Source organism: Bacillus sp. EB106-06-01-XG163 (genome assembly GCF_058791615.1).
Window position 1 is genome coordinate 1 of sequence record NZ_JBYTDS010000010.1, and the last position, 56,783, is coordinate 56,783.

General features: G+C 47.7%; 59 protein-coding genes and 2 pseudogenes. 31 read left to right on the top strand and 30 right to left on the bottom strand.

Translation table 11 applies throughout. The features are described from left to right. Positions 1-97: 97 nt before the first annotated feature. The 3 genes from nfsA to AC3WTF_RS12690 all read right to left on the bottom strand — a co-directional run bounded on the left by nfsA (position 98) and on the right by AC3WTF_RS12690 (position 2,797). Positions 98-847, bottom strand: a complete 750-nt coding sequence (gene nfsA / locus AC3WTF_RS12680; protein ID WP_047936290.1) for an oxygen-insensitive NADPH nitroreductase — start codon at positions 845-847, stop codon at positions 98-100. 102 nt (positions 848-949) lie between these two features. Continuing rightward, positions 950-2,137, bottom strand: coding sequence for an FtsW/RodA/SpoVE family cell cycle protein (locus AC3WTF_RS12685; RefSeq protein ID WP_060562386.1), 1,188 nt, complete (start codon positions 2,135-2,137; stop codon positions 950-952). 201 nt (positions 2,138-2,338) lie between these two features. Next, the gene (locus tag AC3WTF_RS12690) at positions 2,339-2,797 is read right to left on the bottom strand and encodes a GNAT family N-acetyltransferase (protein ID WP_015240818.1); all 459 of its coding nucleotides are present in this window, start codon (positions 2,795-2,797) and stop codon (positions 2,339-2,341) included. Between the two features lie 292 nt (positions 2,798-3,089). Between AC3WTF_RS12690 and ywcE the strand changes: the two genes are divergently transcribed. Beyond that, positions 3,090-3,350, top strand: a complete 261-nt coding sequence (gene ywcE / locus AC3WTF_RS12695) for a spore morphogenesis/germination protein YwcE (RefSeq protein ID WP_003150937.1) — start codon at positions 3,090-3,092, stop codon at positions 3,348-3,350. 43 nt (positions 3,351-3,393) lie between these two features. Here the strand turns inward: ywcE and qoxD are convergent, their stop codons facing one another. Genes qoxD through qoxA form a run of 4 tightly spaced genes read right to left on the bottom strand, consistent with a single transcriptional unit; the run spans position 3,394 to position 7,335 of the window. After that, positions 3,394-3,762 (bottom strand): cytochrome aa3 quinol oxidase subunit IV, encoded by a 369-nt coding sequence (qoxD, locus tag AC3WTF_RS12700; protein ID WP_007407711.1) that lies wholly within the window; start codon positions 3,760-3,762, stop codon positions 3,394-3,396. A gap of 1 nt (position 3,763) precedes the next feature. Beyond that, entirely contained in the window at positions 3,764-4,378 is a 615-nt protein-coding gene (gene qoxC, locus AC3WTF_RS12705) for a cytochrome aa3 quinol oxidase subunit III (RefSeq protein WP_003150930.1), read from the bottom strand. 14 nt (positions 4,379-4,392) lie between these two features. Then, positions 4,393-6,342, bottom strand: a complete 1,950-nt coding sequence (qoxB, locus tag AC3WTF_RS12710; protein WP_012118743.1) for a cytochrome aa3 quinol oxidase subunit I — start codon at positions 6,340-6,342, stop codon at positions 4,393-4,395. A 27-nt stretch (positions 6,343-6,369) separates the two neighbouring features. Then, positions 6,370-7,335, bottom strand: a complete 966-nt coding sequence (gene qoxA / locus AC3WTF_RS12715) for a cytochrome aa3 quinol oxidase subunit II (protein WP_012118744.1) — start codon at positions 7,333-7,335, stop codon at positions 6,370-6,372. 502 nt (positions 7,336-7,837) lie between these two features. Between qoxA and AC3WTF_RS12720 the strand changes: the two genes are divergently transcribed. Next, positions 7,838-8,083, top strand: coding sequence for a GlsB/YeaQ/YmgE family stress response membrane protein (locus AC3WTF_RS12720; RefSeq protein ID WP_003150926.1), 246 nt, complete (start codon positions 7,838-7,840; stop codon positions 8,081-8,083). A gap of 16 nt (positions 8,084-8,099) precedes the next feature. Here the strand turns inward: AC3WTF_RS12720 and galT are convergent, their stop codons facing one another. From galT to AC3WTF_RS12740, 4 genes are all read right to left on the bottom strand, one after another. Further along, positions 8,100-9,641 (bottom strand): UDP-glucose--hexose-1-phosphate uridylyltransferase, encoded by a 1,542-nt coding sequence (gene galT, locus AC3WTF_RS12725; RefSeq protein WP_423396628.1) that lies wholly within the window; start codon positions 9,639-9,641, stop codon positions 8,100-8,102. Beyond that, on the bottom strand, positions 9,631-10,815 hold the full coding sequence (locus tag AC3WTF_RS12730; RefSeq protein ID WP_042635597.1) for a galactokinase: 1,185 nt from the start codon (positions 10,813-10,815) through the stop codon (positions 9,631-9,633). The genes galT and AC3WTF_RS12730 overlap by 11 nt, the downstream gene beginning before the upstream one ends. A gap of 51 nt (positions 10,816-10,866) precedes the next feature. Then, positions 10,867-11,253 carry a GtrA family protein gene (locus AC3WTF_RS12735; protein WP_042635745.1) on the bottom strand — a complete coding sequence of 129 codons (387 nt, stop codon included), beginning with the start codon at positions 11,251-11,253 and terminating at the stop codon, positions 10,867-10,869. 79 nt (positions 11,254-11,332) lie between these two features. Beyond that, the gene (locus AC3WTF_RS12740; protein ID WP_014419191.1) at positions 11,333-11,956 is read right to left on the bottom strand and encodes a TetR/AcrR family transcriptional regulator; all 624 of its coding nucleotides are present in this window, start codon (positions 11,954-11,956) and stop codon (positions 11,333-11,335) included. Positions 11,957-12,291: 335 nt separating this feature from the next. Here AC3WTF_RS12740 and AC3WTF_RS12745 point away from each other — a divergent pair, with 335 nt between their 5' ends. From AC3WTF_RS12745 to AC3WTF_RS12755, 3 genes are all read left to right on the top strand, one after another. Then, positions 12,292-12,453, top strand: a complete 162-nt coding sequence (locus AC3WTF_RS12745; RefSeq protein WP_003150917.1) for an anti-repressor SinI family protein — start codon at positions 12,292-12,294, stop codon at positions 12,451-12,453. A 216-nt stretch (positions 12,454-12,669) separates the two neighbouring features. Beyond that, positions 12,670-13,350 carry a class I SAM-dependent methyltransferase gene (locus AC3WTF_RS12750; protein WP_032868299.1) on the top strand — a complete coding sequence of 227 codons (681 nt, stop codon included), beginning with the start codon at positions 12,670-12,672 and terminating at the stop codon, positions 13,348-13,350. Continuing rightward, positions 13,350-14,024, top strand: a complete 675-nt coding sequence (locus AC3WTF_RS12755) for a glycosyltransferase family protein (protein ID WP_032868296.1) — start codon at positions 13,350-13,352, stop codon at positions 14,022-14,024. Before AC3WTF_RS12750 ends, AC3WTF_RS12755 begins: the two co-directional genes overlap by 1 nt. A 20-nt stretch (positions 14,025-14,044) precedes the next feature. Here AC3WTF_RS12755 and AC3WTF_RS12760 read toward each other — a convergent pair whose 3' ends face one another. The 6 genes and pseudogenes from AC3WTF_RS12760 to cidR form a co-directional block, all read right to left on the bottom strand. Next, positions 14,045-14,647 carry a DsbA family oxidoreductase gene (locus AC3WTF_RS12760; RefSeq protein WP_032868295.1) on the bottom strand — a complete coding sequence of 201 codons (603 nt, stop codon included), beginning with the start codon at positions 14,645-14,647 and terminating at the stop codon, positions 14,045-14,047. 86 nt (positions 14,648-14,733) lie between these two features. Beyond that, complete coding sequence (gene efeB / locus AC3WTF_RS12765) at positions 14,734-15,990, bottom strand: iron uptake transporter deferrochelatase/peroxidase subunit (RefSeq protein ID WP_106080252.1); 1,257 nt, start codon at positions 15,988-15,990, stop codon at positions 14,734-14,736. Between the two features lie 18 nt (positions 15,991-16,008). Further along, positions 16,009-16,328: pseudogene (locus tag AC3WTF_RS12770) on the bottom strand (Efem/EfeO family lipoprotein); the annotation flags it as partial. Between the two features lie 75 nt (positions 16,329-16,403). Further along, positions 16,404-17,078 (bottom strand): thiamine phosphate synthase, encoded by a 675-nt coding sequence (thiE, locus tag AC3WTF_RS12775; RefSeq protein ID WP_039063815.1) that lies wholly within the window; start codon positions 17,076-17,078, stop codon positions 16,404-16,406. Further along, positions 17,075-17,893, bottom strand: coding sequence for a hydroxyethylthiazole kinase (gene thiM / locus AC3WTF_RS12780; protein WP_003150909.1), 819 nt, complete (start codon positions 17,891-17,893; stop codon positions 17,075-17,077). The genes thiE and thiM overlap by 4 nt, the downstream gene beginning before the upstream one ends. A 2-nt stretch (positions 17,894-17,895) precedes the next feature. After that, positions 17,896-18,804, bottom strand: coding sequence for a cidABC operon transcriptional activator CidR (gene cidR / locus AC3WTF_RS12785; RefSeq protein ID WP_047936295.1), 909 nt, complete (start codon positions 18,802-18,804; stop codon positions 17,896-17,898). Between the two features lie 106 nt (positions 18,805-18,910). Here cidR and AC3WTF_RS12790 point away from each other — a divergent pair, with 106 nt between their 5' ends. The 5 genes from AC3WTF_RS12790 to AC3WTF_RS12810 all read left to right on the top strand — a co-directional run bounded on the left by AC3WTF_RS12790 (position 18,911) and on the right by AC3WTF_RS12810 (position 22,089). Continuing rightward, the gene (locus tag AC3WTF_RS12790; RefSeq protein WP_007407725.1) at positions 18,911-19,297 is read left to right on the top strand and encodes a CidA/LrgA family holin-like protein; all 387 of its coding nucleotides are present in this window, start codon (positions 18,911-18,913) and stop codon (positions 19,295-19,297) included. Next, positions 19,279-19,959, top strand: a complete 681-nt coding sequence (locus AC3WTF_RS12795; protein ID WP_032868290.1) for a CidB/LrgB family autolysis modulator — start codon at positions 19,279-19,281, stop codon at positions 19,957-19,959. The genes AC3WTF_RS12790 and AC3WTF_RS12795 overlap by 19 nt, the downstream gene beginning before the upstream one ends. A gap of 129 nt (positions 19,960-20,088) precedes the next feature. After that, positions 20,089-20,283 (top strand): YwbE family protein, encoded by a 195-nt coding sequence (locus tag AC3WTF_RS12800; protein ID WP_003150901.1) that lies wholly within the window; start codon positions 20,089-20,091, stop codon positions 20,281-20,283. Positions 20,284-20,438: 155 nt separating this feature from the next. Beyond that, positions 20,439-21,200 (top strand): MerR family transcriptional regulator, encoded by a 762-nt coding sequence (locus tag AC3WTF_RS12805; RefSeq protein ID WP_032867925.1) that lies wholly within the window; start codon positions 20,439-20,441, stop codon positions 21,198-21,200. Continuing rightward, the gene (locus AC3WTF_RS12810) at positions 21,187-22,089 is read left to right on the top strand and encodes a DUF2268 domain-containing putative Zn-dependent protease (protein ID WP_020958018.1); all 903 of its coding nucleotides are present in this window, start codon (positions 21,187-21,189) and stop codon (positions 22,087-22,089) included. Before AC3WTF_RS12805 ends, AC3WTF_RS12810 begins: the two co-directional genes overlap by 14 nt. 82 nt (positions 22,090-22,171) lie before the next feature. Here AC3WTF_RS12810 and AC3WTF_RS12815 read toward each other — a convergent pair whose 3' ends face one another. After that, positions 22,172-23,359, bottom strand: coding sequence for a class I SAM-dependent rRNA methyltransferase (locus tag AC3WTF_RS12815; protein ID WP_119001964.1), 1,188 nt, complete (start codon positions 23,357-23,359; stop codon positions 22,172-22,174). A gap of 94 nt (positions 23,360-23,453) precedes the next feature. Here AC3WTF_RS12815 and glxA point away from each other — a divergent pair, with 94 nt between their 5' ends. Continuing rightward, positions 23,454-23,837 (top strand): glyoxalase GlxA, encoded by a 384-nt coding sequence (gene glxA / locus AC3WTF_RS12820; RefSeq protein ID WP_032867832.1) that lies wholly within the window; start codon positions 23,454-23,456, stop codon positions 23,835-23,837. A gap of 26 nt (positions 23,838-23,863) precedes the next feature. Here the strand turns inward: glxA and celB (AC3WTF_RS12825) are convergent, their stop codons facing one another. Beyond that, entirely contained in the window at positions 23,864-25,198 is a 1,335-nt protein-coding gene (gene celB, locus AC3WTF_RS12825) for a PTS cellobiose transporter subunit IIC (protein WP_007407728.1), read from the bottom strand. Positions 25,199-25,359: 161 nt separating this feature from the next. Between celB (AC3WTF_RS12825) and AC3WTF_RS12830 the strand changes: the two genes are divergently transcribed. Next, positions 25,360-27,105, top strand: a complete 1,746-nt coding sequence (locus AC3WTF_RS12830; RefSeq protein WP_047936439.1) for a S8 family peptidase — start codon at positions 25,360-25,362, stop codon at positions 27,103-27,105. A 55-nt stretch (positions 27,106-27,160) separates the two neighbouring features. Here the strand turns inward: AC3WTF_RS12830 and AC3WTF_RS12835 are convergent, their stop codons facing one another. The 3 genes from AC3WTF_RS12835 to AC3WTF_RS12845 all read right to left on the bottom strand — a co-directional run bounded on the left by AC3WTF_RS12835 (position 27,161) and on the right by AC3WTF_RS12845 (position 29,980). Beyond that, on the bottom strand, positions 27,161-28,021 hold the full coding sequence (locus tag AC3WTF_RS12835; RefSeq protein ID WP_007407730.1) for a glycosyltransferase family 8 protein: 861 nt from the start codon (positions 28,019-28,021) through the stop codon (positions 27,161-27,163). A 259-nt stretch (positions 28,022-28,280) separates the two neighbouring features. After that, the gene (gene ywaC, locus AC3WTF_RS12840) at positions 28,281-28,913 is read right to left on the bottom strand and encodes a GTP pyrophosphokinase YwaC (protein ID WP_007407732.1); all 633 of its coding nucleotides are present in this window, start codon (positions 28,911-28,913) and stop codon (positions 28,281-28,283) included. A gap of 131 nt (positions 28,914-29,044) precedes the next feature. After that, positions 29,045-29,980: a 1,4-dihydroxy-2-naphthoate polyprenyltransferase gene (locus tag AC3WTF_RS12845; protein WP_007407733.1), complete on the bottom strand. Its 936-nt coding sequence runs from the start codon at positions 29,978-29,980 to the stop codon at positions 29,045-29,047. Between the two features lie 443 nt (positions 29,981-30,423). Here AC3WTF_RS12845 and AC3WTF_RS12850 point away from each other — a divergent pair, with 443 nt between their 5' ends. The 6 genes from AC3WTF_RS12850 (at position 30,424) to AC3WTF_RS12875 (ending at position 35,985) form a co-directional block, all read left to right on the top strand. After that, positions 30,424-30,573 carry a teichoic acid D-Ala incorporation-associated protein DltX gene (locus AC3WTF_RS12850; RefSeq protein WP_003150882.1) on the top strand — a complete coding sequence of 50 codons (150 nt, stop codon included), beginning with the start codon at positions 30,424-30,426 and terminating at the stop codon, positions 30,571-30,573. A gap of 15 nt (positions 30,574-30,588) precedes the next feature. Then, a complete protein-coding gene (gene dltA / locus AC3WTF_RS12855) occupies positions 30,589-32,100 on the top strand; it encodes a D-alanine--poly(phosphoribitol) ligase subunit DltA (protein WP_020958023.1) in 1,512 nt (503 codons plus the stop codon). Then, complete coding sequence (gene dltB, locus AC3WTF_RS12860) at positions 32,097-33,278, top strand: D-alanyl-lipoteichoic acid biosynthesis protein DltB (RefSeq protein ID WP_012118762.1); 1,182 nt, start codon at positions 32,097-32,099, stop codon at positions 33,276-33,278. Before dltA ends, dltB begins: the two co-directional genes overlap by 4 nt. Before the next feature lie 16 nt (positions 33,279-33,294). Then, the gene (gene dltC / locus AC3WTF_RS12865) at positions 33,295-33,531 is read left to right on the top strand and encodes a D-alanine--poly(phosphoribitol) ligase subunit 2 (protein WP_003150875.1); all 237 of its coding nucleotides are present in this window, start codon (positions 33,295-33,297) and stop codon (positions 33,529-33,531) included. Then, on the top strand, positions 33,532-34,710 hold the full coding sequence (gene dltD / locus AC3WTF_RS12870; RefSeq protein ID WP_492314269.1) for a D-alanyl-lipoteichoic acid biosynthesis protein DltD: 1,179 nt from the start codon (positions 33,532-33,534) through the stop codon (positions 34,708-34,710). 186 nt (positions 34,711-34,896) lie between these two features. Further along, positions 34,897-35,985 carry a branched-chain amino acid aminotransferase gene (locus AC3WTF_RS12875; protein WP_020958024.1) on the top strand — a complete coding sequence of 363 codons (1,089 nt, stop codon included), beginning with the start codon at positions 34,897-34,899 and terminating at the stop codon, positions 35,983-35,985. A 40-nt stretch (positions 35,986-36,025) separates the two neighbouring features. On the opposite strand, the gene licH is transcribed toward AC3WTF_RS12875, so the two are convergent. From licH to AC3WTF_RS12910, 7 genes are all read right to left on the bottom strand, one after another. Then, on the bottom strand, positions 36,026-37,354 hold the full coding sequence (gene licH / locus AC3WTF_RS12880; RefSeq protein WP_047936296.1) for a 6-phospho-beta-glucosidase LicH: 1,329 nt from the start codon (positions 37,352-37,354) through the stop codon (positions 36,026-36,028). Beyond that, positions 37,351-37,683 (bottom strand): PTS lichenan transporter subunit IIA, encoded by a 333-nt coding sequence (gene licA / locus AC3WTF_RS12885; RefSeq protein WP_007407739.1) that lies wholly within the window; start codon positions 37,681-37,683, stop codon positions 37,351-37,353. The genes licH and licA overlap by 4 nt, the downstream gene beginning before the upstream one ends. 18 nt (positions 37,684-37,701) lie before the next feature. Further along, entirely contained in the window at positions 37,702-39,060 is a 1,359-nt protein-coding gene (celB, locus tag AC3WTF_RS12890) for a PTS cellobiose transporter subunit IIC (RefSeq protein ID WP_492314270.1), read from the bottom strand. Between the two features lie 15 nt (positions 39,061-39,075). Beyond that, on the bottom strand, positions 39,076-39,384 hold the full coding sequence (gene licB, locus AC3WTF_RS12895; protein ID WP_003150863.1) for a PTS lichenan transporter subunit IIB: 309 nt from the start codon (positions 39,382-39,384) through the stop codon (positions 39,076-39,078). A 98-nt stretch (positions 39,385-39,482) separates the two neighbouring features. Further along, positions 39,483-41,438 carry a transcriptional regulator LicR gene (gene licR / locus AC3WTF_RS12900; protein WP_032867838.1) on the bottom strand — a complete coding sequence of 652 codons (1,956 nt, stop codon included), beginning with the start codon at positions 41,436-41,438 and terminating at the stop codon, positions 39,483-39,485. 146 nt (positions 41,439-41,584) lie between these two features. After that, positions 41,585-41,719 carry a small protein YxzF gene (locus AC3WTF_RS12905; protein ID WP_369719122.1) on the bottom strand — a complete coding sequence of 45 codons (135 nt, stop codon included), beginning with the start codon at positions 41,717-41,719 and terminating at the stop codon, positions 41,585-41,587. Between the two features lie 51 nt (positions 41,720-41,770). Beyond that, positions 41,771-42,361 carry a DNA-3-methyladenine glycosylase gene (locus AC3WTF_RS12910; protein ID WP_007407743.1) on the bottom strand — a complete coding sequence of 197 codons (591 nt, stop codon included), beginning with the start codon at positions 42,359-42,361 and terminating at the stop codon, positions 41,771-41,773. A gap of 242 nt (positions 42,362-42,603) precedes the next feature. Here AC3WTF_RS12910 and AC3WTF_RS12915 point away from each other — a divergent pair, with 242 nt between their 5' ends. The 13 genes and pseudogenes from AC3WTF_RS12915 to katX all read left to right on the top strand — a co-directional run bounded on the left by AC3WTF_RS12915 (position 42,604) and on the right by katX (position 55,492). Continuing rightward, on the top strand, positions 42,604-43,602 hold the full coding sequence (locus AC3WTF_RS12915; protein WP_042635747.1) for a FecCD family ABC transporter permease: 999 nt from the start codon (positions 42,604-42,606) through the stop codon (positions 43,600-43,602). After that, the gene (locus AC3WTF_RS12920) at positions 43,603-44,616 is read left to right on the top strand and encodes a FecCD family ABC transporter permease (RefSeq protein ID WP_042635601.1); all 1,014 of its coding nucleotides are present in this window, start codon (positions 43,603-43,605) and stop codon (positions 44,614-44,616) included. 16 nt (positions 44,617-44,632) lie between these two features. Further along, positions 44,633-45,529: an ABC transporter substrate-binding protein gene (locus tag AC3WTF_RS12925; protein ID WP_007407746.1), complete on the top strand. Its 897-nt coding sequence runs from the start codon at positions 44,633-44,635 to the stop codon at positions 45,527-45,529. A gap of 101 nt (positions 45,530-45,630) precedes the next feature. Next, on the top strand, positions 45,631-45,981 hold the full coding sequence (locus AC3WTF_RS12930) for an ArsR/SmtB family transcription factor (protein ID WP_025285481.1): 351 nt from the start codon (positions 45,631-45,633) through the stop codon (positions 45,979-45,981). Between the two features lie 13 nt (positions 45,982-45,994). After that, positions 45,995-47,293, top strand: a complete 1,299-nt coding sequence (locus tag AC3WTF_RS12935) for an arsenical efflux pump membrane protein ArsB (protein WP_007407748.1) — start codon at positions 45,995-45,997, stop codon at positions 47,291-47,293. Positions 47,294-47,445: 152 nt separating this feature from the next. Continuing rightward, the gene (locus tag AC3WTF_RS12940) at positions 47,446-47,757 is read left to right on the top strand and encodes a PTS sugar transporter subunit IIB (RefSeq protein ID WP_492314271.1); all 312 of its coding nucleotides are present in this window, start codon (positions 47,446-47,448) and stop codon (positions 47,755-47,757) included. A gap of 14 nt (positions 47,758-47,771) precedes the next feature. Then, on the top strand, positions 47,772-48,089 hold the full coding sequence (locus AC3WTF_RS12945) for a PTS lactose/cellobiose transporter subunit IIA (RefSeq protein WP_007407750.1): 318 nt from the start codon (positions 47,772-47,774) through the stop codon (positions 48,087-48,089). Positions 48,090-48,107: 18 nt separating this feature from the next. Then, positions 48,108-49,427, top strand: coding sequence for a PTS cellobiose transporter subunit IIC (celB, locus tag AC3WTF_RS12950; RefSeq protein WP_007407751.1), 1,320 nt, complete (start codon positions 48,108-48,110; stop codon positions 49,425-49,427). Positions 49,428-49,456: 29 nt separating this feature from the next. Further along, positions 49,457-50,857, top strand: coding sequence for a glycoside hydrolase family 1 protein (locus tag AC3WTF_RS12955; protein WP_221663910.1), 1,401 nt, complete (start codon positions 49,457-49,459; stop codon positions 50,855-50,857). A 19-nt stretch (positions 50,858-50,876) separates the two neighbouring features. Continuing rightward, a pseudogene (locus AC3WTF_RS12960) lies at positions 50,877-51,758 on the top strand (ROK family protein). Beyond that, positions 51,755-52,699 (top strand): mannose-6-phosphate isomerase, class I, encoded by a 945-nt coding sequence (gene manA, locus AC3WTF_RS12965; RefSeq protein ID WP_042635604.1) that lies wholly within the window; start codon positions 51,755-51,757, stop codon positions 52,697-52,699. Before AC3WTF_RS12960 ends, manA begins: the two are co-directional and overlap by 4 nt. Before the next feature lie 19 nt (positions 52,700-52,718). Beyond that, complete coding sequence (gene gmuG, locus AC3WTF_RS12970; protein WP_221663908.1) at positions 52,719-53,801, top strand: mannan endo-1,4-beta-mannosidase; 1,083 nt, start codon at positions 52,719-52,721, stop codon at positions 53,799-53,801. A gap of 77 nt (positions 53,802-53,878) precedes the next feature. Further along, complete coding sequence (gene katX, locus AC3WTF_RS12975) at positions 53,879-55,492, top strand: catalase KatX (protein ID WP_046702206.1); 1,614 nt, start codon at positions 53,879-53,881, stop codon at positions 55,490-55,492. Between the two features lie 38 nt (positions 55,493-55,530). Here katX and yxeI read toward each other — a convergent pair whose 3' ends face one another. Next, on the bottom strand, positions 55,531-56,517 hold the full coding sequence (gene yxeI, locus AC3WTF_RS12980; RefSeq protein WP_003150840.1) for a penicillin V amidase: 987 nt from the start codon (positions 56,515-56,517) through the stop codon (positions 55,531-55,533). Positions 56,518-56,783 lie beyond the last annotated feature (266 nt).

A 56,783-nucleotide genomic window follows, 5' to 3' on the forward strand; every position in this document is an offset into this window, starting at 1 on the left:
CAATCACCGATAAACTATCGGCAATTGGCTGTTTAAAAGGTGTTTTGACCCCTGTCTCAAAAACGGGGGGCAGTCCCCGGTCAGGAGAGGTTTTTTCTTAATTCTTTTGAAAACCTTTATCTTTTACATATTGATTTAAATAGGTTCTCGGTTTTTGTTTCATGAACTGCAGGATTTGATCAGACCACGTTTCAACCCGCTTGCCGTTTGTCCTTTTATCATAATAAGCGGAAATGGTTTCATCATATTCCTTCATATAACTGCGGAAGTGTTCTTCATTCGTATCGTACGTGTTTTCATGATATACGGCTTGTTTCGGCAGGCGCGGCTTTTGACCGGACGGATGAGCGGGATGACCGACTACCAAGCCGAACAGCGGTAGCACATGGTCAGGCGTTCCAAGCACTTCCGTCACCTGATCAAGTTCATTTCGAATGCCTCCGATATAACAAATGCCAAGTCCCATTGATTCCGCGGCAACACTTACGTTTTGTGCGGCAAGTGCGGCATCAATGACGCTGACCATAAACATTTCCGTATTCTCAAGAAGCTCGGTAATGTTTTCGCCTTTTTCCTCAGCAAGTTTTTTATGGCGGTACAAATCAGCGCAAAACACAAACAAGTGCCCGTTATTCTCGACGTAAGGCTGGTTTCCGGCCAGTGCCGCCAGCTTCCGCTTTTTCCCCTTATCGGTTACGCCGATGATGGAGTAAGCCTGCACGTAACTGGACGTTGACGCCGCCTGGGCGCTTTTCACTAATGTATCTATCTCTTCTGCTGTCAGAAGCTCGTCAGTAAATGATCGGATCGACCGATGATTAAGTATAGTTTCGATGGTATTGTTCATATAAAAGCCTCCTTCTCTCTATATCATATCCGAAAGGGAATCATGTCAAAAGCGAAATGCTCTAAACAAAAAAAGACAGCCCGAAAAACGAGCCGTCTCACATTAAGAATTGAACAGGTAGCTTTTATATTTCGTCAGCTGCACACTTGCGTTATATACGATCCCGAAGCTGATTAATGTAGAAAGCACCGAGCTCCCCCCATAGCTGACAAACAGCAGCGGAATACCGGTAACCGGCATAATGCCGATATTCATCCCGATGTTCTGGAAGGTGTGAATCACGATAAGTGCAGTAAATCCTACGCAAAAAAACGCGCCAAATCGGTTAAACGCATGCAAGCGGTCAATCAGCACCACAAGTCTGTAAATTAAAAAGAAAAACATGACAACCGCAATGGCGCAGCCTAAAAATCCAAAACTTTCACCCAAAATCGCAAAGATAAAGTCGGTCTGTCCCTCAGGTACGTACACCTTCAGATTATGAACGCCGTTTCCGGTAATGCCGCCCGATCCGATCGCCATAACGGCCTGATCCACCTGCCAGCTTTTATCGCTCTCTGCCTGAGTCGTTGCCGCACTGGAGTCAGACATCCACGATGTAATCCGGTTAATTTGATAATCCGCAATGCCGATTGAATTCGCCACATGGGGAAATTCAATCACGAGAACTAAGAAAAGGCCAAGCACAAGCGCGGCCGAACCGCCGATAATGGTAATCAGCTTCCAGTTTACACCCGACATAAACACCATCACCATAACGATAAACAGACAGATCGCACCCGTTCCGGCATCCTGCAAAACGATCATCCCGATCGGAATAACCGTCCATGCCGCAATTTTCAAAAGCAGATTCACATCTTCCCTAAGTGACCTTTGATCCTTCGGGCCCGCCTTCGATATAATGGACGCGACCATCATCATAATTCCTATTTTCGTGAACTCAGAGGGCTGGAGGGTAAAGCTGCCGATTTTAAACCAGCTCTTCGCTCCGTTTTTAATCGGCGCGATGGATTCCGGCGCCACACGTAAAAGGAGCAGCGACAGCACGCCGGCAATTAACACGTACAGACTCAGTTTTTCAAGCTGCTCTAAATCAAAATACATGATACTGACCATGAGACCGGCTCCGATGACATAAAAGACGATCTGTCTCATCCAGGCACTGCCTCCGTACTGCCCGAACTGTCCGGCCGCATAAATCGCCGCAACACTAATTATTAAAAACACACCAAATATAAAAATCAAATCCCCCTGATAATAGGGATTTTGCTGTTTCTTATATCGACTCATTCTATCCCGCCTTACATTTTCATCGGAAGTCACTATTGTTTATTATACATGAACACCGTTCAAGAAAACATGATGAGGTTGCTTCCTTTTTATTTTTTACGGTTTGGGGACTACACGACATATGACGTGTCAGAAAAGGAAATGTTTCGGTCATGATGAAACTTTTCCGATAAAAAACCCCTTCTCGTCAGAAAAGGGGTTTCAGCCTATGTTTAACGTCATAAACAAGCTGTTCGGGTCCTCTTTATAATGTGCAAACGGATCACAATATTGAAACCCGGCTTTTTCATACAGGCGTCTGGCGGGGAGAAAAGCCTCCATAGAACCGGTTTCTAAGCTGATCCGCTGATAGCCCCGCCGCCTTGCTTCTTCAAGCATATGGCGGAGGATCCGGTTGGCAACGCCTTTTCTGACATGATGCGGAGAGGTTTTCATTGATTTGATCTCACCGTGCCGGCTGTTTAGCTCCTTTAAGGCACCGCAGCCGAGCAGGATGCCGTTTTCCCTCGCACTCCAAAACGTAACGTCAGGCTGACGCAGCCGGTCCGCATTGAGCGCATGTATACTTTCCGGAGGAGAATGCATGGTCATGCTCTTCAGATGATCCTGCAAAAGCGCAAAGACATCCGGCGCTGTGACATCTTCTTTCCTTACGTCCACTTCAAACCACCCTTGCTGTGCATATTTTCTTTGACCATAGCAAAGGTTCACAGCCTGCGCCATTCCATTGTCCGGAAATGTGACAGGGTATTTGGCCTTTCCGGTTTCTTGTACCTATCCAAAAATGAGGCAATAGTTGCAATACATTTCTCGAAAAAGCGGTATCAAAAATTGGAAAACATGGTATAATAATTGTAACAAAATGTTCAAAAAACGACCACAAAACAGACACATTTCATTCTCTGTATTTCATTTTGGAAACGCTCCCATAAAATGAAAGGAGACATGTAAGATGGACATGTTTTTTGCTTATTTACTGGTCGCGAGCGCAACACCCCTCTTTATCTGGCTGGATAACAAAAAAGTCGCTCTTTCGGCCATACCGCCAATTATTCTCATGTGGGTTTTCTTCTACTTTTACGCAACCAGCAGCCTATCCCCTCTCGGCCACACACTCATGATCATCCTGTTTGCCGTCAACGTCATCGTTGCCCATATCGCCGCCTTTATCATTTACGGCCTTCCGCGCCTGCGCCGGAGAAGAAGCCAATAAAGGCACCAAAAACCCTCTTCGCATAAACGAAGAGGGTTTCTTTTTATTCCTGATGTTCGGAATGATGCTTTGCACCGCCAGGAGGGTTTCCATCCATATGGTCACCGTGATGGTAGTGCGCCGCAAAGATCCAGATGGAACCAAGGATGATAACAATCGCTCCGAAAAATCCGAAGAGCGTGTTTCCGACTTGAATTCCGCCGTTTTCGCTTTCTGTCATGTGCATGAACATGAGAAGCTGAAGACCGGCTTGGATAAATGCGAATCCGAAAATGATCCAGAGTTTTGCTGATGGGCTTAATTCCGTATATACTGCAACCCAAAGGGCCAGCAGGGTCAGAATAATAGACAACGCAAAACCTACGATATGCTTCCACGGAAAGTGGCTGTGTTCAGCAGATTTGTTTGCCATATTATAGTCCCCCCAATCCGATGAGATAGACGCCTGTAAAGATGAAGATCCAAACAACGTCTAAGAAGTGCCAGTATAAACTTGAGATAAAGATTTTTGAAGACGTCTGCGGCGTTAATCCGCGTTTCTTCAATTGCAGTAAGATGCCGGCAATCCAGAAGATACCGATCGTTACGTGCGTTCCGTGCGTTCCCAGAAGGACGAAGAATCCAGACCAGAAAGCACTTGTACCGAGAGATGCTCCTTCATGTACATAGTGGATGAACTCGTTAAGCTCACATCCGACGAAGCCCGCGCCAAGAAGAAGCGTAATGATCGTCCAAATGACGACGCCTTTTAAACTTCCGCGACGCATTTCATGAACAGCGATCCCGCAGGTGAAACTGCTGATCAGAAGCAGGAATGTCATGATCATGACAAGCTTCACTTCAAATAATTCAGCCGGTAAGACTCCTCCTGCTGTTCTTCTTTGAAGAACGAAGAAGGTTGCAAATAGTGTTGAGAACAACACAATCTCTGCCCCTAAAAAGATCCAAAACCCGAGAATATTGAGTCTGCCGGTTTCAGATTGATATTCCATAGGCGCGTTAGAATTGCCGTGTTCTGCATGTTCCATAAATCACGCCTCCTTTATTCGGAAATCTTTCTTTCCGTCTCTTTTATTTCTTCAACAGGTATATAGTAGCCATTGTCATATTCAAATGAACGAAGCACCATGCAAAGCAGAATGCCGATCAAGCCGACAATGCCCATCCAGAACCATTCAAATACAAGTCCGAAGCCTGCAATACCGAACGCCACTGACATAATAAGCGGTCTTCCGGAGTTGTGCGGCATATGGATTTTCTTGAACTTGCTTTCCGGATGAATATCCGTTTTGTCTTCTTTCAATTGCAGGTACGCATCTTGAGATTTCACTTCAGGAAGCACCGCAAAGTTGTAATGCGGCGGAATCGCAGATGAAGTCGCCCACTCAAGCGTACGTCCCACGCCCCATGAATCTCCGCTGATCTCGCGAGTAGAGTAGCGGAAGCTGTAGTAGATGTTGTAGCAAAGGATTAAGAATCCGACACCCATCATGAAGGCTCCGACAGTTGAAATAAAGTTCAATGCAGTCCATCCGTCATTCGGTCCGTAAGTGTAAATACGGCGAGGCATACCTTGCAGCCCCAAGAAGTATTGAGGGAAGAAACATACATTAAATCCGATCATAAAGATCCAGAAGAACCATTTTCCGATTCTTTCGTTCAGCTTGTGACCGAACATTTTCGGATACCAGAAAATAAATCCTGCGAAACATGCAAATACCGTACCCGCGATCAGCACATAGTGGAAGTGAGATACGAGGAAGTACGTATTATGGTATTGATAATCCGCTGCAGCCATCGCAAGCATAACCCCTGTTACCCCGCCGACAACGAAGTTCGGAATAAACGCGAGCGCCCACAGCATCGGTGTTGTAAAACTGATCCGGCCTTTATACATCGTAAAGAGCCAGTTAAAGATTTTAACCCCGGTCGGAACCGAAATCGCCATCGTTGTAATCGAGAAGAAAGAGTTAACAGACGCACTGTTCCCCATTGTGAAGAAGTGGTGAGTCCATACAAGGAAACTCAGGACGGAAATGGCGATAATTGAGCCGACCATCGCTTTGTAACCGAATAACTGCTTTCTTGCAAACGCTGAAATAATTTCAGAGAAAATACCGAATGCCGGTAAGATAACGATATATACTTCAGGGTGTCCCCAAATCCAGAACAAGTTAGCCCAAAGCATCGGCATACCGCCGGCTTCCAGCGTGAAAAAGTGAGCGCCGAACAAACGGTCAAATGATAACAGCGCCAATGCCACTGTCAAAACAGGGAAGGCGAATACGATAATAACCATTGTAATCAGCGTCGTCCATGTGAACATCGGCATACGCATCAGCGTCATGCCTTTCGTACGCATTTTCAGGATCGTCACCATAAAGTTGATACCCGTCATCAGCGTACCGATACCGGCAATCTGAAGACCGAGCAGGTAGAAGTTCTCACCAGGCCCGGGACTCATGTCGTTGCTTGCCAGCGGCATGTAACTCGTCCAGCCTGCGTTCGGAGAACCTCCGATAACGAAAGAAATATTGAAAAGCATCGCACCTACGAAGAACGTCCAGAAACTCAGGTTGTTCAAGTAAGGGAATGCTACGTCGCGCGCACCGATCTGCAAAGGTACGACAACGTTGATCAGACCGATTAAAAACGGCATCGCCATGAAGATAATCATGATCGTACCGTGAGTCGTAAAGATCTCATTATAGTGGTTTGAGTCTAAAAAACTGTTATTAGGAAGCGCTAACTGGGCGCGCATCATCAAGCCGTCGACCCCGCCGCGGAACAGCATGATAACAGCAGAGATAATGTACATGATTCCAAGTTTCTTATGGTCTACAGACGTCAGCCATTCAGACCAGAGCCATTTCCACTTTTTGAAGTATGTGAGTACAACGATGATAGCAATAGTGGAAAGCGCAATGGAAACTTGTGCGCCCAGAATTAATGGGTCACCTGTTACAAAAAATTCATCCCATCTCAATTTCATTCGGGCTTCCTCCTTTCTTGTTCAATTTCAATCTTGTTTATCGTCGGATACTTTAAATTCGTTTTTCTTTACATTTTCCCACGGATCTGTTTTAGAGTGCGGTGATACGGCTTTGTAGCCAAGGCGTTTGCGCGCCTCCATCGCATATTCGGCATCTTGGCCGTGGTCAACGTATTTTAAGTGTGTAGAAGAGAACGTTAATTTACCGACATTCTCCGGAAGCATCAGTTCGTCATACTTCTCTTTCGTCAGCTTTGGAGAATCGCTTTGGGCTTTTTTCACCCAGCTGTTAAAGTCTTTTTGCGTAACAGCTTTTACGTTGAATTTCTGGTCGGCAAAGTGTTCGCCGGTGAAGTTCGCGTTGCGGCCTTCATATGTTCCCACTTTGTCAGCCTGTAAGTATTGATCCATCAGCATTCCCGCCATCGCGTATTTTTGTCCCCCAAGCTGAGGAATCCATAGCGATGCCATTGAATCGGCTGAAGAAATTTTAAATAAAACCGGACGGTCTACAGGAATGTTCAGGTAGTTAACCGTCTCAATATCCTGCTCAGGGTAGCTGAATACCCATTTCCAGTCTACCGAAGTAGCATAAACAACAAGAGGCTCTTTATCCTTTGTCGCTTCAGGCGCTTTTTCTAACGAATATATCGTCTGTACGGTAGGCACAGAAAGTGCAATAACAATTAAAATTGGGATCACTGTCCAGACTACTTCTAAGAACGTGTTGCCGTGCATCTCGGGCTTGTAATTTCCGCTGTCTTTGCCTTTGCGGTCGCGGTATTTCACTAAAATGATTGTAAATAGTACGAAAACGACGCCGACAATGAACAGCATAAATCCGATTGACAAGAGAATCAGATCTTTCTGCTGGTCTGCTACAGGTCCTTTCGGATCTAAAACGGAAATGTCGCTGCATCCGCCCAGTACGAAAACAACAGCCAACATCGCTAATAAAAGTAACGGTTTAAATGCTCTGAACAAGAAGATCACCATCCTTCCTATTGATGTAGTGAATCTGAAATGTACTTTCTCAAAATCTTTTCTCTATCTACCTTGTTATGCTATCAAAATCTGCCCTTATTAGCTTTATTTTTTTCTAAAGTTCATCTTTTTTTCGACCTAATGTCACAAAATCGTCAAAAAATGCATGAACTTTTTCCACTTGCGCAAACCAAACATAAAAAGTTTTAGATCATTTAGCATATATAGAGAAAAAAGATAGTGAGAACGAATAATACCAAATAAAGGTTTACCATAATAAAAAACGCTGGTCAACAAAAAGTTTCATTTTGTTAAACATTCTACAAAAGAAATATTTTTTCCTTTGCTCACACCTTTTCACACGGTTTCCATTTTAACGCAACGCATTTTGAAAAAAAAGACCGGAACGCGCCTTGATATGTTCATTATAAAAAACGCATTCATATGTTTAATATGGACAAAACGAAGGAAACATATAGGCATAAATAATAAAAAATAGGAAGTGATATTTATGGGTTTTATCGTATCTCTGATTGTCGCTATTATTATCGGCTGGATCGGAAGTTTATTTGTAAAAGGCAGTATGCCCGGGGGAATCATCGGGTCAATGATCGCCGGTCTGATCGGCGCATGGATCGGGCACGGACTGCTCGGCACATGGGGTCCTCACCTTGCCGGCTTTGCCATCATTCCGGCAATCATCGGAGCTGCGATCGTGGTATTCTTATTCAGCCTGATCGCCAGAAGCAGAGGATAAAAAAAAGCCTCGTCCCTTATGGGATGGGGCTTTTTTCCGGTAGAGCGCCCAAATGGCGGATAAACCGCCGGAAAGCCGCTCTGCCTTCTTCTGTCTGTTTAAAGACGCCGGCATGCTCCAGTATCCGCGCAAAGGCATGGCCGATTTCCTCTTTCAGAATCTGTTCCGCGTTTTCTTTCGTTACCTTCCGCTTATGCAGCACACTGAGCGCCCAATCTTTATGCTTTGCCGCAGAAGGGTCTGCCGTTAAGACCGCTTCCGGGTCCGGTGAGCACAGCGCTTCAGCCGTGTATTTCATTTCTTGTTCAAGGCGGCCCGGCAGAATCGCAAGCCCCATTACCTCAATCAGTCCGATATTTTCTTTTTTCAGGTGATGAACTTCCTGGTGGGGATGAAAAATTCCCAGCGGATGCTCGTCAGAGGTGCGGTTATTTCTGAGGACGAGATCTAATTCGAATAAACCGTTTCTCCGCCGGGCAATCGGCGTAATTGTATTGTGCGGTGTTTCTCCCGAACAGGCGAGGAGATCAGCCGCCTCATCGGAATAACCGCGCCATGCCCGCAGGATGGCATCCGCCGCGCCGGAAAGCTCAGACGCACTCTCGCTTTGCAGGCGGATGACAGACATCGGCCACTTCACAATTCCCAACACCGTTTTCGGATAGTCAGGCAGCCTGTACCGGCTTTCTGTCTCCGCCCGCGCCATCGGGAATTCATAATTGCCCCCCTGAAAATGGTCGTGGCTTAAAATACTGCCGCCGACAATCGGCAGATCAGCATTGGAACCGAGAAAATAATGAGGATACTGGCTGACGAACGACAGCAGCCGGTCAAACGTTTTTTTACTGATCTTCATCGGTTCGTGCCGGTCTTTCAAAACGATGCAATGCTCCCGGTAATACACATACGGAGAAAATTGCAGAAACCACTGCTCATCGCCGAGAATTACCGGAATGACACGAAGGTTTTGACGCGCCGGGTGATCCGGTCTCCCCTCGTACCCGACATTTTCTTTACAAAGAACACATCTCGGATAATCGGATTGAGGCTGCTCTTTGGCAGCGGCAATTGCTTTCGGATCTTTTTCCGGTTTTGAAAGGTTGATCGTGATGTCCAGCTTTCCGTAAGCCGTCTCAGCCGTCCACCCGACATTCCGCTGTATTCTGTCCGAACGGATATAATACACATCCTCTGAAAATCGGTAAAACGCCTTTGTCGCCTGCTCCGGTCCGTGCACCGCCTTTGTTTCTTCAAAACGACGGACAATCTCGGACGGCTGCGGGGCAAAGCAGCCCATGATCTTCGCGCTCAGCAGGTCGCGATAGGTGTCTGTATCGGCTGCAATCCGGCCCGTTTCTGCCGCCCATTCATAAATCGGGGCCAATATGTCCGGCAATGATGCCGCCGATACATTTTCTTTCTGTTCTGGAACCTCCGGATGGGTGATATGCAAAGCTTCATACAAACGGTTTCTCGTATATTCAATATCAAGAAATGAAATCAGCTCTTTTTGCAATCCGTACCGGATTAAACGTTCCACGTGCCGCTCAATTGCCATCGTCATCCCCCTTTAGTTCTCTCGCTCCGGCTCCGACATCCGCCGTGTAAAAGTCAGCTTTTCTCCCTGTCTTCTCCTCATAGCGGGCCCCTGCCGTTTCAATAAAATCCGAAACCGCATCGTCCTTGACGATACTGACCGTACAGCCGCCGAAACCGGCTCCCGTCATCCTTGATCCGATCACCCCGCCGTGGCGCCAGGCCGCTTCAGCCAGTGTATCCAGCTCATGACTCGTCACCTCGTAGTCATCGCGTAAAGAGAGATGCGAATCCCTCATTAATTCACCGATATGATGAAGCTGATTGTTACTGAACATGTCGGCGGCCTCTATTGTGCGGTGATTTTCATAGACGGCGTGTTTCGCCCGGCGTCTGTTCACTTCATTCTGAATCAGCTCCGCATGGGCGTCAAAAGCGGAAGGGGTCAGCTCTCCCAGTGATTGAACGGAAAGATGCTTCTGAAGATCACAAAGCGCTTCCCCGCACTCCTTGAGCCTCGTATTATAGCCTGAGTCTGCAAGCGTTCGTTTTTTATTGGTATTTGCAATAACGATCGACAGCCCCGACAGCCCGAGTTTTGTATATTCAAAGCTGAGCGTCCCGCAATTCAGCAGAATCGCATGATGTTTCTTTCCCATTCCGATGGCGAATTGATCCATTATTCCGCAGCTGACGCCGATAAAGGAATGTTCCGCCGTCTGAGCGAGCTTCACCAAGTCGAGCATATCCGCCTCAAGCTCATGGCATTCCTTGAGAATGACCGCCGTAACAAGTTCAATCGAAGCCGAAGATGACAGCCCCGCGCCGTTCGGGATGTTTCCCCAGAACACAATATCGAAGCCGTGCGGAAGGGAAAAACCGCTGCCGAGACATTCCGCCATGACCCCTTTCGGATAGTTGGCCCACCCGTCCTCTTTTTGATAACGGATATTATCGAGACTGCATTCCTTTATGCCCGCATCTTTAAAATGATGAGAGTACATTCTGACGAGCCTGTCCCCTCTCTCCCGGACGGCTGCATATGTACCGATCGTCAGCGCGCAAGGAAAGACGTGGCCCCCGTTATAATCCGTATGCTCTCCGATGAGATTCACTCTGCCGGGCGCAAAGAAAATGCGCAGGTCCTCCGATTCCCCGAATACATCAGCAAACGCTTTCTTTATTGTGTGCTTCATACGCATCCCCTTTCACCATTACACTTTCCCCCGGGGCGCGGAAAGAAACCGTTATGACACGCCCTCTTCTTTCGCTTTTCTGAAGACAATCCACTTGCTGGCCGCATAGTTGACGACTACGATAATGACGTTATCTGCGATTTTCGCCAACGTTTCGTTCATATGAAATTGACTGACCAGAAGAATCATCATGGCGAGATCGATGGCGAGGGACAATACCCGCACGCTGAAAAAGGCCGTCAATTCTTTCATCAGACTCCGCATCCCCGCGGTCTTTTGCTGAAATACATACAGTTTATTCGTGACATATGCAAATAGAACGGACAGAACCCAAGCAGCGACGGTCGCCGCCTTGTAATCCATCTCAAATGCCGACGTCAGAAAGTAAAAACTGACGATATTCACGATGGTCGTGAATATCCCCATAATGATATACATCATAATTTCTCTGTAGCGCATGGCAGTTCCTCACTTTCTGAAAGACTTTTCTAAACCTTTTGTCAAATCAAGAAGAACGTTACCCTGATTTTCTGCCGCTGACAAAAACATAGAGCGCGTCAAACATGCTGCGGAAAGTAACCGGCCTTCCCAGCACATTGGATTGCTTAATCATCCCGTCGATGAGCGCGCACATCATTTTAGCGGTATGCTCGGTATCTATATGGTCTTCTATTAAATTTCTCGATTTGAGCCAATTTATGTACATGGTGCTTTCTTCTATCCATAACTTATAAAGACGGATATAAGCTTCATATTCACTGACGACTTTGTAAGTAGGCATATGAACGGCAAAAGACACAACATTCCAGGCAGGCTTGCTGTTTACAAACCGCATCAACAGGCTGGCCGCGCTTGCCGCAGCTTCACAAAGCGTCAACGGCCGCGCTGTTTGCTTTTCTAATTCATCGAGATAGCCGGTGATGATCCTTTTTTTAATCTGACGCCTGTCTAATAAATGCTTCAGAAAATCTTCCTTGCTTTCAAAATGAACGTAAAACGCGCCTTTGCTGAAACCCGCCGCTTTACTGATGTCATCGATTGAGACTGAATCGTAAGCTCTTTCAATCAGGAGATGAAGGCCTGCGTCAATAAAACTTTCAAATGTTTCTTCTCTCTTAATTTGAAATTTGTTTTTTTTCATTTTTTACCCCAGCTGTTTGATCATTCACTTTATCTTACACCGAATCATTCTTTTGCGGTATTTTTTATGCAAAAAGAATATGCTATTCGACGCTTTGAGGGTAAATATTAATAGGTCATATGATTTATTTTTATTTGCATACTATCCAGTCAGTATTTATTTGTTTATTATTATACGTAAGAATTCTTGAAGGATTTTGGTTATTTCAGTCATTTTCTTAGGGAATAGGTAGGTGAATTCATCTTCAATTTGGGATTACCGGCCAACTATGTGTGATATTTGTTATACATTGGCTGCTGTAGCTGGGCAAATCAATTTTTCAATTGGAGGTTCTTATGAAAACTCATGTAATGAAAGATATAGATCAAGATTGGCAATTGTTAATTCAAGAGGCTAGAATCATGGGTTTGCACATTGACGATGTGAGGCGCTTCTTAAATACTGAAAAAGCGGTGAAGAAAAAAACACCAATGAAAAACACCATCCGCCAGCGGTAAGATTACAGGCGGATCCTTTTACTATATGACCTGCCACAGTCCGCCCGCACCCGAGTTTTCAAAGGAACAGCCGCAATAAGAGGGGAATCAGAGAACAAACCGTATACCGGACAACCATTCCCGTCCGCATTCCGCAATTGAACAGCCAAACATGGTGATATGAGATCCCCCCGCTGCATATCTTGTGTATATGCCCATTTATGAGGTGATACACAGATGGATACGAATCCCTATTATGATGAAAAACAACAGAACTACTACGAAGGCCTGAATCCTTATTTATTGAACAAAATAGACGAAAACTGGCGGACAGTGCTTGATGTCGGCTGCGGCACAGGCAATTTAGGAGCGGCGATCGAAGACCGCGGAATAACGGTTTACGGCATTGAAGCGTATCCCGAAGCCGCAAAAAAGGCGGAAAGCAAATTGAGCCACGTGCTTTGCGGCGACATTGAATCCGCCATTCTTCCGTACGATTCAGAGCAATTCGACTGCATGCTGTTCGGAGACGTTCTGGAGCATCTTGTCGACCCGTGGTCCGTGCTGAAAAAGCTTCGTCCTTATGTAAAAAAAGACGGCACGGTGCTTGCATGCATACCGAATGTCGGCCACATCTCAGTGGTGCTGGAGCTTTTAGCCGGCAAATGGACTTACAGTGACGCCGGATTAATGGATCAGACCCACCTGCGTTTTTTTACCCGTGAAGAGACACTTTCATTATTTAAAGCTGCCGGCTATGAGGTGAAACGCATTGAGGCGATCCGCGTTGATCACCCCTCTTACCACAAAGCCATCGCAGCATTGCACGAAGTATGCGTACAGCTTGGCATAAGGCATGACTTTATGACAGAAGCATCGGCCTATCAATATGTGATTGAGGCCGAGAGGAGCATGTAATGGATTCACATTCATTTCTGTTTGTCGTCTGTGTGAATGACGAGTCGCTCTACTCCCGATGCAAAAGCCATATCATGCAGCTTACCGTCCCCCCTTCATACTCCGTTGATATCATGCCGATATACGATTCAGCAAGCATGGCCTCGTCCTACAACAAAGCGCTGAGACACCCCTCCAAATATAAAATTTATCTGCATCAGGATACCTTTATCATTCATCAGCATTTCCTACATGACATGCTTCATATCTTTCAAACTCATCAGGAGCTCGGCCTTCTCGGTGTCGCCGGCTGCAAAACCCTGCCGCCGAACGGCATTTGGTGGGAAAGCGGAGAGCGGATGGGAAAAGTGATTGAATACCGGGGGAATGCTTATCACCCGCTGGACTTTGAGCACGGCGATGAAGACGGCCTGTTTACGCCCGCTGACGCCATTGACGGCTTGTTAATGGCGGCTCAATATGACGTGGAGTGGCGGGAGGATTTGTTTCGCGGCTTTCATTTTTACGACACATCACAGTCGCTTGAATTTCAAAAACACGGCTATCAAGTCGGCGTCGCCTGCCAGAAAGACCCTTGGTGCCTTCATTTTTGCGGCGACTCATTTGACGCCGCGGCATATGAAGCGGACAGACAAACATTTGTCAAACACTATATGGCAAAGCCCTCTCGCTGATCGAGAGGGCTTTTTTCGGGTTAACGTTTATTCAGTTCCCGCTCAATGATTTGTTCAAAGGTTTCCTTTCCCGCCGCGCCAGGGATTCTCTCATCGCCGATGATAAACGTCGGCACTGCCGTAATGCCGGCTTCCTCATAAGCATGGCGGAGCGCTTCCCGCTGTACGTGTCTGTACGCTCTTGTCTCAAGCGCCTCTTTGAAGGTAGCGCCGTCAAGTCCGGCTTCTTCCGCAAGCTTTGTCAGCACGCCAACGTCACCGATATTTTGCTCTTCCTGAAAGAACGCCTGAAAAACGCGTGTATGGTATTCGCTTCCTTTCCCATGTTCCTTTGCGAAATGAAAGCCTTCAAATGCCAAATCCGTGTAAGGATGCGGTGACACGCGGGGGAACGTGATTTCAACGCCTAACGACTGCGCCATCGGCTCAATGGAGTTTTTCCACATCTGCCGCTTGGCGGGATCATTCACCGGATCAAGTTTCGGCGAGGGGCTCGGACGCAATTCAAACGGCATCCATTCCACCTGTACGTCCTTGTCCTTGATTGCTTCTTCAAACGCCGCTTTGCCGACAAAGCAAAACGGACATACATAATCAGAATATACTTTAATCTGCAGTGTCATTGTAAGTCTCCTTTCCTTTTTATTTTAAGTTGTAACATATGTAGTTACAAGTGTTTTTTTTAAAAACACCCTCCATATGGAAGGTGTCACGATTCCAGCAGCCTTTGGGCGATATATTCTCCTTTTTTACAGCCGCCGGGACAGGCGAATAAGGAAGAGCCGATCGTTTGTGTGTATTCATTCAGCGCATCCTTTGCCGCCAAAGCCTTCAGCATCGGGACAAATTGGCGGTCCGGGTCTTTTTGAAAGCAGATAAACAGCAGGCCTGCGTCAACATAGCCCGTCTGTGGATCAATTCCGTCCGTATAGGAAAATGCCCGGCGCAGAATCTGTCTGCCGGTTGATTTTGCCACGCTGACATGCGAGTCGGCGGGAATTTGATTCAGCTTCACGGGATCAGTTTCCTTTTTTTGTCCGAAAGGCGCGCCCGAGCTTTTCACCCGCCCGAACGTGTCCTCTTGCTCCTTCAAGGATGAACGGTCCCATATATCTAAAAACATCTTAATTTTCCTAAACGCCATGTACGTGCCGCCCGTCATCCAGTCAGGCTCTCCTGATTGAACCCAAACGATCGAATTCATCAGGTTTTCATCCTTTGTGCTTTGGTTGCCGGTGCCGTCTTTAAATCCGAAGAGGTTGCGCGGTGTTTCTCCGTTTTTCCCGCCGCTTAAGAAACCTTTATTGAGAAAGCGGACTTCGCACACCCCCGATGCCTGTTTCATCAGGTTGCGCACCGCGTGAAACGCCGTTTGTTCATTATCCGCGCAGACCTGTATGACGATATCACCGCCGCCTTGTTTCTTATCAAGCTTGTCGTTAGGCATCGGCGGAATATCGGCGAGATGCTTCGGTTTTTTATCTTTCAGTCCGAAGCGGTCCTTCCCGTCTTTCTCGAAAAACCCGGGGCCGAAGCCGAAGGTAACGGTCAAATTCGCCGGTGCCAGATCCTGCGACTCCCCGGTATCCTGCGGAGGCATATATTTATTTTTCTGTTCGCCCGACGGGACGGCGCCTGAAGTCAGCAGCTGCGTCAGGCTTGTCCATTGTTTGAAAAGGGAGATGACATCGGCTTTGTCGCTTGACATGACATCAAGCGCCGCAAAATACACATACGTCTGATGCGCCGTTGTGATTCCCGCTTGGTGCTTTCCGTAAAAAGGAACGATTTGATCACGATCACGTTTTTCATCATTCTTCTTTGAAGCGGTGGCCGCCGGTTTGAAGAGCGGCGCGAGTCCTCCGAGGCCGCTCGCTCCGACAGCAACGGCGGCGCCCGCGACGGCGCCCCACTTCAGGACATCCCGTCTGTGGATCTGTTTTTCCTTGTTTTGTTCATCGCTCATGCTGCGTCTTAACTCCTTTTAAAGCACATCGGCAATCTTCGACATGGTTTCAGAAAGGGCCGTCAGCTTCGTGCTTATCTCTCTGATTTGATCTGTACTTAATGTATCACAAGACATATACGATTGATCGCACGTTTTGTATTTCGACATCAAACCTTCAAATTCGCTGAATTCCGCATCAAGTTTTTCCGTGACCTCGAAATGATCTCTCACTGCGCGCTTTTCACTGTTTCATAGAGGGCTTTTAAGCCTTCGGCGCCGGCAATGATTGGTTCAGGCATCACTTTGAGCGAAGCGATAGAGCCGTCAAACACTTCGGTCGATATTGCAAGCTGATTGCCCTGTTCTTGACATACGGCTTATATTCTCCAAGTCCGTCACTGCCTTTTTGCGCACACAGAAAAAGGGCCGCCCTATCGGGACAGCCCTGCTTTGGAGCGCCGAATTTCCTCTGAAAACTTCCGCGCCGCCGCTTTTGGATCTTCGGCTTGGCTGATGGCGCTGATCATGCTGACGCCGTCTGCACCCGCTTCAATGACGGGCGCCGCGTTGTCAGCCGTAATGCCGCCGATTCCTACAATCGGAATGGTGATGCCCTGACGCCGCACCTCTTCAATCAATGTAACGCCCTGCACGGCTTCAGCATCTTTTTTTGTTTCGGTCGGATAGACCGGGCCCATTCCGACGTAATCGGCTCCGGCTTCTTCCGCCCGCTTCACCTCGGAGACGTTATGTGCTGACACACCGAGTATCATATCGCCGATTGCCGCTCTCGTTTCTTCGGCGTCTGCGTCATCCTGCCCGATATGCACTCCGTCCGCCTCAAGGCGCAAGGCCAATTCGACATCATCATTAATGATGAAAGGAATCCCGGCCTGCCTGCAGACATCCTGCACCCGCTTCGCGAACAGAACACGTTCCTCCCCTGTTAAAGAACCGCTCCCCTTTTCCCGAAATTGAAAAAGCGTAGCGCCGCCCTCAATGGCTTTTTTCACCACGGAAACGGGGTCTGCGCTTGTATTGTTTGATCCCATAATAAAATAAACCGATAACATATCCTTCATCATTTCCCGAGAAATACGCGTCATTTTTCTGTCACCCTTTCAATTGCGGCAAGCTCGGCCGCTTCTTGTTCTGAGATGCTTGCCAGCTTGTTTAAAAGCTCAATCTGGAAGCTGCCCGGCCCCTTATGGGAGGTGTCCAGAGCGGCAAGCTGAGCGGCGCTTCCGTATACAGAAACGGCTGAAACGGCCGCTTGCAGAACGTCCTGCCCCGCTGCGCAGAAGGCTCCGATTACAGACGTCAGCAAGCATCCCGCCCCCGTCACCTTCGTCAGCAGTTTATCACCGTTATGTACGGCGTATGTGTCGGTGCCGTCGGAGATGACGTCGGTTTTTCCGGTAATCGCAATGACCGTCTTCAGCCCGCTTGCAGCCGTCTTAGCGAGCTGAACCACATCTCCTCCGGCTTCCCCCGCATCCACGCCTTTTATCTTCCAATCAGGGGCGCCGGCAATATTGGCGATTTCCGCGGCATTTCCGCGAATGACGGACAAGCGGACCTCCTGTATGATCTTGCGGGCTGATGCCGTCCGAAACGGCGTGGCGCCGGCGCCTACCGGATCAAAAATGACCGGAACGCCGTTTTCATTGGCCGATTTTCCGGCCGCGATCATAGCTTCAACCGACGCCGAACTGAGGGTTCCTATATTCAGGACGAGCGCTCCTGCGATTTTCGCCATGTCGGCTGCCTCCTCAATTGCATAAGCCATAACGGGCGATGCGCCGAGCGCGAGCAGTCCGTTAGCGGTGAAGTTCGTGACGACATTATTGGTGATACTGTGAACGAGCGGGTTTTGATCCCGCACTTTACTCAAGTGTTGAGCTGCGGTTTGTGCGTCCATGCTTAATCATCCTTTTTTCTCTTTTTCGGATTCCATAAATACGATTTCGTATGCTCCAGCCAGGCTCTGGCGGCAAAGGACATATAGCGGTCTTTCCGCCAAATGATGGCTAAATGCCACGGAATGACCGGATGAACGAGCGGAATGGTTCTGACTTTGTCAGGATCAAGACCGCGGCAGATTCTTTCCGGCAGCAGGCCGATACCGAGGTTGGCCGATACCATTTCGCTGATAAAGTCCCACTGTGACGTTTCATAAATGACGTGAGGCCTGAATCCGGCTTTCACGCATTCCGTCATAATTCGATTATGAAGGACAAAATCCTCCCTGAAAAATATGAACGGCTCTTCTTTCAATTCGTGGAGACTGCATTCTTTCTCGTCAGCGAGCCGATGTGACGGATGGACGACGAGCATAAGGGTTTCCTTGACGATTGTGAACGTATGAAAAACCTCTTCATTCGCGGGAAGTACGACGACCCCGATATCAAGCGAGCCGTCCTCCACCCCTTGCTGCACTTTAATAGAGCCGTCCTCAACAAGCTGAAACGTCACATCGGGATATGTGACGCGGAAGTCACCGAGCACTCTCGGGAAAAAGCCGGACCCGATCATCGGCGGAAGACCGATGCGGACGTGCCCTTTCTTCACTTCCATAATATCGTTCAGCTCTGACGTCAGGTTTTGGAAGGACTTTGTGATTTCCTGCGCCTGCACATACATGCTCTGCCCGGCGTCAGTCAGTTCAACTTGCCGGCCATTGCGGTAAAACAGCTTAATGCCGAGCTCCGTCTCCAGGTTTTTAATCATTTTTGAGATTGTCGGCTGTGAAACATACAGAGACTGTGAAGCCTTCGTAAAGCTTTTCAAACGGGCCACTTCCAAAAAATACGTTAAGTGCCGGATATCCATTACATTTCATCCTTTCTATAGACAAAAGGAATACACATTATTCTTTATATGTATTTTACCTATAGCAAAACCTTCTGTACAATATAAATATAAGGGAGGCATCATTATGAAAAAATTGCTGCTTACCGTTATTCAAATCGCTCTGCTGTTTATATTTGCGCGTCTGATCAATTGGGTCACGGCGGCTCTTCATATAAATATTCCCGGCAGTATAATCGGGATTGTGATTCTTTTCACATTATTGCATTTCAAGATTATCAAACTTGAATGGATTGAGCTTGGCGCAGCATGGCTCCTCGGTGAGCTGCTGCTGTTTTTCATCCCGTCTGCCGTCGGAGTGATTGAATACGGAGATATTATGTCTAAATTCGGCGTAAGCATTTTACTTGTCGTCGTCATCAGCACATTTGTCGTGATGGTTTCAACAGGTACGCTTACACAGCTGATAGCAAAAAGAAAGGAGAAAAAACAAACGTGTTCATCGGAATCATAAGTTTATTCTTAACTGTCTTAGTATATTTGGGCGCGAAAAAACTCTACACTCGTTTTCCGCGGGTGTATACGTCGCCGCTTCTGATTACGCCCGCTGTTTTGGTCGTACTGCTGCTTCTTGTCAATGTCCCGTATCAGACATACAATCTCGGCGGCGGACTGCTGACCGATATGCTTCAGCCGGCAACAGTGGCGTTCGCTATCCCGCTTTATAAATATTTCCCGATTTTAAAGAAATACGCCGTGGAAATTATTTTGAACGTAGCGGTCGGTTCATGTATCGCCATTCTGTCAACGGCCTTTATCGCGAAATGGTTCCATCTCGGCAGCAGCTTAGTCGACAGTCTCGTGCCGCGATCCGTGACGACGCCGATTGCCATGAACGTTTCAGAAATGATCGGCGGGATGCCGGCCGTTACAGCGGTTTTCGTCATTTTAACGGCTTTATTGGGAACGATCATCGGGCCGATGGTCATCCGCTATTTCCGCATTGATAACGAAATTGCCCGGGGCGTGCTGCTCGGAACTAGCGCGCACGGAGCGGGAACATCTAAAGCATTTGAGCTCAGCTCCGTATCAGGAACGATCTCAAGCGTGTCCATGATTCTCGCCGCAATTATGACGCTGGGCGCGGCCCCGATTTTGCTTTCGTTTATGTCATAAAAGACTGCTCCTTACAGAGCGGTCTTTTTTTATTTGCTATGAAGGATTGATTCGTCTGTCCTTCATAAAATGGCGAAAACACGATATGATAAGATATGAAGTGAAAAGACTGAAGAACGGATGTGTCATATGAACGGCCAGCAGCGAAGCAGCATCAGAAAAGGACTTGAAGTCGATATCGTCCTGAAAGCCGATCAGCGTTCAGGAAAGCTGACAAGAGGAATCGTGAAGGATATTTTGACGAACTCAAGCTTCCACCCGCGCGGCATTAAGGTCCGCCTTGAAGACGGGCGAATCGGCCGGGTGCAGCACATTATTGAATAGAAAAGAGCCGGAGCTTCACGCCCGGCTTTTTTTCTTTAATTTCAGCAATGAAATCCTCATATGTTCTCCCTTTATATACAAAAAATCTTTAACTAACTATTGACTCTTACGTTGCGTAATACTTTAGAGTAGCCATTAAGGAGGCGGCAAACGTGATGGGTATGAAAGTAAAAGAAGTAGCTGAACTGATTGGAGTAAGCATACGTACTCTCCATCATTACGATCAAATTGGATTATTGACTCCTCAGGAAACGACAGATTCCGGTTATCGGCTTTATTCTGAAGAGAATCTTGAACAGCTGCAGCAGATACTATTTTTCAAGGAGCTCGATTTCTCCTTAAAAGAGATTAAAGAAATCATTAATAGTCCTTCATTTAACCGAAGGGAGGCATTAATTTTACAAAAGAAAATGTTGATTGAGAAACGGAATAGAGTCGATAAGATGATTGAAACCATCGATAAATCAATCAAACATATGATGGGAGAGATTTGCATGACGAACAAAGAGCGGTTTGAGGGAATGAACTTCAATCATAATCTTTATGAACAAGAAGCTCGCAAACGGTGGGGTGATCAACCTGTCGATAAGGTAAATATTAGATTGAAAAACATGACTGATGGTGAGCAAAAAGATTTATCTGATAAGTGGACTGCAATGTTCAATAAATTTGCACTCCTTATTAACCAATCTCCCAAGTCCCCAGACGTACAAACAGCTATCAAAGAGTGGTTTGATTTTCTCAATGAAAATTTTGGTGAATATTCTTTTGATGCCTTTTACGGATTAGGTCAACTCTATATTGAAGATAAACGCTTCACTAAGAACATCGATCAGTATGGTGAAGGGTTGGCGAAGCTCATGAGTGATGCCATTACAATTTATATAGATCATCAAAAAAAGGGTGGTACCCATTAAAATCATTATCGAGGATACAATTGGGCAATACGAAACGTTATTTTCAATGATTGAAAATAGAGAAGACTATTATCGGTATTCAATGATGAAACCTTTTGAAGATATGTGGAAAAAGATTAATGTTCCCTTAAAGGCAAAGCAGCCTAACGGATATGATGTAATCATGGCTGCAAATATGCTGGGCTATCTGAGCATATTTGATACGGAAACCGGAAGAAAAGCATTAGAGAATCTAAAAGAAATTCAAGCTCTTCAAATTGCATATGGCACTTTAACTCATTGTGTAGAATTTATCCAGCAAAACCACTTAAAAATAAATGCTGATGAAATAAGGTTTGGGATGTATTTGGCCAATCAAAAAAAGCTTGAGTTACATAGAGGGTATTGTGGATTCGGAGGAATTCCGGGATTTATTCAAGTTTCAATATTCCCCAATTCATATAACATACCGAGACTGCCTGCTGTAATCGCACATGAATTCCATCATAATATTCGTTTTTCGTATTTCAATTGGGATTATGGGAACGTAACGGTTGGTGATTACTTAATTATAGAGGGATTGGCAGAATCGTTTGCCAAAGAACTTTACGGAGAAGCTCTGTTAGGTCCCTGGGTTACTTCTTTTGAAAAAGAAGACTTAGAATACTCAAAAGAAATCATCAAAGACTCATTAAATGTGAAAGGATTTGCTGAGGTCAGCAGTTACATGTTTGGCGACACCTTTGCAGCCGAACAAGGTTATCAGCCTGTCGGCTTATCACCGTTTGCAGGTTATGCGGTTGGCTACCAAGCGGTGCAATCCTTCATGAAAGCCAACAATGTGGGGATTAGTGAGGCCACTTTACTTAGCACAGATGAGATACTAAGTAATAGCGGGTTGTTTCTTTAAGATATGAAGATTATTTTATCCCGTATTAACGCGATGAAAGAGGGTTTTCTTTTCCCCTCTTTCCACGCTATAAATGGTCATTCTATTTTTTCCGCAAGAAAACAACCTTCAAATAGTTCCCTTCTTTAAACGCGGGAATCGTTTTGAAATCTTCCGGAAGCGTGTATTCTTCCAAAATGTCGTAACGCTCATTTGTTTCTTTAAAGGCGGTCTCTATAAAGCCTTTAAATTTCTTCATATTGAAGGCGCTGCTGTTTGTCGAAGCGACGATGATGCCGTTTTTTGCGGTGATGGCGATCGTTTCCTTCAGCAGATTTTTATAATCTTTCGCCGCGCTGAACGTCCGTTTTTTTGTGCGGGCGAAAGAAGGCGGATCAAGGATGATGAGGTCAAACTCCAGCCCTTTTTTCTCCGCATAGCCGAAGTATTTGAAAACATCCATGACTTTAATGTCATGCGCCTCATAATCAATTCCGTTGGCGCTGAACTGTTCAATCGTTTTTGCGAGACTGCGGTTGGCGACATCGACGCTGGTCGTTTTATCAGCTCCGCCAAGCGCCGCCGCAACGGAAAATGCCCCCGTATAAGAGAACGTATTCAGCACCCGTCTGCCGTTTGCATACTTGTCCCGAATCGCTTTGCGCACATGACGCTGGTCTAAGAAAATGCCCGTCATCGCCCCGTCGTTTAGATCCACCGCGTATCGGATGCCGTTTTCTTGAACAATGACCGGAAAATCTCCTCTTTCGCCTTTGACAAAATCGTCGTCTTCCACGTATTGCCCGGCCGTATCGAATCGTTTCTTTTCGTAGATCGCTTTATGAGAAAGCTCCAGTCCGTCAATCGCCTCAATCATGCTGTCCTTATAAGCGTAAATGCCTTTACTGTACCATTGAATCAGCAGATAACCGTCATAAAAGTCAATCGTGACGCCGCCGATGCCGTCGCCCTCACCGTTGAACAGCCGGAACGCCGTCGTATCGGGCGCCTTAAACAGATGGGCTCTTGCTTCAGCCGCTTTTTTCAGCTTGTCCAGAAAGAAACGTCCGTCGATCCGTTCATCTCTCTCGCGGGACAGCACCCAGCCGACTCCTTTATTCTGCAAACCGTAATAGCCTTTTCCGATAAACTCACCCTTCTCGGATGTCACATCAAAAAGATCGCCCTCTGTTAAATGAGCCGAGCTTCCGGACAGAGCGTCTTTTTCAATCAGGGGGAATCCTTTTTTCAGCTTTCCGGCAAATGTATCTTTCACTGTAAGTAGCTTCATTGTGCATTCCTCTTTCGTTTTGCTTTCTCTTATCGTACCATAAAACATGATCAACACCGCATTGTCCCGAAAAATTCAAAACAGGGGGAAAACCATGACAGCCAAAAGAATCGACCATACAGGCATTATGGTCAAAGATATTGAAACATCCATCGCCTTTTATCAAGACGTTCTCGGTATGCAGTTAAAGGATCGTATCACTCATACGAACGGCATTATTGAACTTGCCTTTCTCGGCTTTCAGGAAGGGCCGGAGACAGAAATTGAGCTGATCCAGGGCTACAGCAGCGAGCTTCCCGCAGAAGGAAAAGTGCATCATGTCGCTTTATTGACAGAAGATATCGCGTCGGAGTTCACGCATGCGAAGCGTCAGGGCGCCGTATTTATTGATGAAGAAATCACGACGCTTCCGAACGGGTACCGCTACTTTTACATTGAAGGACCTGACGGCGAATGGATCGAATTTTTCCAGCGTTAAAAAAACGGGCGAAAGCGCCCGTTTTTTTATGTTTCTTCAGTGACGTTTTGTTCCGCCGCCCGTTCCTCTCTCCATTTTTGAAGATCCCAAATTCGGAAAAACGGATAATAGATGATAAATGTAATCAGGAGATTGATCAGCTGCATGACCGAACCGGAGATTTTCCCGCCCGTCGCCAAATAACCGGAAATCAGCGGCGGCATCGTCCACGGCACGGCGATTCCCGCCGGTTTTGCCACCATCCCCGTGCTCATCCCGATGTACGTCGCCGTAATGGTCAAGAGCGGCGCAATGATAAAGGGCACGATTAACAGCGGATTCATGACGAGCGGCATCCCGAAAATAATCGGTTCGTTAATGTTAAAAATCGCGGGCCCGATGCCGAGACGGCCGAGCTGTTTCATCTGTTTGCTTCTGGAGCGCACAAGCATGGTCAGCACAAGGGCAAGCGTCGCTCCGCTTCCGCCGACATTAATCCATATTTGAAAGAACTGTGTCGTAAAAATGCTCGGCAGCGCTTCTCCCGCCTGAAAAGCCAAACGGTTGGCATCCATCGCCCCATACCAGATCGGCGACATGACGCCGCCGATAATGGACGCGCCGTGTATGCCGCACGACCAAAGCAGCATTTGCACGAATTCGGCGATAAGACTTCCGCCGAGACTCCCGCCCAGAATAGACAGCGGGGTGCCCAGCAGATCGCCTACGACATTGTGGAGGCTTTTAAAAGGAGTTATTTCAATAAACAGACGGGCCAGCCATACAAGCGTAATAATAATGAAACCGGGGATGAGCGCAACAAACGATTTGCTGACCGCAGGCGGCACTCCGTCAGGCATTTTAATGACGATATTTCTTTGTATGATAAACCGGTACACTTCCGTAGACAGCATTGCAATGATCATCGCGACAAACAGACCTTTGCTTCCGAGCAGCGAAATCGGAATGCCGCCTCCCACCATAATCTCTGTTGCCGAGCCGTCAGGAATAAACGGAATCTGATACGGCGTCGCCAATAAAAAGGCGGCAAGGGCAATGGCTCCCGACGACAGGGCATCCACCTCATAGCTTTCCGCAAGCCGGTAGGCAATCCCAAAGGCGGCGACAAGCGCCATAATGTCAAAGGACGCATTCACGGGATACCCGAGCTTTTCAACCCAATTTTCACCGAAAAGACCAGCCATAAAATCGGCATAACCGGGAATCGGAAGACTCGTCAGAATCAGAAAAACCGATCCGATGATGATAAGCGGCATAGTCAAAATAATGCCGTCCCGCAAAGCTCTTAAGTGCCTTTGGCCGGCGACTTTTCCGGCGACAGGCATGATTTTTTCTTCCATGACCCGATTGAACGTACTCATTTATCAAAAACCCCCTTTTTGAGTTCATTGCGCAGATGTCTTAAAGCATTTTCTCCATCATATTTTGGAAACGCTTACATTTGCATACAGAAATTTTCCTTATCCCTCAGGAAAAAAAGAATTCCGCACTGCCGATATATAAAGAAAAAGGGGGAATTGCAATGTATCACACCCTGAAACCGATAATGGCCGCGGCCTTGTGCGCCGGCCTGTTCTCCGCCGCGGCGCCCGCGCACGCCGAGACGCACGACCGGGACGTTATCGTGGTGTACAAAAATCAAAACGGCAAGGAATCCGCCATAGACAGCGGAGCGGATGTGGAACAGACCTATCAGCATCTCCCGGCAGTCGCCGTGTCAGCCGATTCACAAACGGTGAAAGACCTGAAACAGGACCCTGACATCTTATATGTAGAAGACAATGTATCCTTTCAGGCAGCAGGCGGTTCTGATATCCGCCCGTTATCAGCGGCCCAAAGCAGCAGTTACGCGCTGCCGCAATGGGATATAGAACCGACTCAGGTCAAGCAGGCGTGGAAAGAAGGCTTGACGGGAAAAAAGGTGAAAGTGGCTGTCATTGACAGCGGCATTTATCCTCATGATGATCTGTCCATTGCGGGAGGCTATTCCGCAGTCAGCTATACTTCTTCATACAAAGATGACAACGGACACGGGACGCATGTCGCCGGAATCATTGCGGCCAAACATGACGGATACGGCATTGACGGCATCGCGCCGGATGTCCGGTTATATGCGGTTAAGGCATTAGACAGAAAGGGTGCAGGGGATCTTAAAAGCCTTCTTAAAGCGATCGACTGGTCGATCGCCAATAAAATGGACATCATCAATATGAGCCTCGGAACTAACGCAGACAGCAAAATTCTTCACGACGCCGTAGACAAAGCATACAAAAAAGGAATCGTGATCGTAGCCGCCGCAGGAAACGACGGCAACAAAAAACCCGTCAATTATCCGGGCGCCTACAGCAGCGTAACGGCAGTCTCAGCGTCAACTGAAAAAAACGGGCTCGCGGCTTTTTCCACGACCGGAAAACAAATTGAGTTTGCCGCACCCGGCACCAATATTACGAGCACGTATCTAAATCAAATGTACGCCACGGCTGACGGCACATCTCAAGCCGCGCCCCACGTCACCGGCATGTTCGCGCTGCTCAGGCAGAAATATCCCGAGGAAACAAATACACAGCTCCGGCAGCAGATGCAGCAAAACGTCAAAGATCTGGGCGCTCCCGGACGTGACAGCCGATTCGGGTACGGCCTGGTGCAATATCATGTAAAGCAAAAGAGCTATGCCGAACGGACCGTAATAAAAGCGGAAAAGACGAAAAAACAGGCAGATATCAATCAAGCAAAAACGGCCGTCAGCAAGCTGTCCAAGTCAAAGGGAAAAACCGCTCTCGAGTCCCGGATCAATAAAGTTCAGACGGCAAGAAATGTGACGGACGCAAGAGACAAAGTCCGGACTGCCGAAAAACAAAAGAAAAAAACCGCCGTCAATGCCGCACAAAGCGCCATCCGCAAATTACCGGCCGGTTCAGAGAAAAAAGGGCTGCAAAAGCGGCTGAACGCTGTCAACTCAAGCCTTTTGAAAACAGCTGAGGCCAGCGTCAAGCAGGCGGAAAAAAAGACCTCTGAGGCCAGCACCGCAAAAGCCCAAAAAGCAGTCAGCGAAATCCAGCCGGGAAAAGAAAAAACCGCTCTGGAAAAACGGCTTGACCGGATAAAAGATAAACTCAACCGGCAGCAGGCTAGAGACAAAGTAAAAACGGCTGAAAAAACAAAGACGAAAAAAGCAAAATCAGCGGCGCAAACGGCAGTCAGCCGATTGAAGCCGTCTGCCGAAAAGACCAGCCTGCAAAAACGCGTGCGTGCGATTCGGATGAAATAATAAAAAAACGCTTATGAGCCGGATAACGGCTTCACAAGCGTTTCATCACACCTGCCTATTGGTTCATGGCCGGGCGGTCGATCGTGTTCCATTTCGTAAAGGACATATATCGGAAATAATGATCACGATACGGGTGCGAGGTGCCTGTATTCCAAGGCTTGTCGCTGCCGCAGAAATGGACGATGGCCGGTTCGGCACGTGTTTCTCTGTAACGTATACGGTCGATCAGTTCAGGAGGCGTTTTCTCGTTCATGATAATATGCGTCTGCGCATTCCAGCGCGGATGCAGTTCATGCCATTGATCATATAAGATCGCGTTAAGCGCGTCCTGATCATGAAACACGAGAAAATCCTCCGAGCTGTTTTCGTTAATAAAATCAATCACCTTTTCGGAAATATTTTGTTTTCTCCAAGGTTCGAAATCTATAATCATAATACCGGAATTAAAATACTTGGCAGTGTCGCTGATATTCATTTTTTTCAGCCTTTCATGCTGTCCCGCGTCTTCTACCGCCGCAACTATTGCCGGGGAAATATCCAAGTCCCATAAAACCGAAATATCTTCCATCACAATTGCATCGCAATCAATGTAAATCATCCGCTTTACGGACTCATCCTTAATTAAATCAGGGATGGAAATGCGGTAATAAGCCGCTTTTGTAATGTGGCTGCTTTCGACTGCATGCTTGTATTGATCAGCGTCTACTTCTAAAAATTCAAGCGGCGTCCCGAATGACATCGCGGTCTGTTCAAGCTTGTCCTTGTTTTCGGCAGTAATTCCGCCGTCGATCACATATAATTTCGCATCCCTTGTTTTATCCATATTCATCAATAAAGAAGCGAACATCCCACCCAAATGACGAGCATAATGATCATCGGCACATGATACGATATGCATTGTTTCATTCTTTCCCACTGATATTCATCTCCCTTTTTGTTGTACAAATGTCTTTCCCTTTTTAAAAAAAGTAAACCTCGATCTTACACATTTTTTCTGCGGGAATGTGCTGTTTGCGATTTGATATCTTTTGCATTCTCTGTTCAAATTCAATCAGGATTTCAGCCTGAATCATCGTCAGAATATATCGCGCAGGAAAGCGAAAACACGTAAACATAAAAACAACCAGCCGGACTGCACATAAAAGCGGTCCGGCTGGTTGTGATGCATCAATTGTTTAATCGACTTCTTTCTTAATCCCAAGCATCTTTTCGTCTAAATAATGGGCAATGTCCGCTGCTTCCTTCAGCTCGTCGGTCAGATGCTTTGGGACTTCGTTATTTAATTTGTAATAAATTTTATGTTCAAGACTCGCCCAAAAATCCATGGCAATGGTGCGGATTTGAATTTCCGCCTTCACATATTCCACACGATTCGTCAAATAAACGGGAATTTCAATAATCAAATGCAGGCTGCGGTAGCCGTTCGGCTTCGGATGTTTGATATAATCCTTCACCTTTACGATCTTCAGGTCCTTATGCTGCTTCAAAACCTCAGCGACATTATAAATATCGGAAATAAAAGAACAGATAATCCTGACACCCGCAATATCATGAATATGCTCTTTCATTTCCTGCGTCGTCACATCGCAGCCTTTGCGCATCAGTTTATTGACGATACTCTCAAAACTTTTCACGCGTGATTTTGTATGCTCGATCGGGTTATGCCCGTGAATCAGATTATATTCCTGGCTGATGATAGAAAACTTCGTATCCAGCTCATCTAAAGCGAATTTATAAACTAATAATTCATTTTTCCAATCTTCCATGACCGTTTTCAAATCATCCATATGGGCTGTTGACAAGTCCATTTTTTTCATCTCCTTGCTTTGCTGTCCATATATGAGACGTGTCAGTCCGCGGTCAGGTTCTTTACAATATCGTGAAGATTATGTCATAAAAAAAAGCAAATGCCGGTTATGGCATTTGCCCTTTCATTTAATCAGCGGAAATAACTGATCAGGAGTCCGATGGAAAGCAGGAATCCGAAAAATGTATTGGTTTGCGCCGTTGATTTCATCGCAATAATCATGTTCATCGGCATTTCGTTTTTCACAAAGCCTTTCACGGCCTGAACGGGTTTCGGCACGCTCAGGAAGACCAGGAACAGCCACGGGCTTGTGTAACCCATGATGACAAGACCGATGATCCAGATGTAAGCGATGGCAAAAGATGCGGCCAGTATCATAACGGCCCCTCTATGCCCCATCAAAATGGCCAGGGTTTTACGTCCGCCCTTTTTATCTTCCTCAATATCACGGATATTGTTGGACAGATTAATGGCTCCGACCAAGATGGCGATCGGGATGGAAATCAAAATGCTCTGTTCATTAATTCTGCCTGTCTGAATGAAGAAAGAAATAAGGACAAATACAGAGCCCATGCAAATGCCGGAGAACAGTTCCCCGAACGGTGTATACGCAATCGGCAGCGGGCCGCCCGTATACAGATAGCCGATCAGCATGCCGGCAAGGCCGATAGCCGCAAGCCACCAGCTGCTGCTCATGCAGATATAAACACCGAGCACGAGGGCAATCGCATAAGAGCCGAGCGCCAGCTGCAGAATTGTTTTCGGCTTCATGCCGTGGCGGACGATCGCTCCGCCGATACCGACGGAATCCTCCGTATCTAAACCGCGTTTAAAATCGTAATATTCATTGAATAAGTTCGTGGCGATCTGGATCCAAAGGCAGGAAAACAGCATGGCCAAAAACAGCAGGAAATCAACCTTTACGTAAAACATCGCCAATACGGTGCCGAGAAGTACGGGCACAAACGATGCCGTCAATGTATGAGGGCGGGTTAGCTGCCACAAAATGCGGCCCATGCTTTCTTTCTCGGGCGTCTTTTGGCTGCCCCCCATATTGTTTTGATTCATTTTCCTCTTCCTTTCTATTAAAAGGCTTTCACAGTCAGCCGATAACAGTAGTGTTGAATTGGGGTTTTCACGTTTTCTGCTACCTTATCTATCATAATAATTTCTTCCTCATTTCACAAGATGCGGCGCTTTATCGGCTATCCTGCCGGAAACGGCTTTTCGCCCTTCTCCATTGGGGTTCGGCACAAGCCTGCTTAAGAAAAAGCCGCCAAAATTTTTTTACCTCGTTTATATTTACGATAAGTTAAAAATCCCGCCTGAACAGCGCCTTTTTAGTATGATCATTTGCCAATTTATACATGCGTGTTTTCCATCCTTTTGTTTCTCATTCATTTTTAAGGAAATTTTAAGCTTAGGATATTAGACATATTTTGAAACTTTTTGTTAATCTAATCGTCATATACTGGTGTAATTATTGAATACGCGGGGAAGGAATTTTGAATATGATGCAAAAATTAAAACGTGCTTATGAAAATACATTGATCAAATGGACGTTTCATACGGGCTTTTATTTTCTGATATTAGTATTGCTCTTTTGGATGTATGGATTTCATACAGCGAATACCGGCACTTATATTTACAACGATTTCTAATCGGGGAGGATAACTATGAAACTACTTGATGCTATAAAAACATACGCAGACGCCAAGCCGCAGGCCGAAGCGTTTCGTTCCTTAGATCATTCCCTCACTTACGGGGAATTATGGGATTTGTCGGAGCGGGTTGCGTCCGGCATTCAAAAACATACAGCTGACGGTTCGAAAGCGCCTGTCCTGGTTTACGGACATATGGAGCCGAATATGATCGTTTCTTTCTTAGGATGCGTCAAAGCGGGCCGCCCTTACATCCCTGTCGATGTTTCCATTCCGGCGGAGCGGATCGTCAAAATCATTGAAAGCTCAGGCGCAGAGCTGCTTATCAGCGTATCGGGCGATGCAGTCGATACGGGAAGCAATCTGATTAAAACCGTTACGCCCGAAGAGCTTGCAGCTGACGGAGATGCAGACCTCAGCCGTGAGAACTGGGTAAAAGAGCTAGATACATTTTACATTATTTACACGTCCGGCAGCACGGGAAATCCGAAGGGCGTGCAGATATCGGCTGATAACCTGCAAAGCTTCACTGACTGGATCTGCAGGGATTTTCCTGTGGGCAGGGGTAAGACTTTCTTAAACCAAGCTCCGTTTTCTTTTGATTTATCTGTCATGGACATTTTCCCGTCGCTTCAAACGGGAGGTACGCTGCACTGCGTAACGAAAGACAAAATCAATAAACCGAAAGTACTATTTGAAGAGCTGGAGAAATCCAAACTGAACGTCTGGACATCGACGCCGTCTTTCGTCCAAATGTGTCTGATGGACCCCGGCTTTACGCAGGAGCTCCTGCCTGAGGCAGAAGTATTTATGTTTTGCGGAGAAGCGCTTCCGGCTGCCGTGGCACAGGAGCTGTTAAACCGTTTTCCGAAGGCCCGCGTATTCAATACATACGGCCCGACTGAAACAACGGTTGCCGTCACCTCCGTTGAAATTACGCAGCAGATCATCGATGAAAATGAATCCCTGCCCGTCGGTTTTGCAAAACCCGATATGGATATCTTCATCATGGATGAAAACGGGAATAAGCTTCCGGACGGAGAAAAAGGGGAAATCATCATCGCGGGCCCGAGCGTAAGCAAAGGCTATCTCGGAGAACCTTCTCTGACGGAAAAAGCGTTTTTCCCGATCGACGGCCAGTGGGCATATCACACGGGTGATGCCGGTTATGTTCAGGATGGTCAGATTTTCTGCCAAGGACGCCTTGATTTCCAGATTAAGCTTCACGGCTACCGCATGGAGCTGGAGGAAATCGAAGTACATGTAAGGCAGTCTCAATATGTGCGCACGGCGGTTGTCATCCCGTATCAGCCTAACGGACCTGTCGAATATCTAATTGCCGCCATCGTGCCTGAAAAACATGATTTTGAAAAAGAATTCCAGCTGACAAGCGCCATTAAGAAAGAACTGGCCGCTTCGCTTCCGGCCTACATGATTCCGAGAAAATTCATTTATCAGGATCACATTCAAATGACTGCGAACGGAAAAATCGACCGTAAACGCATTGGCGAAGAGGTTCTTGTATGACGCCTTACAGCTCGTTTTTCTTCTTTATCTTACTTGGAATCCTTCTTTTGCCGACGATTATTTTAGGGCTGAACGGCAAGAGATTCCAAGGATACAACATGTTTATATCCATCATCGTATTGGCTTTGATTTTCGCGCATGATCTGCACGGCGTGATCGCACTATGTATCTTTACGCTGTGGCAGGTGCTTTTAATCAGGGGTTATCTCGCTTACAGACTGAAAGCCAACAGCGGCTTTGTCTTCAGTATGGCCGTGATCGCGTCCATTTTACCCCTGTTTTTATCTAAATTATGGCCGTTTTTCTTTCCGCCGGCGCCTCATCACCCGGTTCATAACCTGATCAGTTTCTTAGGAATTTCTTATTTGACATTTAAAGGCGTCCAGCTGATCATGGAAACGAGAGACGGACTGATTAAAGAAAAAATGCCGCTTCACCGCCTTTTGTACTTTATTATGTTTTTCCCGACCATTTCTTCCGGTCCGATCGACAGATACCGCAGATTTGCCAAGGACGAACAGAAAGTATGGACAAAGGGAGAATACGCTGATTTACTGTATACCGGCATTCATAAAATTTTTATCGGTTTCTTATACAAATTCATTATCGGATATGCGATTAACACGTATTTCATTATGAATCTGTCTCATATCACCCACAGCAAACTGTGGGGTAATGTGCTGTACATGTACGGATACAGCTTGTACTTGTTTTTTGATTTTGCGGGTTACACGATGTTTGCCGTCGGTGTAAGCTATATCATGGGTATCAAATCTCCGGAAAACTTTAATAAGCCGTTTATCAGCAAAAACATTAAAGACTTCTGGAACCGCTGGCACATGTCCTTATCCTTCTGGTTCAGAGACTACGTATTTATGCGCTTTGTTTTCTGGATGACAAAGAAAAAATGGATAAAGAACCGGATGGCCGTCTCGAACATCGGGTATTTCCTGCTGTTCATGCTGATGGGCGTCTGGCACGGACTCGCCCTGCAATATATTGTATACGGCCTGTACCACGCCGTATTAATGACCGGGTATAACTTTTTTGAGAAATGGAATAAGAAATACAAATGGCTGCCCGCCAATCGTTTTACGGCCTTTTTAGCCATCGTCATCACATTCCATTTCGTATGTTTCGGATTTTATATTTTCTCAGGAAAACCATTTCATCACTAAAGGAGATTGAAAACACATGGAATTTAAACAGGAAGTATTAGACGTATTAGCTGAAGTTTGTCAGGAGGACGCTGTAAAAGAAAATCCTGATATTGAAATCTTTGAAGAAGGACTGCTTGATTCTTTCGGAACTGTAGAGCTGCTTGTCGCCATCGAAAACCGCTTCGGCATTACAGTGCCGATCACTGAATTTGACCGTGACGAGTGGAATACGCCAAACAACATTGTAAACAAACTGACTGAGTTGAAGTAAATGAAAAAGCGTTTCTTTGGACCAATTATTTTAGCGTTCGTCCTGTTTGTCGGAACTATCGCAGTTCCGGCTTCATGGCTTACGCGCTTCATTCCTGAAAAACGTGTCGAAGAGTCGGCGGCAGCCTTAAATCCGAATATGTTCCAGGGGCTCTATCTGCAAAACAAAATGTTCGAAGACTCGAAGTATCTGCCGATTTTCGGTTCTTCCGAGCTTTCAAGACTGGATGAGTTTCACCCGTCCAACTATTTCCAAGTGAACAACCAAGGCTTTACGCCTTATCTAGTCGGAAAAGGCGGGGACCAATCCTTGATACACGCCGTGAACTTTGCGGCGCATTATCAGCAGCTGAAGGGCAAAAAACTGGTATTCATTGTTTCTCCGCAATGGTTTATCAAAAAAGGTTCTGATGAACAGCACTTTGCGCCGAATTTTTCATCACTTCAGGCATTGGATTTAGCATTTAATAACCAGATTGATCCCGCGGTCAAAAAGAACATGATGAAGCGCATGCTCCGTTTTAAAGTCGTTCAGCATGATGCCGTCCTTTCTGAATTGTACAAGGGAATGGTCAACGGACAATCATGGAAAGTGAAAGCGGTCATGCCGGCTGCCAAAGCTTATTATTCTCTGCTTGAGAAAAAAGATCTTTATTATTCAATGGGAGAAACCAAGGGCCCTGAACGGACGATCTCTGAAAACCTGAAAGGGAAATCGTGGTCAGAGTTAAAAACAGCCGCCGCTCAATTAGGAGAACGGAGCTCCAAGTCCAATCCTTTCTATATCGATGACGCTTCTTATAAAAAGATTAAGAAGAAAGTAAAGAGAGTGAAAGGAATCAACAAAGGAAGAACATACGCCAAATCAGTCGAATATCACGACTTTGAGGATATGCTGGACATTCTGAAAGATGCCGGCGCTGAACCGATGTTCGTGGTTATTCCGGTCAACGGAAAATGGTATGACTACACCGGCTTCCCGAAAAAAGGCCGGACTGATTACTACAAAAAAGTCACTAAGCAAATTAAAGCGAAGGGCTTTCAGGTTGCCGACTTATCCGGGCACGAATATGATCCGTACTTTATGAAAGACACCATCCATATCGCCTGGAAGGGCTGGGTGTACGTCGATAAAGCAATGGAGCAGTTTTACAAAACCGGCAAGGTGACGGTTCACTGAGCACGGTGATGACAGAATACGTAAAAACGAACACGCAGGGGGCATTCTCTCCCCTGCTTTTTATGTGATTTGATTTTTTCACAAATTTGAGGAAAACTATTGCGAATATTTGTTGAAGGTATACAATAGAATATAAATTATTTTCAAATAAGTTTGACAATAACACCAATAGGGAGACAGAACAATATGAAACAAGACATTCGTGTTGAATTGACTTCAGCCAAAAAACCGAAACCGGACCCCCATGACCTTGCGTTCGGCAGAATTTTCACCGACCATATGTTTGTTATGGATTACGACGCCGATCAAGGCTGGTATGATCCGAGAATTATCCCTTATCAGTCCATCTCAATGGATCCTGCGGCCATGGTTTATCATTACGGCCAAACCGTTTTTGAAGGGCTTAAAGCGTATGTAACGAAGGATCAGGAAGTGCTTCTGTTCAGACCGGAGAAAAATATGGAGCGCCTGAACCAGTCAAATGACCGCCTTTGCATCCCGCTCATTGATGAAGAGCTTGTTCTTGAAGGCCTGAAACAGCTCGTAGCCATCGACAAAGACTGGATTCCGAAAGCGGAAGGCACTTCCCTTTATATCCGTCCGTTTATCATTGCGACTGAGCCTTTCCTCGGTGTAGCGGCATCCCATACGTACAAGCTGTTTATCATTCTTTCCCCGGTCGGCTCTTATTACAAAGAAGGCATTAAACCGGTAAAAATCGCCGTGGAAAACGAATTCGTGCGCGCCGTCAAAGGCGGCACCGGAAACGCGAAAACCGCCGGCAACTATGCATCAAGCCTGAAGGCGCAGCAGGTTGCGGAAGAGAAGGGATTTTCCCAGGTTTTATGGCTTGACGGCATTGAGAAAAAATACATCGAAGAAGTCGGCAGCATGAACATCTTCTTCAAAATCAGCGGCGAAATCGTGACGCCGGAGCTGAACGGAAGCATTCTTGAAGGAATTACGAGAAATTCCGTCATCACCCTTCTCAAACATTGGGGACTGACTGTGTCTGAGCGGAAGATTTCGATCGATGAAATCATCCAGGCGCATCGTGACGGCCGATTGGAAGAAACATTCGGAACCGGTACGGCGGCGGTCATTTCTCCGGTCGGCGAACTGATCTGGAATGATGAAAGTCTTGTCATCGGCAGCGGTGAAACCGGAGAGATCTCGAAGAAATTGTATGATACCATTACAGGCATTCAAAAAGGCGCGGAAGCCGACGTGTTCGGCTGGACGACGGAAGTCGCCTCACTAAGCGAAACAAAATAAGCAAAAAACCCGGAAGCGAATCCGGGTTTTTTTACTGCTCTTATGCTTCAATCGACTTAAAGAAATGAGGCAGATGTTCTTTGTGGGCCTCAAGCATTTCATCCAGAATGGCCTTTGCCACGGAGTCTGACGGGACGAGAGGGTTGATCGTCATCGCAAGTAGCGCCGTTTGATAATCTCCCGTGACGGCTGCTTCAGCGGCGACGCGCTCAAATGATTTGATTTGCTGGACGAGTCCGCGGACAGACACCGGCAGATCACCGACGGCGATCGGTTTCGGACCGTCTTTCGTCATGACACAGTTCACTTCGACCGCTGAGTCATTCGGAATGCTGGCGATCGCGCCGTTGTTTATCGTATTGACGGGCTGGATATCATGTTTGTCGTTATAGATGGAGCTGATCAGGTTGCAGGCCGCGTCACTGTAGTACGCTCCGCCCCGTTTTTCAAGCTGCGGCGGTTTAATGGCGAGATTCGGATCTTTGTACAGTTCGAACAGTTCTTTCTCAACCTTCTGTACGACCTCAGCGCGTGTGCCCTCCGTCTGTGACGCTTCTATTTCATGCTCGAGCATTTCTTTCGTTTTGAAATAATAGCGGTGGTAGCCGCAAGGAATCAGATCGAGCGCCTTAAGGAATTCAGGCTCCCATTCCGCCCCTGAAATATTTTTCATCGTCATGGCGTTTTCCGGGTCTCCCATGGCTTCAATGACTTGATCTTTCACGCTGACGCCGTCTAAGAAAACATCTAATCCGAAGACCATATGATTCAGCCCGGCAAATTGCACTTCGATCCGGCTGACATCCACGTCCAATGCTTTTGCGACGCCCATTTTAATGCCGATCGGCACATTGCAGAGGCCGACGACTTTTGTGAGATTCGAGTAGCGGAGCAAGGCCTCGGTAACCATGCCGGCAGGGTTTGTGAAATTCACGAGCCATGCATTCGGACAAAGCTCTTCGATGTCTTTCGCGATTTCCAGAATAATCGGGATGGTGCGCAGCCCTTTGAATAAACCGCCCGGACCGTTTGTCTCCTGGCCGATTACACCGTATTTTAGCGGAATCCGTTCGTCTTTGGCGCGGGCCTCAAGAAGGCCGACGCGGAATTGAGTCGTTACGAAATCCGCATCCTTCAAAGCTTCTCTCCGGTCAAGCGTCAGGTGAATCTCTATCGGAACACCCGCTTTTTCGACCATGCGTTTTGCAAGCGTGCCGACAATATTGAGTTTTTTCTCGCCTTCGGGAATGTCGACGAGCCATAATTCTCTGACAGGCAGTTCCTCATAGCGTTTAATGATGCCTTCCACAAGCTCCGGTGTATAGCTTGAACCTCCGCCGATCGTTACAATTTTAATTCCTTTTGTCATATTTTTGCTCCCCCTTGCAGACTCACTTTTTCGTAAATCTCGACTAACTCAGCGGCCAAGTCTTTCACGGTCATGGCATTCATTAAATGATCTTGCGCATGCACCATCAAAAGCGTCATGTCTGTTTTTTCTCCGCCGGCTTCATTTTGGATCAGTTCTGTCTGATAATGATGGGCTTCGGTCAGTTCCTTTGCGGCTTCCTGAAGCTTTTCTTCCGCCATGGCTCTGTCCCCCCGCTTTGCGGCGGCAATGGCTTCCATTGATGCGCTTCTGCCGTTGCCGCCATGCAGGATGATCTGAAAAATGGTCTGTTCCATTTTTTCATTCATGTGTTTCACTCCCTTTCTCTACAGCACGGCTTTTTCGTCTCCCTGTACGGCTGGCGCCTGCGATTGTTCAAGTTCGTTTTCTTCTTTCAGCTTTTGCGAATCCCACATTCTGAAGAACGGATAGTACACGATAAAGGCTGTGATGATATTAATCGCCTGCATGACAGCCCCTGATATTTTTCCGCCCGTGGCAAGATAGCCGGAGAAAATCGGCGGCATCGTCCATGGGACGGCAATGCCGGCAGGTTTGGCGACGAGGCCAGTGCTCATGCCGATATAGGTAAGGACCAGTGTGACAAGCGGTGTGATAATGAACGGAATGAGAAGCATCGGGTTCATGACGATCGGCATTCCGAAAATAATCGGCTCATTAATATTAAAGACGGCCGGCCCGATGGCGAGTTTCCCAAGCTGCTTCATCTGCTTGCTTCGCGAACGGAGAAACATGGTGACCACGAGCGCCAGTGTCGCGCCGCTTCCGCCGATGTTGATCCAGATTTCAAAAAACTGCTGGGTGAAAATATTCGGAAGCACATCGCCCGCCTGAAACGCAATCCGGTTGGCATCCATCGCTCCGAACCAGATCGGCGCCATGACGCCGCCGACTATGTTCGCCCCGTGTAATCCGCACGCCCACAAGAGCATTTGAACCGCTTCGGCTATCAAGCTTCCGCCGAGACTTCCCCCAAGAATCGAGAGCGGCGTCCCCAGTACAACGCTTACAATATTATGAAGGCTTTCAAACGGCGTCGCTTCGACAATTAAACGCGCGCCCCAGATCAGAAAGATGACGGCAAAGCCGGGAATTAAAGCGACAAATGATTTGCTGACCGCCGGAGGCACGCCGTCCGGCATTTTGAAGACGAAATTCCGCTGGATGATCAGGCGGTAAATTTCCGTCGACAGCATGGCGATGATCATCGCGACAAACAGCCCTTTGCTTCCCATGAGAGACAGCGGGATGCCGCCGCCGACCATGATTTCCTCTTTGGCGCCGGAAGGCAGAAACGGAACTTTGTACGGCGTTGCCAAGAGAAACGCCGCCAAAGATATCGCACCGGCCGATAATGCATCCACCCCGTATTTTTCGGCCAGGCGGTAGGCGATTCCGAAAGCGGCGACAAGACCCATGATTTCAAAGGTCGCATCAACCGGATATTGCAGTTTTTGAGACCAGGCGCTTCCGAACGTCTTTGCCATGAAATCCGCATATCCCGGAATCGGCAGGTTGCCGATGATCAGAAAAAATGAACCGATGATAATAAGCGGCATGGTGAGGATGATCCCGTCACGCAATGCTTGCAGATGCCGCTGGGAGGCAATTTTTCCGGCAATGGGCATGACTTTCTCTTCTAAAAACTGGTTCACCTTATTCACACGGCCCGCCCCTTTCTACGATGCGTTTCCGAGCTGTTCCGCTGATTTCAGAACCTCCGCTCCGTTGCATGTGCCGTAATGGACGGTATTGATGACTTCAACCGGCACTCCTTTTGATTCACCCAATTTTTTCAGCTGCGGAAGCAAATAACGGACTTGAGGCCCAAGCAGCAATACGTCCGCTTTATCAATATGCTGGTTGACTGAATCGCCTGACACCGCCCAGATTTTATATTCTTTTCCTTGTTCCTGCGCGCTTTTTTCCATCTTGGTGACGAGTAAGCTTGTTGACATCCCTGCTGCACAAACGAGTAATATATTCATGTAAAAGACCTCCTGAAAGTTTGATATTTTGTATGTCTCGATGTTAGTACCATCATATTATGAAATCGCTTTCATAACTACTCAGGCTTTTTCCGCTGTTAACGGAAAAAAGGTGTATCCCGGTCTTTCTCTGATCGTTTGTCTCTGAATACTCGTAAAACCTCCTGATAGGTTGTGCATTTTAAGAGACGGCTTACCGCGGCCGGATCATCTAACATGCCGCCGAGCCATTTGTACATATGCTGGAGGTCGGCTTTGCTTTCTTTCTCGACGCAGAGCAGGCAGACAAATTGGACACGCTTATCCGCCCAGTCAATCGGCTTCTTCAGCGTGCATACCGCCCAAAACGTCGTGTCTGTCTGCGGAACGAGCGGGTGCGGAATCGCCGTAAGATTGCCGAAACTCGTAGGAGAAATCGTTTCCCTTTCAAAAATAGAATCGGTCAGAGAATCAGAAGCGAGGCCGGCTTCTGCAACCTGCTGTCCGAGAAAACGGATGACGTCCTCCTTCGTCTCCAGATCCTGCTGCAAAAATACCAGCTCCGGTTTCAGAAAGTTCAATTGTTCCCGCTTTTCTTCCAGCATGGCGTCGATTTTTGTAAAATCCCCGCCGCCCAACAGCGTATGAACCTTTAATACGGGAACGGGCAGGTCTTTTTTGATCGGCACTGTGCTGACCACAAAATCAATCGACTCAAAGGAAAGCTGGTCAAGGCTGCAGTAATCAGCCGTTCCGACGATTTCAAGACGCTTTGCGAACCGGGAACGGAGCTTTTCTCTTAAAAGCTGTGCGCTGCCGGCGCCGGACGCACAGACAATCAGACAGCGCTTAGGCGGCCGTTCCGTCTTTCTCCTTTCGATGGCGGCTCCGAAATGAAGCGCCAAATATCCGATCTCATTCTCATGAATATCAATGCCGGTTTGCTCCTTGATCACGATTCCCGCAATCACTCCCGCTTCAAATGCGAGCGGATAATTTTCCTTTATGGCGGAGAGCATCGGGTTTCTCAGGTTCATTCCGTACCGGTTTCGGTTAATCGCCGGCTTGATGTGGAGCGCAAGACCCGCTTTCAGCTCATTGTCGTCCGTGATTCCGAGCTTCAGCTCCCGCTCAATGGCTTCGATCATGGCCTCCGTCAAACGGCTGGTTTCCCCGTCTATCAGCCTTGTAAGCTCTTTTCCTTCCAGTTGTGACTGGGTCATGCGCTTTGTCCCGAGCAGGTGAATGGCGATATAGGCGGTTTCCTGTTCGGGAAAGGTGACCGAAAGCGCCGATTCAAGCTCTTTTACGATGGCTTCCGCTGACTGATATTCTGTTTCAAGCTTAATATCATGAAGATCTTCCGGAATGAGAGATACATAGTTTTCTGTCCGGATTCGTTTGCAGGCAATGGCGATATGGATGATGAGATTGTTCAGGCCGAAGAAAGAAAGCGGGATCTTATGGTTTCGAACCTGCTTCATAATGGCTGTGCGGATCACATGAATGTCGTCTTTCGGCAGAATACCGGCCTTTTCACTCAGGAGATCAGGCTCAGGCTCGCGGTCGTCCACTAAGTATTCCGCCATACAATAACGGAGGCGGAGCTCTTCGCCGCGCAGCTTAAAGCCGTAGTTCGGCCTTGTTTCCAAAATGATGTCATAGGGGCGGAGCCGTTTTTTGACTTCTTTTAAATCAGATTGAAGTGTGGATTTACTGATGAACAGTTCTTCCGCCAAGTCATCCAGCTTGAGGTAGCCGTCGGCCAGAAGCATTCTTTTCATAAGGTAATCTATCCGTTCATCGGGAAAAATCGGCACGGTGCTGTTCTGCTGGAAATTGTCCTGAAGCCAGTTTTTAAACGGCTGTTCATTCCGGATCAGCAGCTTATAGCCGCTCCCTCTGACAGATTGAATGGATGCGCCGTGTTTTTCTACAATGGTTTGCAGTTCCTTTATGTCATTGCGGACCGTCCGCGTCGTTACCTTTACATTTGCAGCGATGACTGAGCTTGTAACCGGTGTTTCAGCAGCTAAAAGCAAGCGCAGAAGTTCACGAAGCCGCCCATGAAGCATGAGAAAAACCTCCTATCAGATCAGATGCAGACGTGAAAAATGGGCAAAAAGAATGAGGAAGGGGTAAATGTATGTAAATTCTATAATGGGGAGGATTTCAAGTCAATGCGGCAATCCGATGCCAAGCCCGTAAAAAAACAGCCGGATCAGCCGGCTGTTCGGGATGCGGACATGCGGTTCCGCTTAGATGCCTTCCGTTCTTTTATGATTTTTCTGATGATCGGATAGATGACGGGCGCCCATTTGATAATCGTTTTGAAAAATTTTTTCAATGTCTGAATCCCCTTTCTTTTACCTTGTCTTTCCCCTGTTATCAGCGTTTATAAACATGGTCAGCGTGAGACATACCGGTTCCCTGTCACCCAATAGCGCCACGGATAATCCCGGGCTTCTCCGCTGTTGTCAATCCCGATTCTCGGGCCTGTTGATATATGCTCAGGCGTAAAGCCCTCCGTAATATACAGCGGCGGTTCCGTGATCATGCCGCCGTAGTCGTTCATTGAAATGCCCATCGCCTTCGTCAGTTTTCCCGGGCCGTTTGTCCACTCTCTCGGGGGTCTGCCCGGTCTCCTGCTCTCCATCAGGAACTGTCCTTCATGAGGCTCCGCCGCCCTGATTAACACGGCCTGCGGAATGCCGATGTCCGCGGCGACGACGTTCATTAATGTATGAGTGTGCATGACGTATGTATAAATGCGGCCCGCCTCATGGAACATAATTTCCGTCCGTTTCGTGCGCCGGTTGCCGAAGCTGTGCGCCGCCCGGTCTTCCGCTCCCATATAAGCTTCCGTTTCCACGATAAAACCTGAAGCCGTTCCCTCATCCGTCTCTTTCACCAAAAGACAGCCGAGCAATAAAGGGGCAAGCTCCACTGACGGTCTCTGGTAAAATTCAATCGGCAAAGGCTTTCGTTCTCCCGCCATTTGCCTCCCTCCTTTCTGAATATAGCGATTTCCTCTTTCACGTTTTTCACTTCTTTTTTACAATATAAACATGAGAGAAAAAAAGGACATTATTGTTGAACGCTCTATTGCGTTTTGAAAATCGGCTCGGTATAATATGATGGTTCAAATGAAAATGATTCTCATGTTCAATAAATACCGGACAATGATCATAAAAGTAGGTGAATTGATTTTTGAGCGATTCTGTCAGGTCCGCAAACCGTCTGATCAGCATCTTAAAAAACGGGGTTTTCTTCCTGATCGCTGTGATCGGGCTGCTTGTATCTATTTTTTTCGCCGTCTCATTCGGTGCGAAAGACATTACTTTACATACGGTTTGGTCGGCTGTTGCTGATTACAATCCGAATATAACGGGCCAGCAGATCATTCATGAATTGCGTCTTCCGAGGGTGCTCGGGGCGGCCGTTACAGGAGCCGCTTTTGCCGCAGCCGGCGCCCTCATGCAGGGTGTCACGAGAAACCCGCTTGCCGATTCGGGTGTCTTAGGCGTAAACGCGGGCGCCATGTTTGTTGTTGCGCTCAGTTTTGCTTTTTTCCCTCATTTGTCATACGCCCTGCTGATGGTGATGTCATTTTTGGGAGCACTGGCAAGCACCGGCTTGATTTTCTTTATCAGTGCGGCGGGAAAAGGCAGCATGACACCTTTAAAAGTAACGCTTGCCGGGGCGGTCGTGGCCGCTCTTTTACATTCACTCAGTACCGGTGTGGCGATTTATTACGATTTAAGCCAGGATTTGGCCTTCTGGTACGCCGGCGGGGTGTCAGGGATCAAGTGGGCTCATTTACAAGTCCTTGTTCCCGTGATTGCGGTCTTCATCATTCTCGCGACATTCATGGGCCGGTCCGTCACCCTCCTCTCAATGGGAAATGACGTGGCGGCGAATTTAGGGGTGAACACGGCTCTGACGCGTGCCGCCGGATTAATGATCGCCGTCGTTCTTGCCGGTGTGTCTGTTTCTGCTGCCGGCGCGATCGGCTTCGTCGGGCTGGTCATCCCCCATATCGCGCGAAAGATCGTCGGCGTTACGTACAGGCTGATTATTCCGATGTCCGCGTTACTCGGCGCGATTCTATTGATTTTGGCTGACCTGGCCTCGCGCACGGTCAGTCCCCCGAGGGAATTGGCGATAGGCATTATGGTCGCACTTGTCGGTGTCCCTTTCTTTCTTTATATTGCCCGCAAGGAAGGGAGAGACTTATAAATGAAAGTGCAGAAAGAAACAAAAAAAGCGGCGGCGGCAGGACTCATTCTGCTGGTCATCGCCGTTTGCATTATTCTGATCGGGCTGCATACGGGCTCATTCCGGCTTTCTCCTCTCACGGTGGGAAAAACGCTGTTCGGATACGGCACGTTTCAAAGCACAACCGTTTTATTCGATTACCGGCTTCCCCGGATTCTGGTGACGATGCTGGCCGGCATCGGTTTAGGAGTGTCGGGCGCTATTTTGCAGGGTGTATCCCGAAATCCGCTTGCCGATCCGGGCATTCTCGGACTGCATGCCGGCGCTTCCTTCGGTTTGATGATGTATATCACGTTCTTTCATTCCCTGGAGGCGCAGGCATCGATGTTCATCCCGCTGTTTACGTTTGCGGGCGGAACACTCGCCGCCCTGCTGATCGTAGTGCTTACGTACGACAGGCTGAACGGTTTTTTAACGATCCGCATGCTGTTAGTCGGGATCGCCGTTTCCGCGGGCTTCAGCGCCGTTACATTGTTTATGTCGCTGCGCCTGAATGAAGAAACTTATACATTCGCTTCCCGCTGGCTGGTGGGAAACGTCTGGGGCAGGGATTGGATTCACGTGTGGTCGCTATTGCCCTGGATCGGCATTCTCGCACCGCTTGCATGGCTTAACACCCGCTCTTTGAATATTTTAATGCTCGGTGACCAGGCAGCCGCGGGGCTCGGAGCACACGTGCAGAGAAAAAGGATCATGCTGATCGCCATAGCGGTCGGCTTGTCCTGCGCGAGCGTCGCGATGGCCGGGGGAATCGGCTTTATCGGCTTTGCCGCCCCTCACTTGGCAAGACGGCTCGTCGGCACCATGCATCAGCATATTATTCCGATTGCGGGATTAATCGGACTTGTCATTCTTGTCGCGGCAGACACCATCGGCCGGTCTTTGTTTCAGCCGAACGCCATTCCGGCCGGCGTGGTTGCGGCAGCCATCGGCGCGCCGTATTTTCTCTATCTCGTCATGAAAATCAAATCATAAAACAAGGAGTATTCCCATGAAAAAAATAATTGCGCTCGTCAGTTTCATGTGTATTTTCTTATTGGCTGCCTGCCAATCCGATTCAACACAGCCGGAGTCAAAAAAGAAATCCGGCGATCATAAAATCGCTTCGATGTCCATTCACCTGACAAATGATCTGCTGGCTCTCGGCGTTACACCTGCCGGTTCCGTCGTGGGCGGAGAATTAAAAGATTTTCTCCCTCATGTGAAAAATCAGCTGAAAGACACGAAAAAACTCGGACCTGCCTCAGACCCGGATATGGAAGCTTTACTTGAGCTGAATCCAGACAACATTTATCTTGATAAAGAATTTGCGGGAAAAGATGTGTCAAAATACAAGAAAATCGGAAACACACACGTTTTCGACCTTGATAAAGGCACTTGGCGCGATCATTTAAAAGATATCGGAAAAATCGTCAACCGTGAAAAAGAAGCGAAAACATTTATTCAAGATTACGAAGATGAAACAAAACAAGTCAGATCCATGATGAATAAGGAATTAGGGAAAAACGCCAAAGTCATGGCGATCCGCGTGAACGCAAAAGAGCTTCGCGTCTTCAGCACACGCCGTCCGATGGGACCGATTCTGTTTGACGATCTGAAGCTGAAACCGGCTGACGGCATTAAAGAAATGAACACCTCCCGCCCTTATGAAGTCATTTCTCAAGAAGTGCTGCCTGATTACAACGCAGATGCGATTTTCGTCGTCGTTAACAGAGACGACAAGTCACAGCAAGCCTATAAAGAATTGCAAAAAAGCGCTGTATGGAAAGGGCTGAAGGCCGTGAAAGCAAACCACGTCTATAAAATTGCCGATCAGCCTTGGCTTGATTATTCAGCACTGGGAAATAAATTAGCAATGGATGAAGCGAAAAAACTGTTCCAAAAATAAACACGAGCCGGTTTTGCAAAAAGTGCAAGGCCGGCTTTTTTATATTGTCGTTTACTTATATAAACATCTGCTTATATAATAGTGTAAAAAGGAGTGAGCGCATGGAACGGAGGCATCATGCTTTAAGTTCCGAAGGGATCAGCCAGTGCCTCAAACTTCTAAGCGACCCGACGAGGCTTTTGATGCTGAAGCTTCTGAAGGATAAGGAATATTGTGTCTGCGAGCTGACAGCTATTTTTCATATAAGTCAGCCCGGCATCAGCCAGCACTTGCGGAAATTAAAGAACGCCGGCCTTGTGCGGGAAAGACGCGAGGGTCAGTGGCGGTACTATGCCATTCATCCGTCCGGTCCGGAATACGCGCTGGTTTGCTCGATTCTGCAGCAGATAGATGAAAAGGACGAAGTTTTACAGACATTGCGGCAAAAAGAAGTCACTGTTACATGCCGGTAAGGGGGATATATTCTTGGGAGTTGCGGTTTTATCAGCGCTGATTTTTGTGCTGACACTTGTGTTTGTCATATGGCAGCCGAAACATGTATCAATCGGCTGGTCTGCCTGCGGCGGAGCGGTCCTCGCTTTGATCGCCGGAGCAGTCAGCCTGCACGATATCGCGGAAGTGACGGGAATCGTCTGGAATGCGACACTTGCCTTTATCGCCATTATTATCATTTCATTGATTCTTGACAGTATCGGTTTTTTTGAGTGGGCCGCGCTGCATATGGCCATGGCGGCCAAAGGCAGCGGGCTGCGGATGTTTCTCTATGTGTCGGTCTTAGGGGCTGTTGTCTCCGCCCTGTTTGCCAATGACGGAGCGGCGCTCATTTTGACCCCGATCGTACTGGCGATGGTGCGGGCTTTGAATTTACCTGAAAAGCTGGTTTTTCCTTTTATTATCGCCGGAGGATTCATCGCCGACACCACCTCGCTTCCGCTCGTTGTAAGCAATTTGGTCAATATTGTATCCGCCGATTACTTTCATATCGGATACATTGAATATGCATCACGCATGCTGGTGCCCAACCTTTTTTCTCTGGCGGCAAGCATTTTGGTGCTGTATCTCTATTTCAGAAAAAACATTCCGAAACGGTATGACACCGGTCTTGTGAAACATCCGGCATCCGCGATTAAGGATGAACGCCTTTTCCGGTTATCGTGGGCTGTGCTGGCCGTTTTATTGATCGGATATTTCGTCAGCGAACTGCTGTCGATACCCGTTTCCTTCGTTGCCGGCTCCATCGCGGTCATTTTTCTCATTCTGGCCCAGCGAAGCCCCGCCGTCCCTGCGAAACAAGTCATCAAGGACGCCCCGTGGGCCATCGTGTTTTTTTCTGTCGGCATGTATGTTGTCGTGTACGGCTTGCGGAATGCCGGACTGACGGATCTTCTTTCTCAGCTTATACAGAAAGCGGCGGATCACGGTTTGTTTGCGGGCACACTCGGAATGGGGTTTATCGCGGCGATCCTCTCCTCCGTTATGAATAACCTGCCGACGGTGATGATTGACGCCATAGCCATCAGCGGAACGGACACTCACGGGCTGATGAGAGAAGCATTGATTTACGCGAATGTTATCGGTTCGGACCTCGGGCCGAAGATCACGCCGATCGGATCGCTGGCGACGTTGTTATGGCTCCACGTGCTAAGCCGGAAAAACGTGAAAATTTCCTGGGGAATGTATTTCAAGACAGGTCTGATATTAACCATTCCGACGTTATTCATCACCCTGATCGGACTTTATTTATGGCTGTTATGGCTCGCTTGAGATGAAAAACCTTTTAAGTTGAATCTTAAAAGGTTTTTTTGTGTCAAAAATCCGAAAAGTAAAACTTTATATTTTAAAAGTATAGACATTTAATTTCAAAAGATTATAATATTCATGAAAACGGTTTAACTTTATGAAAGAAGGGATTCCTCATGAAAAGAATTTTATTAGCCTGCAGCTCAGGCATGTCCACCAGCCTTCTTGTTATGAAAATGCAGAATTACGCCCGCTCCATCGGTGAGGAAGCCGAGATTTGGGCAGTCGGACAGGATAAAGCAAAAGAAGCGATGAAAGATGCAGACATCGTACTGATCGGCCCGCAGATGAGTTTTTTAAAAGGTGAGCTTCAAAAAGAGGCGGACCCGCTTCACATCACCGTTGATGTGATTGACATGATGGCTTACGGCATGGGAGACGGCAAAAAAGCATACGAACAGGCCGTTGCCTTGATAGAGAACAAATAAAGGAGGCGATAAGCATGGAAACGTACACGGATGAACAGATCAGTTTTCAGCTGATTCTTCACAGCGGCAATGCCCGCAGCAATATTATTCAATCGATACGCGCTTATAAAGACGGCCGGACAGATGAGTCAGACACCTTTCTGACAAAGGCTGAAGAAGAACTGGGGAAAGCGCACGACATCCATTTTCAGATGATTCAAAAAGAAGCCGGCGGCGCCAAAACGGATGTCTCCCTGCTTTTTATGCATGCTGAAGACCACTTAATGTCAGCGCTCTCAATGAAAGAGCTCGTCAAAGAAATGCTCGACTTATTTCAATCAAAGAATTTATAAAAAGCCGGGGGTGAAGACGTGTTTGAGAAAATCAGCCAATTCCTTGTTCCGATCGCGGGCAAATTAAACAATAACCGCTACTTGCAAGTCTTACGGGATGCTTTTATGCTGGCGTTTCCGCTGACCATTTTCGGTTCGGTGTTCGTCGTGCTGACGAACCTGCCGTTTTTAAACAAAATCATGAGCAGCTCCGCCCTGTCTGTCTTTCAATCCGGATTTGGCGGCGCTTCGACGGCGACGATGGGGATTATGTCCATTTTTGTCGTCTTCGGGATCGGCTATTACCTTTCCAAAAGCTACGAAGTGGAGGCCGTATTCGGCGGAGCGATCGCATTGGTTTCTTTTCTGCTGCTCACCCCGTTCGTTTCAGAGCCGGAAACGGGCAAAGCGGTCGCAGGCGTCATTCCGGTTGACCGGCTTGGAGCAAAAGGGATGTTTCTCGGCATGATGACCGCGTTTTTGTCAGGTGAAATCTACAGAAGAATCGTTCAGAGAAACTTAACGATTAAGATGCCTGCCGGTGTTCCTCCGGCTGTTGCTAAATCGTTCGCCGCATTGATTCCGGCTTTTATCACGCTTACCGTCTTCCTCTTGATCAATGCGGCTGTCACCCAGATCTTTCACACCAATCTGCATGATGTCATTTATCATACGGTTCAAGCCCCGCTTGTCGGACTTGGAAGCGGCATCATTCCTACATTAATCGCTGTTTTCTTTATTCAGATTTTATGGTTTTTCGGACTTCACGGACAAATCATTATCAATTCCGTGATGGACCCGATTTGGAATACATTACAGGTCGAAAATTTAGCTGCGTATACAGCGGGAAAAGAGATTCCCCATATTATTTCTAAGCCGTTTATGGAGATTTACACCGTCGGAATGGGCGGAACCGGAATGACATTGGCCATAGTGATCGCCATCTTGCTTTTTATGAAAAGCAAACAGATGAAACAGATATCCAAACTCGGTCTCGCGCCGGGCATCTTCAACGTCAATGAGCCGGTTATTTTCGGTTTGCCGATCGTGATGAACCCGATCATTATCATTCCGTGGGTCATCGCACCGATGGTTGTCACCCTCGTCACCTACCTGGCCATGTCGGCGGGGATCGTGCCCCCTCCTACCGGCGTGACCGTGCCTTGGACCGTCCCCCTTTTCATTAACGGGATTATGGCGACCAATTCCGTCATGGGCGGCATTATGCAGCTGGTCAACCTCTGTATTGTGTTTGTCATCTGGTTCCCGTTTCTTAAAGCGCTGGACAAATTAAACATGGCAAAGGAAAAAGAAGCTGAGACCGAGCAGCATGCCCGGGATGACAGTATGAGTATGTAATCAAAATCGCAGTAAGGGAGAGAAATCAATTGACTGAATCAAATATTCAATATCGTTTTCCGGAAGGATTCTGGTGGGGGTCTTCCGCCTCCGCCACCCAAACAGAAGGCGCCGCTGACAGAGACGGAAAAAGCCAAAACATATGGGATTACTGGTATGAAAAAGAGCCGAGCCGTTTTTTTAACGGCGTCGGTCCCGGCGACACGTCACGTTTTTACGATCAATACAAGGAGGATATCCGGCTGATGAAAGAAATCGGCCATAACTCCTTCCGGCTGTCTATTTCCTGGTCAAGATTGATTCCGGACGGAACTGGCGAGGTCAATCAGAAAGCGGTCGCGTTTTATCAGGACGTCATCGATGAAATGCTTGCCCATCGCATTGAGCCGTTTGTCAATTTGTTTCACTTTGACATGCCGCTCGCCCTTCAGCGTACGGGGGGCTGGGTCAGCCGGAACACCGTTGACGCGTTTGAACATTACGCCAAAACCTGCTTTTCGCTATTCGGTGACAAGGTGAAAAAATGGTTCACTCACAACGAGCCGATTGTGCCGATTGAAGGCGGCTACTTATACGACTTTCACTACCCGAATCACGTTAATTTTCAAGAAGCGGTGCAGGCCGGCTTCCATACCCTGCTGTCGAATGCAAGGGCTGTCAAAGCCTACAGAGAATTGAAACAGGATGGACAAATCGGAATCATTCTGAATCTGACGCCTTCTTATCCGAGAAGCTCACACCCTGAAGATGTCAAAGCGTCCCGGATTGCCGACGCCTTTTTCAACCGTTCATTTTTAGATCCCGCCGTAAAGGGCGAATTTCCTGAGGAGCTTGTCGAGATTCTCAAGGCGGAAGGCTTTCTGCCGCATTATGAGAAAGAAGATCTCCGCCTCATTCAGGAGCATACGGTCGACCTGTTAGGCGTGAACTACTACCAGCCGAGGCGCGTCAAGGCAAAAGAACATGTTCCGAATCCGCATGCCCCTTTCCTGCCTGAGCGTTTCTTCGACCCGTATGTCATGCCCGGCCGGAAAATGAACCCTCACCGCGGGTGGGAAATTTATGAAAAAGGAATCTACGACATTCTCACCAATCTCAGAGAACATTACGGAAATATCGAGTGTTTTATTTCCGAGAACGGCATGGGAGTTGAAGGCGAGGAACGCTTCCGCGATGAAAACGGCATCATTCAGGATGATTACAGGATTGAATTTATCCAGGAACATCTCAAATGGGTGCATCGGGCCATCGGAGAAGGTTCAAATGTAAAAGGCTATCACCTGTGGACTTTCATGGACAACTGGTCTTGGACAAATGCTTATAAAAACCGCTACGGCTTTGTATCTGTCAATCTGGAAAACGGGGGCGAACGGACCGTCAAAAAAAGCGGCCGCTGGTTCAAAGCCGTTTCCGATCAAAACGGATTTTAACAGATGAGGAGGGACGGCCATGCTTGGAGGTATTGAAGCCGGCGGCACGAAATTTGTCTGTGCCGCCGGACAAAGAGACGGCACCATTCTGGACAGAGCAGAGTTTCCGACGGGAGAACCGGATGACACACTCAGACAGGTCATCCGTTACTTTAAAGATTTCCCGATAGAAGCCATCGGCATCGGGTCGTTCGGACCGATTGATATCCGTCCTGACAGTCAAACATACGGGTGCATCACCGCGACGCCGAAGACAGCCTGGCGGAACTGCCCTATTCTTCAAACGATCAAAAGCGCTCTGGATATTCCCGCAGGCTTCACCACCGACGTTAATGCGGCGGCGCTTGGAGAAGCTTCTTTCGGCGCGGCCAAAAACGCGGACAGCTGCCTCTATTTGACGGTCGGCACAGGCATCGGCGCGGGCGCCATCATGAACGGCAGATTTGTTCAAGGGCTGTCTCATCCTGAAATGGGCCACATTTATGTCAGAAGACATCCGGACGACGGCTACAAAGGCAATTGCCCATACCATACAGATTGTCTGGAAGGCCTCGCGGCAGGCCCCGCCATTGAGAAACGCTGGGGGAAAAAAGCATTTTTGCTCACGGATCAGCAGGAAGTGTGGGAGCTTGAGGGCTATTATATTGCCGAAGCGCTTGTGCAGTATATTCTCATACTTTCGCCGGAAAAGATCATTCTCGGCGGGGGCGTCATGAAGCAGCGGCAGCTGTTCTCTTCTATCCGTTAGCACGTGAAAAAGCGGCTGAATCAATATATTGATCTGCCCGACATTGAACACTTCATCGTTCCCCCTCAATTAGGGATTCACTCCGGCGCGGCCGGTTCGCTCGTATTGGCGGAGCGCGCATTAAAGGCGGCAAACCGGGAAGCGGAAAAATGACGAAACTCTTATTTTTGGAACCGGTTTTTAAAGAAAGATTATGGGGCGGGACGAAGCTGCGCGATACATTCGGGTATGAGATTCCTTCTGAGCGGACGGGAGAGTGCTGGGCGATTTCAGCTCATCCGCACGGCACATCCATTGTGCGGAACGGGCCTTTTTCCGGAACATCATTACAGCGTCTCTGGAGTGAACACCCTGACCTGTTCGGACATCCGAAAGAAGAGGCTTTTCCCCTGCTCACAAAAATTCTTGACGCAAATATGGACTTATCCGTACAGGTTCATCCGGATGACGCATATGCACATCGGCATGAAAACGGAGAACTCGGAAAAACGGAATGCTGGTACGTGTTGGACTGCAAAAAAGACGCGGAGCTCATTTTAGGGCATCGCGCCCAAACGAGAGAAGGCTTCGTTCGGCTCATTGAACAAAACGAGTGGGATCACCTGCTCCGCCGCATCCCCATTAAGCCCGGCGATTTTTTCTATGTCCCGAGCGGCACACTGCACGCTTTATGTGAAGGTACGCTCGTTCTTGAAATCCAGCAAAGCTCTGATGCCACCTACCGGCTTTACGACTATGACCGGACGGATGGGAACGGGAATAAACGCGAGCTTCATCTTCAGAAAGCAATTGACGTAACAGACATTCCGCATACCGATGAAAATGTAAAAAGCACAAAGCATCGGATCGGAGATGCTCTGATTACGATACTCGCCGAAACACCTTTCTTTTCAGTTTATCAATGGGATGTGAGCGGGAAAGCATCATTCCCCGCACCCGGCCGGTATTTACTCGCAAGCGTCATGAAAGGACGCGGAGAACTGGATGGATGTCCCATTCACAAAGGCGATCACTTTATCGTGCCGGCGGATTCCGGAGATTTTGTTATAGAAGGAGATTGTGAGGTTATCGTTTCACATCCTTCATCATCTTAAAAATCAGGAGGTCTTTTATATGCTCAAAAAGTTAGCAGTCTGCCTGTCTATCGTTTTATTACTCTTAGGAGCCGCCAGTCCGATATCGGCTCACACCGTTTATCCCGTCAACCCAAATGCCCAGCAGACGACAAAAGATATCATGAACTGGCTGGCGCACCTGCCCAACCGTTCAGAAAACAGGGTCATGTCCGGGGCGTTCGGCGGGTACAGCGATGTCACTTTTTCAATGACAGAGGAAAACCGCTTGAAAAACGCGACGGGACAGTCTCCCGCCATCTACGGCTGTGACTATGGGAGAGGATGGCTTGAAACAGCGGATATCACCGATACTATCGATTACAGCTGCAACAGCAGCTTAATCTCATACTGGAAAAGCGGCGGCCTCCCTCAGGTCAGCCTGCATCTCGCAAATCCGGCTTTTCCATCCGGAAACTATAAAACGGCCATCTCAAACAGCCAGTACAAAAACATCCTGAACCCTTCAACTGTTGAAGGAAAACGGCTTGAGGCGCTGCTCAGCAAAATCGCCGACGGCCTTACTCAGCTGAAAAATCAAGGCGTCACCGTTCTGTTCAGGCCGCTGCATGAAATGAACGGCGAGTGGTTCTGGTGGGGGCTGACAGGCTACAACCAAAAAGACAATGAGAGAATCTCGCTGTACAAAGAGCTTTACAAGAAGATATACCGCTATATGACAGAGACAAGAGGATTGGATAACCTTTTGTGGGTGTATTCGCCGGATGCCAACAGAGACTTTAAAACAGACTTTTACCCAGGCTCATCTTATGTGGATATTACCGGTCTGGACGCTTACTTCACTGATCCGTATGCGATATCAGGCTATGATGAAATGCTGTCTCTGAAAAAACCGTTTGCCTTTGCCGAAACCGGTCCGTCCGGCAATATCGGAAGCTTTGATTATGCTGCTTTTATCAATGCGATCAGGCAAAAGTATCCTGAGACCACGTACTTTTTGACATGGGATGAACAATTAAGTCCGGCGGCCAACCAAGGCGCGCAGGCCCTTTATCAAAACAGCTGGACGCTGAACAAGGGCGAAATATGGAACGGCGGGTCCTTGACGCCGATCGCGGAATAACTGCTTCTTTTGAAAATCGGTTTTAAGAAACGGCTCTGCTGGGCATATTGTTACCGTTCAAAAAGGAGGGTTCAACAATGGAAAATAACAAAAACAGCGAAGAAACGCTTTCCAGTAAGACGACCGGTAAAGGCGAGTCAGAAGACACGCTGACAAACCGGCAGGGCCATCCGGTCACTGACAACCAGAATGTCAGGACAGTCGGCAATAGAGGACCGACGACATTGGAGAATTATGATTTTTTGGAGAAAATCAGCCACTTTGACCGTGAACGGATTCCCGAGCGCGTCGTTCACGCGCGCGGCGCCGGCGCACACGGATACTTTGAGGCGTACGGAAGTTTTGGAGACGAGGAGATTTCTACATACACAAGAGCGAAAGTGTTTCAAAAGAAAGGAATGAAAACTCCGGCGTTTGTGCGGTTTTCTACCGTCAACCACGGAAAGCATTCCCCGGAAACATTGCGTGACCCCCGGGGGTTTGCCGTTAAGCTTTATACCGAAGACGGCAACTGGGATCTGGTCGGCAACAACTTGAAAATCTTTTTTATCCGTGATCCGCTGAAGTTCCCGGATCTTGTGCACGCATTTCAGCCTGATCCTGTTACGAACATTCAGGACGGCGAGCGTATTTTCGACTTCATTTCCCAATCACCGGAAGCGACTCATATGATCACTTTCTTGTTTTCGCCGTGGGGCATCCCGGCCAACTACCGGCAGATGCAGGGCTCAGGCGTCCATGCCTACAAATGGGTCAATGAAGAAGGAAAAGCCGTGCTCGTCAAATATCACTTTGAACCGAAACAGGGCATCCGCAACCTGACACAGAAGGAAGCGGAAGAGATTCAGGGGAAAAACTTTAACCATGCGACACAGGATTTGTATGAAGCGATTGAAAAAGGCGATTACCCTGAATGGGAAGTGTATGCGCAAATCATGACTGATGACGAACACCCCGAGCTGGATTTTGATCCGCTTGATCCGACCAAGCTGTGGTATAAAGACGATTTCCCTTGGAAGCCGATCGGTAAATTGGTTCTGAACAAAAACCCGGAAAACTACCATGCCGAGGTGGAACAAGCGTCATTCGGAACGGGCGTGCTTGTGGACGGCCTTGATTTTTCGGATGACAAATTACTTCAGGGACGGACATTCTCCTATTCAGATACCCAGCGGTACCGCGTCGGCGCAAACTACCTGCAGCTTCCGATCAACTCGCCGAAAAAGCATGTCGCCACCAACCAGGAAGGCGGGCAAATGCAGTATCGGGTCGATCGGGCAGAAGGACAAAACCCGCACGTCAACTATGAGCCGTCCGTTATGGGAGGACTCAACGAAGCAAAGCAGGATGGGAAAGACCATACACCTCATGTCGAAGGCGATGTGAAGCGGGAAGCGATCGACCGGTCGAATAACTTCGGCCAGGCCGGAGAAACATACCGCCGATTTTCGGAATTTGAAGGGAACGAATTGATCACAAACCTGGTCAATACGCTTTCTTCCTGCCGGAAAGACATTCAGGATCAAATGATTGAGAATTTCACAAAAGCAGATCCGGACTACGGAAAACGTGTGGCGGAAGGGCTGAAAAAAGCCGCCGAAAGCAACAGCGGCGGGCCGATCGGCACTACTGATACAGCACAAGCCGCAAAACAGGCTGAACAGGAAAGCCATCCGTCTGATCCGTATTAAATAAAAAAACAGGACGCGATTGTCCTGTTTTTTTTGAGCTAATTCAGCTCCTGTATATTCTGCTCCGCCGCGGCCGCAAATACTTTCGGCTCCGGACGGTCAAGATCTTCATGGAATAAACTTACTTTGTGAATCTGCCGGTTGTCGTACAGATGAAAGTAGTAGTTCCCGGTGTCACAGCACATGACCGACGTATACTGCGTATAATCAATTTCATTCTCCTCTGTGATCACCGCGCCTTTTGGAATATTCACATTGGACAGCACGTGAAAAGCGGCCGTAACGCCATCCGTTTCATGAGCAGCAGGCTCTAAATGCTCTTTCAGATAAGCGGCTCTGATGAATCGGGATGGCGGCGTGTAATCACCGGGAAGCCCGATCGTTCCAGATCCTTGGCCGAAAGCGGTTAATGTCATTCCGCCCAATGTTTTGCTTTCTGACTGCTGCGGCCTGATTCCGATATAATGGCGCAGATTGGTCACATGCCAAGGAAATTCCGGACTGTTGGTCATCACTCCGGGTTTGTTGTCATATACTTTCATTCCCTCCGGTGTCGGCTCGATGACAATGCAGCCGCCCGTGCGGTCTGATAAAATCCAATGAAGAGGCAGCACCGTATCCAATAACATTAACTTCTTCTCTACAATCGTCAGCATTGAGAGCTTTTCCTTTATGTCTTCAAGAGATTCACAGTTTGATAAGGCCCAGGTGACAAACTCATGAGGAGCGATGTGACAGGTGCCCTCCCGTTCCGCTTTCTCGTATCCCGCAAAGCCCGGAAAATACAGCGTCGCACACGACAGCCCTTTTTCATTTACGCCGTCGGCAAACAGAACATTGCCGAGATTTCTCCCCATGCCGATAAATGCATATTTCGTCTTATGCATCCTGCCGTCAGCTTCGCTTTTCCAGCTGTACTGACGAGGGTAAAGCACGACGTCCGTACCGAGCTGAAATGCAAAATCCATCGTTCGCGCCAATAGGTGATTACCGTCTGTCGTTTTCAATGTAAGACTTGTACACATATCATCAATCCCCTTTTCATTAATGAAATTTACACAAAGTAAACTATTCTTTCAGCTTAACGAATAATGGCTCCATTCGTCAAAAGATTGACACATTTCTCCTTAATACATATTAGTCCGTAAGCATATCCATGCCTTTTAAACCCTGGCAAATCGTTTTGGCGGCAGTGTTTGTTCCGTTTTTCAAAAAACCCTTTGACGGCTGTCAGCGAGGCTTTACAATGTTTTTCCTGCATGCTGGAATTTGTAAACGGCAGGTCAATCTG

What these genes read in the sequence shown, in the direction of transcription:
- glxA (WP_032867832.1), top strand. Translation starts at nt 23,454, where the DNA reads ATGACAGCCAAAAGAATCGACCATACAGGCATTATGGTCAAAGATATT.
- celB (WP_007407728.1), bottom strand. Translation starts at nt 25,198, where the DNA reads ATGAGTACGTTCAATCGGGTCATGGAAGAAAAAATCATGCCTGTCGCC.
- AC3WTF_RS12925 (WP_007407746.1), top strand. Translation starts at nt 44,633, where the DNA reads ATGAAAAAAATAATTGCGCTCGTCAGTTTCATGTGTATTTTCTTATTG.
- AC3WTF_RS12720 (WP_003150926.1), top strand. Translation starts at nt 7,838, where the DNA reads ATGGGTTTTATCGTATCTCTGATTGTCGCTATTATTATCGGCTGGATC.
- AC3WTF_RS12740 (WP_014419191.1), bottom strand. Translation starts at nt 11,956, where the DNA reads ATGAAAAAAAACAAATTTCAAATTAAGAGAGAAGAAACATTTGAAAGT.
- yxeI (WP_003150840.1), bottom strand. Translation starts at nt 56,517, where the DNA reads ATGTGTACAAGTCTTACATTGAAAACGACAGACGGTAATCACCTATTG.
- AC3WTF_RS12685 (WP_060562386.1), bottom strand. Translation starts at nt 2,137, where the DNA reads ATGAGTCGATATAAGAAACAGCAAAATCCCTATTATCAGGGGGATTTG.
- manA (WP_042635604.1), top strand. Translation starts at nt 51,755, where the DNA reads ATGACGAAACTCTTATTTTTGGAACCGGTTTTTAAAGAAAGATTATGG.
- AC3WTF_RS12805 (WP_032867925.1), top strand. Translation starts at nt 20,439, where the DNA reads ATGGGTATGAAAGTAAAAGAAGTAGCTGAACTGATTGGAGTAAGCATA.
- AC3WTF_RS12790 (WP_007407725.1), top strand. Translation starts at nt 18,911, where the DNA reads ATGAAAAAATTGCTGCTTACCGTTATTCAAATCGCTCTGCTGTTTATA.
- AC3WTF_RS12730 (WP_042635597.1), bottom strand. Translation starts at nt 10,815, where the DNA reads ATGAAGCACACAATAAAGAAAGCGTTTGCTGATGTATTCGGGGAATCG.
- AC3WTF_RS12940 (WP_492314271.1), top strand. Translation starts at nt 47,446, where the DNA reads ATGAAAAGAATTTTATTAGCCTGCAGCTCAGGCATGTCCACCAGCCTT.
- AC3WTF_RS12850 (WP_003150882.1), top strand. Translation starts at nt 30,424, where the DNA reads ATGATGCAAAAATTAAAACGTGCTTATGAAAATACATTGATCAAATGG.
- thiM (WP_003150909.1), bottom strand. Translation starts at nt 17,893, where the DNA reads ATGGACGCACAAACCGCAGCTCAACACTTGAGTAAAGTGCGGGATCAA.
- AC3WTF_RS12735 (WP_042635745.1), bottom strand. Translation starts at nt 11,253, where the DNA reads ATGTATATCATTATGGGGATATTCACGACCATCGTGAATATCGTCAGT.
- licB (WP_003150863.1), bottom strand. Translation starts at nt 39,384, where the DNA reads ATGAATATATTACTCGTTTGTGCAGCAGGGATGTCAACAAGCTTACTC.
- licR (WP_032867838.1), bottom strand. Translation starts at nt 41,438, where the DNA reads ATGCTTCATGGGCGGCTTCGTGAACTTCTGCGCTTGCTTTTAGCTGCT.
- ywcE (WP_003150937.1), top strand. Translation starts at nt 3,090, where the DNA reads ATGGACATGTTTTTTGCTTATTTACTGGTCGCGAGCGCAACACCCCTC.
- AC3WTF_RS12745 (WP_003150917.1), top strand. Translation starts at nt 12,292, where the DNA reads ATGAAAACTCATGTAATGAAAGATATAGATCAAGATTGGCAATTGTTA.
- AC3WTF_RS12800 (WP_003150901.1), top strand. Translation starts at nt 20,089, where the DNA reads ATGAACGGCCAGCAGCGAAGCAGCATCAGAAAAGGACTTGAAGTCGAT.
- AC3WTF_RS12755 (WP_032868296.1), top strand. Translation starts at nt 13,350, where the DNA reads ATGGATTCACATTCATTTCTGTTTGTCGTCTGTGTGAATGACGAGTCG.
- AC3WTF_RS12930 (WP_025285481.1), top strand. Translation starts at nt 45,631, where the DNA reads ATGGAACGGAGGCATCATGCTTTAAGTTCCGAAGGGATCAGCCAGTGC.
- AC3WTF_RS12830 (WP_047936439.1), top strand. Translation starts at nt 25,360, where the DNA reads ATGTATCACACCCTGAAACCGATAATGGCCGCGGCCTTGTGCGCCGGC.
- nfsA (WP_047936290.1), bottom strand. Translation starts at nt 847, where the DNA reads ATGAACAATACCATCGAAACTATACTTAATCATCGGTCGATCCGATCA.
- AC3WTF_RS12750 (WP_032868299.1), top strand. Translation starts at nt 12,670, where the DNA reads ATGGATACGAATCCCTATTATGATGAAAAACAACAGAACTACTACGAA.
- qoxB (WP_012118743.1), bottom strand. Translation starts at nt 6,342, where the DNA reads ATGAAATTGAGATGGGATGAATTTTTTGTAACAGGTGACCCATTAATT.
- gmuG (WP_221663908.1), top strand. Translation starts at nt 52,719, where the DNA reads ATGCTCAAAAAGTTAGCAGTCTGCCTGTCTATCGTTTTATTACTCTTA.
- ywaC (WP_007407732.1), bottom strand. Translation starts at nt 28,913, where the DNA reads ATGGACTTGTCAACAGCCCATATGGATGATTTGAAAACGGTCATGGAA.
- AC3WTF_RS12920 (WP_042635601.1), top strand. Translation starts at nt 43,603, where the DNA reads ATGAAAGTGCAGAAAGAAACAAAAAAAGCGGCGGCGGCAGGACTCATT.
- AC3WTF_RS12815 (WP_119001964.1), bottom strand. Translation starts at nt 23,359, where the DNA reads ATGAAGCTACTTACAGTGAAAGATACATTTGCCGGAAAGCTGAAAAAA.
- dltD (WP_492314269.1), top strand. Translation starts at nt 33,532, where the DNA reads ATGAAAAAGCGTTTCTTTGGACCAATTATTTTAGCGTTCGTCCTGTTT.
- thiE (WP_039063815.1), bottom strand. Translation starts at nt 17,078, where the DNA reads ATGACGCGTATTTCTCGGGAAATGATGAAGGATATGTTATCGGTTTAT.
- AC3WTF_RS12875 (WP_020958024.1), top strand. Translation starts at nt 34,897, where the DNA reads ATGAAACAAGACATTCGTGTTGAATTGACTTCAGCCAAAAAACCGAAA.
- licH (WP_047936296.1), bottom strand. Translation starts at nt 37,354, where the DNA reads ATGACAAAAGGAATTAAAATTGTAACGATCGGCGGAGGTTCAAGCTAT.
- cidR (WP_047936295.1), bottom strand. Translation starts at nt 18,804, where the DNA reads ATGGATATCCGGCACTTAACGTATTTTTTGGAAGTGGCCCGTTTGAAA.
- katX (WP_046702206.1), top strand. Translation starts at nt 53,879, where the DNA reads ATGGAAAATAACAAAAACAGCGAAGAAACGCTTTCCAGTAAGACGACC.
- efeB (WP_106080252.1), bottom strand. Translation starts at nt 15,990, where the DNA reads ATGAGCGATGAACAAAACAAGGAAAAACAGATCCACAGACGGGATGTC.
- qoxD (WP_007407711.1), bottom strand. Translation starts at nt 3,762, where the DNA reads ATGGCAAACAAATCTGCTGAACACAGCCACTTTCCGTGGAAGCATATC.
- qoxC (WP_003150930.1), bottom strand. Translation starts at nt 4,378, where the DNA reads ATGGAACATGCAGAACACGGCAATTCTAACGCGCCTATGGAATATCAA.
- galT (WP_423396628.1), bottom strand. Translation starts at nt 9,641, where the DNA reads ATGGCAATTGAGCGGCACGTGGAACGTTTAATCCGGTACGGATTGCAA.
- AC3WTF_RS12910 (WP_007407743.1), bottom strand. Translation starts at nt 42,361, where the DNA reads ATGGCGGGAGAACGAAAGCCTTTGCCGATTGAATTTTACCAGAGACCG.
- dltA (WP_020958023.1), top strand. Translation starts at nt 30,589, where the DNA reads ATGAAACTACTTGATGCTATAAAAACATACGCAGACGCCAAGCCGCAG.
- dltC (WP_003150875.1), top strand. Translation starts at nt 33,295, where the DNA reads ATGGAATTTAAACAGGAAGTATTAGACGTATTAGCTGAAGTTTGTCAG.
- licA (WP_007407739.1), bottom strand. Translation starts at nt 37,683, where the DNA reads ATGAATGAAAAAATGGAACAGACCATTTTTCAGATCATCCTGCATGGC.
- AC3WTF_RS12845 (WP_007407733.1), bottom strand. Translation starts at nt 29,980, where the DNA reads ATGAATCAAAACAATATGGGGGGCAGCCAAAAGACGCCCGAGAAAGAA.
- AC3WTF_RS12760 (WP_032868295.1), bottom strand. Translation starts at nt 14,647, where the DNA reads ATGACACTGCAGATTAAAGTATATTCTGATTATGTATGTCCGTTTTGC.
- dltB (WP_012118762.1), top strand. Translation starts at nt 32,097, where the DNA reads ATGACGCCTTACAGCTCGTTTTTCTTCTTTATCTTACTTGGAATCCTT.
- AC3WTF_RS12945 (WP_007407750.1), top strand. Translation starts at nt 47,772, where the DNA reads ATGGAAACGTACACGGATGAACAGATCAGTTTTCAGCTGATTCTTCAC.